This window comes from Williamwhitmania taraxaci (genome assembly GCF_900096565.1).
GTDB classification, from domain to species: domain Bacteria; phylum Bacteroidota; class Bacteroidia; order Bacteroidales; family Williamwhitmaniaceae; genus Williamwhitmania; species Williamwhitmania taraxaci.
This window is the reverse complement of record NZ_FMYP01000003.1, coordinates 1-57,671: the sequence shown is the minus strand read 5'-3', so window position 1 is coordinate 57,671 and position 57,671 is coordinate 1. Positions and strand designations below refer to the sequence as shown.

Annotated in this window: 47 protein-coding genes, 3 tRNA genes, 2 pseudogenes and 1 riboswitch (1 of these 53 running past the window's edge); of the genes and pseudogenes, 27 read left to right on the top strand and 25 right to left on the bottom strand. The window is 41.8% G+C overall.

The annotated features are described in order from the left end of the window. Positions 1-518, bottom strand: partial view of a PhoH family protein gene (locus tag BLS65_RS01490; protein ID WP_092434684.1) — the 5' end (the start) only. Its footprint begins 805 nt before the window's first position; 518 of the gene's 1,323 nt are visible here — the first part of the coding sequence; the start codon lies at positions 516-518; the stop codon falls past the left edge of the window. 130 nt (positions 519-648) lie between these two features. Here BLS65_RS01490 and BLS65_RS01485 point away from each other — a divergent pair, with 130 nt between their 5' ends. The 3 genes from BLS65_RS01485 to BLS65_RS01475 all read left to right on the top strand — a co-directional run bounded on the left by BLS65_RS01485 (position 649) and on the right by BLS65_RS01475 (position 2,203). Continuing rightward, on the top strand, positions 649-1,938 hold the full coding sequence (locus BLS65_RS01485) for a bifunctional folylpolyglutamate synthase/dihydrofolate synthase (protein WP_092434681.1): 1,290 nt from the start codon (positions 649-651) through the stop codon (positions 1,936-1,938). Between the two features lie 96 nt (positions 1,939-2,034). Beyond that, positions 2,035-2,109: transfer RNA gene (locus BLS65_RS01480), tRNA-Val, on the top strand. A 19-nt stretch (positions 2,110-2,128) separates the two neighbouring features. Continuing rightward, a tRNA-Val gene (locus tag BLS65_RS01475) sits at positions 2,129-2,203 on the top strand. A gap of 201 nt (positions 2,204-2,404) precedes the next feature. On the opposite strand, the gene BLS65_RS01470 is transcribed toward BLS65_RS01475, so the two are convergent. The 3 genes from BLS65_RS01470 to BLS65_RS01460 all read right to left on the bottom strand — a co-directional run bounded on the left by BLS65_RS01470 (position 2,405) and on the right by BLS65_RS01460 (position 5,764). Next, the gene (locus tag BLS65_RS01470; protein WP_092434678.1) at positions 2,405-2,677 is read right to left on the bottom strand and encodes a hypothetical protein; all 273 of its coding nucleotides are present in this window, start codon (positions 2,675-2,677) and stop codon (positions 2,405-2,407) included. A 365-nt stretch (positions 2,678-3,042) separates the two neighbouring features. Next, positions 3,043-4,398 carry a sensor histidine kinase gene (locus tag BLS65_RS01465; RefSeq protein ID WP_092434675.1) on the bottom strand — a complete coding sequence of 452 codons (1,356 nt, stop codon included), beginning with the start codon at positions 4,396-4,398 and terminating at the stop codon, positions 3,043-3,045. Continuing rightward, a complete protein-coding gene (locus BLS65_RS01460; protein WP_092434809.1) occupies positions 4,388-5,764 on the bottom strand; it encodes a sigma-54-dependent transcriptional regulator in 1,377 nt (458 codons plus the stop codon). The genes BLS65_RS01465 and BLS65_RS01460 overlap by 11 nt, the downstream gene beginning before the upstream one ends. Before the next feature lie 225 nt (positions 5,765-5,989). On the opposite strand from BLS65_RS01460, the gene BLS65_RS01455 reads away from it, so the two are divergent. The 5 genes from BLS65_RS01455 to BLS65_RS01435 are packed head-to-tail and all read left to right on the top strand — an operon-like array spanning position 5,990 to position 10,006. After that, on the top strand, positions 5,990-7,246 hold the full coding sequence (locus BLS65_RS01455) for an efflux RND transporter periplasmic adaptor subunit (protein WP_092434672.1): 1,257 nt from the start codon (positions 5,990-5,992) through the stop codon (positions 7,244-7,246). Positions 7,247-7,280: 34 nt separating this feature from the next. Then, positions 7,281-7,964, top strand: coding sequence for an ABC transporter ATP-binding protein (locus tag BLS65_RS01450; protein ID WP_092434669.1), 684 nt, complete (start codon positions 7,281-7,283; stop codon positions 7,962-7,964). 15 nt (positions 7,965-7,979) lie between these two features. Beyond that, positions 7,980-8,258: a hypothetical protein gene (locus BLS65_RS01445; RefSeq protein ID WP_092434666.1), complete on the top strand. Its 279-nt coding sequence runs from the start codon at positions 7,980-7,982 to the stop codon at positions 8,256-8,258. A gap of 33 nt (positions 8,259-8,291) precedes the next feature. After that, the gene (locus BLS65_RS01440; RefSeq protein WP_092434663.1) at positions 8,292-8,636 is read left to right on the top strand and encodes a hypothetical protein; all 345 of its coding nucleotides are present in this window, start codon (positions 8,292-8,294) and stop codon (positions 8,634-8,636) included. A gap of 11 nt (positions 8,637-8,647) precedes the next feature. Next, the gene (locus tag BLS65_RS01435) at positions 8,648-10,006 is read left to right on the top strand and encodes a TolC family protein (protein WP_092434661.1); all 1,359 of its coding nucleotides are present in this window, start codon (positions 8,648-8,650) and stop codon (positions 10,004-10,006) included. A gap of 60 nt (positions 10,007-10,066) precedes the next feature. Here BLS65_RS01435 and BLS65_RS01430 read toward each other — a convergent pair whose 3' ends face one another. Continuing rightward, the gene (locus BLS65_RS01430) at positions 10,067-10,570 is read right to left on the bottom strand and encodes a GNAT family N-acetyltransferase (protein ID WP_092434658.1); all 504 of its coding nucleotides are present in this window, start codon (positions 10,568-10,570) and stop codon (positions 10,067-10,069) included. Positions 10,571-10,920: 350 nt separating this feature from the next. Here BLS65_RS01430 and BLS65_RS01425 point away from each other — a divergent pair, with 350 nt between their 5' ends. Both BLS65_RS01425 and BLS65_RS01420 read left to right on the top strand, forming a co-directional pair. Next, positions 10,921-12,354 carry a right-handed parallel beta-helix repeat-containing protein gene (locus BLS65_RS01425; protein ID WP_125869724.1) on the top strand — a complete coding sequence of 478 codons (1,434 nt, stop codon included), beginning with the start codon at positions 10,921-10,923 and terminating at the stop codon, positions 12,352-12,354. 48 nt (positions 12,355-12,402) lie between these two features. Then, positions 12,403-13,425, top strand: coding sequence for an endonuclease/exonuclease/phosphatase family protein (locus BLS65_RS01420; protein WP_125869723.1), 1,023 nt, complete (start codon positions 12,403-12,405; stop codon positions 13,423-13,425). On the opposite strand, the gene BLS65_RS01415 is transcribed toward BLS65_RS01420, so the two are convergent. Next, positions 13,403-14,845: a CCA tRNA nucleotidyltransferase gene (locus BLS65_RS01415; protein WP_092434649.1), complete on the bottom strand. Its 1,443-nt coding sequence runs from the start codon at positions 14,843-14,845 to the stop codon at positions 13,403-13,405. The two genes, BLS65_RS01420 and BLS65_RS01415, sit on opposite strands and share 23 nt — an antisense overlap. A gap of 254 nt (positions 14,846-15,099) precedes the next feature. Between BLS65_RS01415 and trxA the strand changes: the two are divergent. The 4 genes and pseudogenes from trxA to BLS65_RS01395 form a co-directional block, all read left to right on the top strand. Next, positions 15,100-15,447: pseudogene (trxA, locus tag BLS65_RS01410) on the top strand (thioredoxin); the annotation flags it as partial. A gap of 153 nt (positions 15,448-15,600) precedes the next feature. Beyond that, positions 15,601-15,697, top strand: a riboswitch (TPP riboswitch). Between the two features lie 199 nt (positions 15,698-15,896). After that, complete coding sequence (locus BLS65_RS01405; RefSeq protein WP_092434641.1) at positions 15,897-18,338, top strand: TonB-dependent receptor; 2,442 nt, start codon at positions 15,897-15,899, stop codon at positions 18,336-18,338. A 28-nt stretch (positions 18,339-18,366) separates the two neighbouring features. Continuing rightward, positions 18,367-18,990, top strand: coding sequence for a nicotinamide riboside transporter PnuC (pnuC, locus tag BLS65_RS01400; RefSeq protein ID WP_092434638.1), 624 nt, complete (start codon positions 18,367-18,369; stop codon positions 18,988-18,990). 35 nt (positions 18,991-19,025) lie between these two features. Next, positions 19,026-19,670, top strand: a complete 645-nt coding sequence (locus tag BLS65_RS01395; RefSeq protein WP_170829963.1) for a thiamine diphosphokinase — start codon at positions 19,026-19,028, stop codon at positions 19,668-19,670. Between the two features lie 38 nt (positions 19,671-19,708). On the opposite strand, the gene BLS65_RS01390 is transcribed toward BLS65_RS01395, so the two are convergent. From BLS65_RS01390 to BLS65_RS01370, 5 genes are all read right to left on the bottom strand, one after another. Next, positions 19,709-20,014 carry a cupin domain-containing protein gene (locus BLS65_RS01390; protein ID WP_170829962.1) on the bottom strand — a complete coding sequence of 102 codons (306 nt, stop codon included), beginning with the start codon at positions 20,012-20,014 and terminating at the stop codon, positions 19,709-19,711. Between the two features lie 115 nt (positions 20,015-20,129). After that, positions 20,130-20,798 (bottom strand): GIN domain-containing protein, encoded by a 669-nt coding sequence (locus BLS65_RS01385; RefSeq protein ID WP_092434627.1) that lies wholly within the window; start codon positions 20,796-20,798, stop codon positions 20,130-20,132. Between the two features lie 217 nt (positions 20,799-21,015). Further along, positions 21,016-21,354 (bottom strand): cupin domain-containing protein, encoded by a 339-nt coding sequence (locus BLS65_RS01380; protein WP_092434805.1) that lies wholly within the window; start codon positions 21,352-21,354, stop codon positions 21,016-21,018. Positions 21,355-21,445: 91 nt separating this feature from the next. Continuing rightward, complete coding sequence (hcp, locus tag BLS65_RS01375; RefSeq protein ID WP_170829965.1) at positions 21,446-23,086, bottom strand: hydroxylamine reductase; 1,641 nt, start codon at positions 23,084-23,086, stop codon at positions 21,446-21,448. A gap of 51 nt (positions 23,087-23,137) precedes the next feature. Further along, a complete protein-coding gene (locus tag BLS65_RS01370; protein WP_092434621.1) occupies positions 23,138-24,046 on the bottom strand; it encodes an ATP-binding protein in 909 nt (302 codons plus the stop codon). A gap of 119 nt (positions 24,047-24,165) precedes the next feature. Between BLS65_RS01370 and BLS65_RS01365 the strand changes: the two genes are divergently transcribed. The 3 genes from BLS65_RS01365 to BLS65_RS01355 all read left to right on the top strand — a co-directional run bounded on the left by BLS65_RS01365 (position 24,166) and on the right by BLS65_RS01355 (position 27,642). Continuing rightward, a complete protein-coding gene (locus BLS65_RS01365) occupies positions 24,166-24,834 on the top strand; it encodes a Crp/Fnr family transcriptional regulator (protein ID WP_092434617.1) in 669 nt (222 codons plus the stop codon). Between the two features lie 282 nt (positions 24,835-25,116). Further along, positions 25,117-26,799 carry an ABC transporter substrate-binding protein gene (locus BLS65_RS01360; protein WP_212590474.1) on the top strand — a complete coding sequence of 561 codons (1,683 nt, stop codon included), beginning with the start codon at positions 25,117-25,119 and terminating at the stop codon, positions 26,797-26,799. 6 nt (positions 26,800-26,805) lie between these two features. Continuing rightward, positions 26,806-27,642, top strand: coding sequence for a hypothetical protein (locus tag BLS65_RS01355; protein WP_092434611.1), 837 nt, complete (start codon positions 26,806-26,808; stop codon positions 27,640-27,642). Here the strand turns inward: BLS65_RS01355 and BLS65_RS01350 are convergent. After that, positions 27,639-30,176 carry an NACHT domain-containing protein gene (locus BLS65_RS01350; protein ID WP_170829961.1) on the bottom strand — a complete coding sequence of 846 codons (2,538 nt, stop codon included), beginning with the start codon at positions 30,174-30,176 and terminating at the stop codon, positions 27,639-27,641. The two genes, BLS65_RS01355 and BLS65_RS01350, sit on opposite strands and share 4 nt — an antisense overlap. Positions 30,177-30,233: 57 nt before the next feature. Here BLS65_RS01350 and BLS65_RS01345 point away from each other — a divergent pair, with 57 nt between their 5' ends. The 4 genes and pseudogenes from BLS65_RS01345 to aspA all read left to right on the top strand — a co-directional run bounded on the left by BLS65_RS01345 (position 30,234) and on the right by aspA (position 33,978). Then, a complete protein-coding gene (locus tag BLS65_RS01345; protein ID WP_139180942.1) occupies positions 30,234-31,109 on the top strand; it encodes a hypothetical protein in 876 nt (291 codons plus the stop codon). A 10-nt stretch (positions 31,110-31,119) separates the two neighbouring features. Further along, positions 31,120-31,959 (top strand): trypsin-like peptidase domain-containing protein, encoded by an 840-nt coding sequence (locus BLS65_RS01340; protein WP_092434601.1) that lies wholly within the window; start codon positions 31,120-31,122, stop codon positions 31,957-31,959. Between the two features lie 156 nt (positions 31,960-32,115). Further along, positions 32,116-32,448 (top strand): annotated as a pseudogene (locus tag BLS65_RS18705) (cyclic nucleotide-binding domain-containing protein); the annotation flags it as partial. A gap of 93 nt (positions 32,449-32,541) precedes the next feature. Continuing rightward, entirely contained in the window at positions 32,542-33,978 is a 1,437-nt protein-coding gene (gene aspA / locus BLS65_RS01335) for an aspartate ammonia-lyase (RefSeq protein ID WP_244500648.1), read from the top strand. Positions 33,979-34,041: 63 nt separating this feature from the next. Here the strand turns inward: aspA and xseB are convergent, their stop codons facing one another. From xseB to dnaK, 7 genes are all read right to left on the bottom strand, one after another. After that, the gene (gene xseB / locus BLS65_RS01330; protein ID WP_092434595.1) at positions 34,042-34,251 is read right to left on the bottom strand and encodes an exodeoxyribonuclease VII small subunit; all 210 of its coding nucleotides are present in this window, start codon (positions 34,249-34,251) and stop codon (positions 34,042-34,044) included. A gap of 1 nt (position 34,252) precedes the next feature. Continuing rightward, positions 34,253-37,033 carry a tetratricopeptide repeat-containing sensor histidine kinase gene (locus BLS65_RS01325; RefSeq protein WP_092434592.1) on the bottom strand — a complete coding sequence of 927 codons (2,781 nt, stop codon included), beginning with the start codon at positions 37,031-37,033 and terminating at the stop codon, positions 34,253-34,255. A 183-nt stretch (positions 37,034-37,216) separates the two neighbouring features. Continuing rightward, positions 37,217-39,403: a tetratricopeptide repeat protein gene (locus BLS65_RS01320; RefSeq protein ID WP_092434589.1), complete on the bottom strand. Its 2,187-nt coding sequence runs from the start codon at positions 39,401-39,403 to the stop codon at positions 37,217-37,219. Positions 39,404-39,523: 120 nt separating this feature from the next. After that, positions 39,524-40,900, bottom strand: a complete 1,377-nt coding sequence (gene xseA / locus BLS65_RS01315; RefSeq protein WP_092434586.1) for an exodeoxyribonuclease VII large subunit — start codon at positions 40,898-40,900, stop codon at positions 39,524-39,526. A gap of 4 nt (positions 40,901-40,904) precedes the next feature. Beyond that, positions 40,905-42,536: a S8 family serine peptidase gene (locus tag BLS65_RS01310; RefSeq protein WP_092434583.1), complete on the bottom strand. Its 1,632-nt coding sequence runs from the start codon at positions 42,534-42,536 to the stop codon at positions 40,905-40,907. Then, positions 42,537-43,337: a toxin-antitoxin system YwqK family antitoxin gene (locus tag BLS65_RS01305; RefSeq protein ID WP_125869721.1), complete on the bottom strand. Its 801-nt coding sequence runs from the start codon at positions 43,335-43,337 to the stop codon at positions 42,537-42,539. It abuts the gene before it with no gap. Positions 43,338-43,443: 106 nt separating this feature from the next. After that, entirely contained in the window at positions 43,444-45,357 is a 1,914-nt protein-coding gene (dnaK, locus tag BLS65_RS01300; protein WP_092434576.1) for a molecular chaperone DnaK, read from the bottom strand. Positions 45,358-45,631: 274 nt separating this feature from the next. Between dnaK and panB the strand changes: the two genes are divergently transcribed. From panB to BLS65_RS01285, 3 genes are all read left to right on the top strand, one after another. Continuing rightward, positions 45,632-46,447 carry a 3-methyl-2-oxobutanoate hydroxymethyltransferase gene (gene panB, locus BLS65_RS01295; protein WP_092434572.1) on the top strand — a complete coding sequence of 272 codons (816 nt, stop codon included), beginning with the start codon at positions 45,632-45,634 and terminating at the stop codon, positions 46,445-46,447. Positions 46,448-46,450: 3 nt separating this feature from the next. Next, the gene (locus BLS65_RS01290) at positions 46,451-47,161 is read left to right on the top strand and encodes an RluA family pseudouridine synthase (RefSeq protein ID WP_092434568.1); all 711 of its coding nucleotides are present in this window, start codon (positions 46,451-46,453) and stop codon (positions 47,159-47,161) included. Positions 47,162-47,250: 89 nt separating this feature from the next. Continuing rightward, positions 47,251-48,831, top strand: a complete 1,581-nt coding sequence (locus BLS65_RS01285) for an adenylate/guanylate cyclase domain-containing protein (protein WP_092434563.1) — start codon at positions 47,251-47,253, stop codon at positions 48,829-48,831. Here the strand turns inward: BLS65_RS01285 and cdd are convergent. Next, a complete protein-coding gene (gene cdd / locus BLS65_RS01280; RefSeq protein ID WP_092434559.1) occupies positions 48,828-49,316 on the bottom strand; it encodes a cytidine deaminase in 489 nt (162 codons plus the stop codon). The two genes, BLS65_RS01285 and cdd, sit on opposite strands and share 4 nt — an antisense overlap. 119 nt (positions 49,317-49,435) lie before the next feature. Between cdd and BLS65_RS01275 the strand changes: the two genes are divergently transcribed. Then, positions 49,436-50,389 carry a glucosaminidase domain-containing protein gene (locus BLS65_RS01275; protein ID WP_092434556.1) on the top strand — a complete coding sequence of 318 codons (954 nt, stop codon included), beginning with the start codon at positions 49,436-49,438 and terminating at the stop codon, positions 50,387-50,389. 34 nt (positions 50,390-50,423) lie between these two features. Here BLS65_RS01275 and fmt read toward each other — a convergent pair whose 3' ends face one another. The 5 genes from fmt to BLS65_RS01250 are packed head-to-tail and all read right to left on the bottom strand — an operon-like array spanning position 50,424 to position 56,447. Then, positions 50,424-51,392: a methionyl-tRNA formyltransferase gene (gene fmt, locus BLS65_RS01270; RefSeq protein ID WP_092434553.1), complete on the bottom strand. Its 969-nt coding sequence runs from the start codon at positions 51,390-51,392 to the stop codon at positions 50,424-50,426. Between the two features lie 9 nt (positions 51,393-51,401). Then, positions 51,402-52,640, bottom strand: coding sequence for a bifunctional 3,4-dihydroxy-2-butanone-4-phosphate synthase/GTP cyclohydrolase II (locus tag BLS65_RS01265; RefSeq protein ID WP_092434550.1), 1,239 nt, complete (start codon positions 52,638-52,640; stop codon positions 51,402-51,404). Beyond that, positions 52,609-53,769: a glycosyltransferase gene (locus BLS65_RS01260; RefSeq protein ID WP_092434547.1), complete on the bottom strand. Its 1,161-nt coding sequence runs from the start codon at positions 53,767-53,769 to the stop codon at positions 52,609-52,611. The genes BLS65_RS01265 and BLS65_RS01260 overlap by 32 nt, the downstream gene beginning before the upstream one ends. 1 nt (position 53,770) lies before the next feature. Beyond that, on the bottom strand, positions 53,771-54,997 hold the full coding sequence (locus tag BLS65_RS01255) for a glycosyltransferase family 4 protein (RefSeq protein WP_092434544.1): 1,227 nt from the start codon (positions 54,995-54,997) through the stop codon (positions 53,771-53,773). Between the two features lies 1 nt (position 54,998). Further along, positions 54,999-56,447 (bottom strand): LptF/LptG family permease, encoded by a 1,449-nt coding sequence (locus BLS65_RS01250; protein ID WP_092434540.1) that lies wholly within the window; start codon positions 56,445-56,447, stop codon positions 54,999-55,001. Positions 56,448-56,798: 351 nt separating this feature from the next. Here BLS65_RS01250 and BLS65_RS01245 point away from each other — a divergent pair. Both BLS65_RS01245 and BLS65_RS18880 read left to right on the top strand, forming a co-directional pair. Continuing rightward, a tRNA-Met gene (locus BLS65_RS01245) sits at positions 56,799-56,872 on the top strand. 635 nt (positions 56,873-57,507) lie between these two features. Then, on the top strand, positions 57,508-57,671 hold a 164-nt coding region (locus BLS65_RS18880; protein ID WP_139180941.1), incomplete at its 3' end, for a helix-turn-helix domain-containing protein.

The window sequence follows — 57,671 nt, the reverse complement described above, 5'->3', positions numbered from 1 at the left end:
ATTATGCTGTCGTCGATGTCGCATAAGGTATCAATCTCTTTTTTGATAACATCAATGTCTCTTACCTTATCGGAGAGGTAGTCTTGCGATTGGAGCCCCAACGATTTAGCTTTTAGCCTAAGGTTTACATCCTTTGTTACTAGAATTACTGGGCTGTCCTTTATTGTTTTTGCCAGGTACTCCGCAATGGCGAGTATTCTATGGTCGGGAGTATCCTCGCTAAAGGATTCAATCATAGTTTTTGAGAACGGCTTTCCAGTCTCAACTCGTAGTTTTCCAAGCCCTTTTCCGAGTTTTATTCCTCCGTTAAAGAGTTGATCTCCGGCTAACTTATCGAGTTCTCGAGCCAACTCCCTTGCATGGAAATTTATTTGTTCATTCCCCTTTTTAAACTTGTCTAATTCTTCCAGAACTACAATAGGCAAAACAATGTCGTTGTCCTGAAAATTATAGATGCACTTGTAGTCGTGAAGCAACACGTTTGTGTCGAGTACGAAGGTTTTTTTTGGGTTTCGCATAGCATAGTGGAATTAGAGAATTATGCTTAAATATAGCGAAAAAAAGGATTCGGCAAGAGAAAAAATGGTTAACTAAATATGAATATCTGCGAGGGCTTTTTTTTACCTTTGCCACCCAATTGCTTATACCATGAATTACCAAGAAACGTTAGAATACTTGTTCAACCAACTACCTATGTTTCAGCGGCAGGGTAAATCTGCTTACAAAGCTGATCTTGTAAATACGCTACTGCTCGATGAGCATTTTTGTCATCCACATTGCCAATTCAAAAGCATTCACATTGCTGGCACCAATGGGAAAGGGTCTACTTCTCATATGCTTGCATCCGTGCTAGGTGCTGCTGGCTATAAGGTTGGATTGTATACATCGCCACACCTGAGAGACTTTAGAGAGCGGATAAAGGTAGATGGTGTAATGATTTCGGAGGAGTCGGTAGTTCAGTTTGTGGAGACAAATAAATCTATTTTTGAACAGGTAAAACCATCATTTTTTGAAATGACGGTGGCATTGGCTTTTTCTTACTTTGCCGAGCAGAAGGTTGATGTTGCAGTGGTTGAAGTTGGGTTGGGAGGGCGTTTGGATTCCACGAATATCATTACCCCCGAGTTGTGCGTGATTACAAATATTGGGCTCGATCATACCGATCTTTTGGGCGATACAATTGAGAAAATTGCTGGTGAGAAGGCTGGAATCATTAAGCCTGGTGTTCCAGTAGTTCAGGGCGAATCCAATATTGCCTATAATTATGTGTTTGAACAAAAGGCTAAAGAGCAATCGGCACCCTATACGCTGGCTTCGGATGTTTTTAGAGTGGAATCGAGTGGCTTGGCTGAGGGTGGACTTCACTGGTTTAGCGTTAGTCGCATTGGATCGGAGGAAAAGGATTTTGTTGAGGTAGATTTAGCGGGCGATTATCAGGCGAAGAATGTTATTACCGTTCTTGCTGCACTTGATCGCATAAAAGATATTTGGCCAAACGTTAATGCGGAATCAATCAAAACTGGTTTGCGAAATGCAGGTTCTACGACTGGCCTCTTGGGACGGTGGCAAGTATTGGCCCACAATCCAATGGTTGTGTGTGATACAGGCCACAACGTTGATGGGATTTCTTACGTGGTGAAACAGCTTGCGCGAACACCGCATTCGCACTTGCATATGGTTATTGGAATGGTTGCCGATAAGGATATTCGGGGTGTGCTTCAGCTTTTACCCGTTGATGCTACCTACTATTTTACAAATGCAGCTATTCCTCGGGCTATGGAGGCAGAGGCGCTTCAGAAACTGGCTGCTGAGTTTGGTTTGAAGGGTGACTTCTTTACTAGTGTGGATGAGGCATTGCGGGAAGCGAAAAAAAATGCAAAAGCTAACGATTTGGTTTTCATCGGAGGAAGTACTTTCGTGGTTGCCGAGGTAGTTTAAATTTGAACATATTTTTTGAAACCCTTTGCAGGTTTGGAAAATTGCCCTATATTTGCATCGCTTTTGAAAAGAAACGTTCTTTACAAATAACACTTTGGGAGCATAGCTCAGTTGGTTCAGAGCGTCTGCCTTACAAGCAGAGGGTCGGGGGTTCGAATCCCTCTGCTCCCACACAAGTTTATTAATTATTGGGAGCTTAGCTCAGTTGGTTCAGAGCATCTGCCTTACAAGCAGAGGGTCGCTGGTTCGAACCCAGCAGTTCCCACAAAACCCCGCAATTTGCGGGGTTTTCTTTTTTATACGGGTTGATTCGAAAGTATAATCGCGAAGGTTTCATTTGGCTGAAATTTTCGCGATTTGTTTTTTTACACTAAGTAGCGGTTGGCGTAGCTGCAATGTTGATTGTGCATTTCATTGTTTGTATAAGCCAGCAGGAGTTAGGGTGTTCCCCTTTACTAAACTGATGCTATTTTTTGTGAATTTGGTGACGCCCTCCGTTAAAATGCAAAATCGCTCTAACTTTTTGATGACGCCCTCTGTTAAAATGATGACACCCTCTGTTAAAATGTAAAGTCCCTCTAGCTTTTTGCAAACACCCTTCGACTATTTGCAAACGCCCTCTAGCTATTTGTAAAGTCCCTCTAGCTTTTTGCAAACGCCCTTCAACTATTTGCAAACGCCCTCTAGCTATTTGTAAAGTCCCTCTAGCTTTTTGCAAACGCCCTTCAACTATTTGCAAACGCCCTCTGGGTTTTTGCAAAGTTCCTCCATCATTCTGTTAAGTTCCTCCGCCATAAGAAGAACACGCATACAAGGAATATTAATCCGTTCCTTTCCCTAAAAGGGCAAGGAATGTTCTGAGCGAGGACTGCTCAAAATATTAACACTTGTGGTTGTAGGAAGGAAAGTCTCCTCTATTATGGGAGAGAGTGGTCGGCCAGGCACCATATCTTCAGAAATACCGGCCGTTCCGTAGGGGGCACTCGTTGGTAGAATCGAAAATAGCAAGACCAATTTGTGCTCCGTAGGTGAGCCACAGCACCCCGAGGTTGGTGCATATGTAACAAATTATCTGTGCTGTTCGGCGGTAATTGCGCTTTATATTTAAAACGTCATCGTAATTGTGGTCCCTTCGTTTACTACCGAATTGGCGGTGATGCTGCCACCATGTAGGCGCATAATTTGGCGCGAAAGGCTAAGTCCAATCCCTGAACCCTTTGGCTTTGTGGTGAAGAATGGGATGAAAATCTTATCCAGCACATCGGGTAAGATGCCTTGGCCGTTATCGCTTACCTGGATGGTAACACGGCCGCGCTTGTTCTTAAAGCTCCTAATGTCGATACGGGGGATAACTTTGCCATCGAGTGCTTGGGATGCGTTCTTGACAATATTGAGCAGAACTTGTTCAATTAAATTCTCGTCGATGGAGAATTCTATATCCACAGGGTCTACATCAACGCTAACGATTATTCCACTGTTTTTGATGTCTTCGTCGATTAGAGGCCGAATACTGTCAAATAGGTCCTTGACCTTAGTGATTTTGAAGTTTGGTTTGGGAATGCGGGTGAGATTTCGGTATGTGTTTACGAAGTGCAATAGGCCTGTGCTGCGTTTATGGATGGTTTGCATTGCCTGCTGAATCTCTTCTGTGGTTTCTGTATCAATTTCTTGGCCATCGTCTTGATTCTCTTTTATTGTTTTAAGCATCCCGTGGAGAGTCGATGATAACGATGCAATGGGGGTAATTGAGTTCATGATTTCGTGGGTTAGCACGCTGATAAGCTTTTGCCACGCTTCGGTCTCCTGCTCCTCCAATACACTTTGGATGTTCTTTATGGTAGCCAGAATAATCTCCTTTCGATGAATTCGAAACTCGGTGGAGAATACGGCCAACTGTAGGAGATCGTCATCCATTTGAACCTTTACTAGTGTGTTTTCGCCGGGGGTGATGTTGAGTAAATTGTCGACCAGCTCGTAGCTTACCGATGCTAGCTGCTTTATGTTTTTTAGGCTCTGGGTTTGAAAGAGGACTTTGGCTGCTTTGTTTACCATTTCCACCGTTCCGTCTTTTTGGAAGGCAATAATCGCCACGTCGATGTTCTGCAGTATACTTTGCAGATACTGAAAATGCTCCTCTTTTTGTGATCGAACCGCTTGGAAGTCGTTAATCACATCGTTAAAGGCTTTGCTCAGTTCATCAAAGGAGCTGCCCATTCCTTCAACCTGAAATGTGCGCGTAAATTCCGAAAATCGTATGGATTCTAGAAATGACGCTAGATCACGATTCGTCTTGTCTACGTATTTAAACAAGGCGTATATCTGTAAGAAGATAAAGACACCTATAATTACAGGTGTAATAAAAAAGTTGTAGTTGCTCATCGTGTAGACGAGCGCAAAAATGCTAATTAGAAGGATTGTAATCCTAATTATAATATTAAATCGGAAATTTCTATAAACCATATTTTTCCATTCTTCGGTAAAGGGATGTGCGGGTAATTCCTAGCTCTGTAGAGGCTTGTGTTATGTTTCCATTGTATTGCTTCAATACTTTGGTGATGACATTTTTCTCGATTTGATCGAGGTTGTATGTCTCCATGTCGATGTCCGCGCACCTTTCCTTGGAGCCGGTCAGGAAGAAATCCTCGGATTGAAGGTTGTCGGATTCACACATAATAATAGCTCGCTCAATAGCGTGCTGCAATTCCCTTACATTGCCCGGCCAAAGGTACTGCTGTAGTTTCTTTTGCGCATCGGCGGTAATGCCTTTAAGGTTCTTCTTGTATTTTTTTGCATATATAGCGAGGAAGTGTTTTGTTAGGATTGGAATATCTTCGGTTCGCTCTCTAAGTGGGGGGAGATGGATTTCTACCGTATTGATTCGGTATAGCAAATCTTGTCGGAATTGGCCTGCCGAAACGAGTTGGTGGACATCGTTGTTTGTTGCACAAATAAGCCTTACATCAACTTTAGTCGGTTTGTTCGATCCTACCCGTGTGATTTCCCTGCGCTCGATGGCGGTGAGTAACTTTGCTTGAAGGGGGAGGGAGAGGTTTCCAATTTCATCCAAGAAGAGGGTTCCATTGTGGGCTACCTCAAATCGGCTGGGCTTTTCCTTCTTGGCGTCGGTAAATGCACCTTTTTCATGTCCAAATAGTTCGCTTTCGAAAAGCGATTCGCTAATTGAGCCAAGGTCAATGCTTAAAAATATTTCGTCCTTTCGCGCAGAGTTGCGGTAAAGCGCGCGCGCTACCAACTCTTTTCCGGTTCCGTTCTCGCCAAGAATTAGTACGTTGGCATCGGTCTTGGCCACTTTTTGAATAGCCGTAAAAACTGCTCGCATTTTCGCCGATTCTCCAATGAAATCGACAAAAGGTTTGTCGATGGCCTCGGTATACTCTTTTTGCTTTTGCTTAAGATTATCAACTTCATGTTTCGATTCGCGCAACTTTAGAGCCGAGGAGATCGTGGCAATTATCTTCTCGTTTTGCCAAGGTTTAAGGATAAAATCGGTAGCTCCCGCTTTTATTGCCTTCACTGCCTTTTCGGCATCGCCATAGGCGGTTATGAAAAGGACAACGGCTCCGGGGTCAATCTCAAGGATCTTGTCCAACCAGTAAAACCCCTCTTGACCACTAATGGCATCTTGGGTGAAATTCATATCGAGAAGCATTACGTCAAATGACTCTTTGCCCATAAGCTTCGGAATTTCATTGGGGTCCGATGTCGTTACTACCAATTCGACGTATGGCTTTAGCAATAACTTTAGCGCAAAAAGGATATCTTCGTTGTCATCAATCGCCAATATCTTCCCCATCTTCTTAATCATAGTGCCTTTTTCATTTTGTGCGAAATATACATATTCAGTTTGATTTAGGAATAAAATCGCCATAAATATTGTTCGATATCGAACAGTCTGTGTCGCAATTATGAACATTTATTAAGAAGGTAACTGTGGTGCGGTTTTATTAAAAAACAGTAAATCAAGGCACAAAGACCTTTGGCATATTTATAGATAAATAGGAGCCAAACCGCAATAGATAATTTACTATATATGGATAAGGCAATTGAGAGAAAAGGAAGGTTTACGAAGAAACAAATCTGGTATGGCGTTGCTGGATTAATTGGCTTAGCATTAATTTTAATGATCGTTTTTGGAGACAAAAGCAGAAAGTTAAACGTGGATTTGGAAAAGATCACCGTAGAGGAGGTTAAAGAGGACTTATTCAAGGATTATATTGCTGTAATTGGAACCGTTGCCCCCATTCAAACAATTTTTCTGGATGCAACAGAATCGGGTAGCCGTGTTGAATCGATTGTTACATTGGAGGGATCGATGGTGAAAAAAGGTGATGTGATTATTAAATTTAGCAATACAAGTTTGATTATTGATATTTCGCGCACCGAGTCGGATGCATCCAGAACAACGAATGAGTTGAGAAATGCGCGCCTTAATATGCAAAAACAGCTGGTTGAATCGCAAAGTCAACTGCTCGATCAAGAGTACCGTTTGAAGCAGCAAGAGCGTGCCTACACGCGTAGCGTAGAACTGCAAAAGAAGAAATTGATTTCGGATGAGGAGTATCAACGAGCGGCAGAAGATCTTGAGTATACCCGAAATAAGATAAAATTGCTGAAGGAGAGTATCAAGCAAGATTCGCTATACCGGGAAACGCAGGTTGTGACGCTGGAAAACGATGTAACGCGTATGCAGCAAAATCTCGCCATTGTTCGCCAACGATTCGAAGGTTTAAACCTTCGGGCTCCTGTTACTGGTGAGCTGGCTTCCTTAAACCTAGAGGTTGGACAGGTTGTTAATATGGGAACTCGTATTGGCCAAATAAATGTTTTGGATTCTTATAAGCTAAAGGTAGAAGTAGACGAACATTACATTTCGCGCGTTACCAGAGGTTTGATAGGCAATTGTGATTTTTCGGGCACTTCATATAAGTCCAAGATTACTAAGGTTTATCCAGAGGTAAGAAATGGAAGGTTTACGGTGGATATGGAGTTCTTGGGCGCCTTTCCTAAGGATATTCGGATAGGACAAACATCTCGAATTCGACTGGAACTTGGGGAGTCTAATATGGCTGTGCTCATTCCGCGGGGAGGGTTTTACCAAAGCACCGGAGGTCAGTGGATTTTCGTTGTAGATCCCTCTGGTAGTGTTGCAACTAAGCGCAATATTCGGATAAATCGACAGAATCCGCAGTTTTATGAAGTTGTAGAGGGACTTAAGTCGGGCGAAAAGGTTATTGTTTCCAGCTACGACACATTTGGGGAAGTTGATAAGCTGATTTTAAAAGATTAATACTATACACGCTTAATACATAAAAATTAATGCCATGCTAAAGACTGTTGATTTAGTAAAGGTTTTCAGAACCGAAGAGGTGGAAACCACCGCACTTAATAAGGTGAATATTCATGTTAAGGATGGTGAGTTTGTTGCAATAATGGGTCCATCGGGCTGCGGAAAGTCTACTTTCCTAAATATTATTGGCTTGCTCGACAACCCCTCGGGAGGGGAGATATACTTCGTTGGGCATGAAGTCTCAAAGTTCAAGGAGAAGCAGCGCACAAATCTGCGTAAAGCCAATATCGGCTTTGTTTTTCAGAGTTTTAATCTGATTGATGAACTTACCGTTTTCGAAAACGTGGAGCTACCTCTGCTTTACCTTGGAGTTTCCTCTTCGGAGCGCAAGAAAAAGGTTGAGGCGGTTCTCGACAGAATGAAGATGTCGCACAGGCGAAATCACTTCCCACAACAACTCTCAGGCGGTCAACAGCAACGCGTTGCAATAGCTCGGGCTGTTGTTGCTAATCCAAAGTTAATTTTGGCCGATGAGCCTACGGGTAATCTCGATTCGGCCAACGGCGAAGAGGTGATGAATTTACTGTCGGAGTTGAATAGCGAAGGGACAACAATCGTTATGGTTACGCACTCTCCCAGTGATGCTGAAAAGGCTCATCGCATAATCCATCTTTTCGACGGACACGTTGTAACGGAGAATGTCAAAAAAATATTGTAATTAAACTGCTAGGCCATGAGAGAAATTTGCATTCCTGTTCCTTCTATACCTGAGGGGCAGGTCGCCGAAATAATTTTTCGGCTCGAAGGGAAGGAGATTTCTTTTAGCTACAAGCTGGAATCGTTTCCATGGAATACTGAAAACGACAATCATTCTGACGATTCTACCCTTTATAATGTCGTAAGACTAAGGGAGAGTATCTCCTCAATTAGTTCAGAATGGGAGTTGATTCAAATTTACACACCTGATCCTGACGCCAAGCACATACATGTACTATTCCGTAAGCGCAATTGAAACTGTCTTGTTTAATTTTAAACGCATAAGGTGATGAGAATATTTTTGGTATTTGCACTTTGTCTCGGCGGTATATTCGTTACTGATACAGCGAGTGCAGTTGAGGGTCAAGGGGGGCAGGTGCACCAAAAGCAGATAGTAATTAATCCAGATTCGCCAATTTCATTGCGGACACCATTGAGTTCGCAGGTTGCGATTGATGTGGTTGTTATGGAGATGTCTGGTTCGTTTGTGGAGGTCTCAGAGTCTGATCTGCTCCTGCTTTTTAAAGGGGTTACATCGCAGGCAAGACCTGATTCTTTATTTAAAGGTTGTAGCCCTATTCTGACTCAGGAAGAATTGGTACGTCGCGAGAATAATTTCATTCAGGTTCTCTAAGTATTTTAAAAATGAAGAATTACATACTTTGCTTTCTATTTTTATTAGTTAGTTTATCTGTCTTTGCCCAGAAACAGTGGACTCTTTCGGAGTGTCTTCGATATGCTACCGACAATAATCTAGAGTTGAAGAAAAAGGCACTGGAGATAAATCTTAGCAAGGCCGATAAGACTCAGTCCTATTTTGAAATGGTGCCCACCGCTGTTGCTGGAGGCAGTTATGCTCTGGTTAACGGTTTGGATTATAACTATAACGCAGGAATGTATGAGAACGCTCGTGTTGCCAATGGTCAACTTTCACTCTCAGGAGAGGTAACTCTTTTTCATGGTTTTGCATTAGTAAACGATGTGCGGGCGGCTCATTACGACTATGAACGAGCGAAAGCGGATTTAGCTGTGGAGCAAAAGAATATTTCTATTCGAATAATGGTGAAGTATATCGATGTGCTTTTTAAGCGTGATTTGTATACCGCATCAAAGCAACAGACTGAAATATCGCAGCAACAGAAAATTAAGGGTGAAGAAATTTATAGTTTGGGTGGGATTTCTAATGCGGAATTTCTGGAACTTAAGGCTCAGTTTGCAAGAAGTTTGGCAGACGAAGTGTCGTATAAAAACCAGTATCAGTTGAATTTGCTGGAGTTGGCCCAATTTCTTGATATTGCCGATGCGCAGTCGTTCGAGGTGGCTAGCCCTAATTTGACGGATAGTAGTCTCAGTGCTATTTTACCGGACTTGGCAGCGTTGGATGCTAATTCTCGAGGTCAATTCCCTGAAATTAAATCGGCTTCGAACCAAGTTCGAGTAAAGGAAATGAACTATTATGCAGCCATTGGGCGTTTAACTCCTCGGTTTTATGCGGGCTATAACTACAATACATGGTTTGCCGATAATGGTATCGATGCGAATAAGGCTAACAATGATCCAACCCGGATGTATCCATCGTATAGCTATCGCGATCAAATTGATGCGAATCTAAGGAAAACGATATATGTGGGCGTTTCTATCCCTATACTTAATAAGTATTCCGCTCAAACTGCTCGGACAAAGAGTAAGATTAGCCTGAAGTATGCTGAGCACAGCTACGAGCAGGTAGAAAACTCTGTCACAAAAGAGCTGACGAGCACTTTCCTTGAAACTACTGGCGCGTGGAGTAATTTTCAGGCGGCTACGGAAAAGTTTGATGCCACATCGGCTTCGTGGGAAGCGGCGAAGGAAAAATTTGAACTTGGGGGTATAAGTTCTATCGATTTGGGTATTGCCCGTAAAAATCAGTTTGAGGCCGAGACCAACCTTATTAATTCCAAGTATAATTTTATTCTTCGAAAGAAGATTCTCGACTACTACATGGGGGAACCACTATCTCTATGAAATGCTAAGTTGAAATGAAATGGTCTTTTTCTCGAAAGGCCTTTTTTTGTATTGTAGCGCTTAGAGTTCTTTCTCGAAGCAGGCATAAATGTTTAAATCTTTCGATAGAGCGGTTTCTCCAACCTTTGAGAATCCGCAACGTTCGAAAAAGTGTAATGTGTCTTTGTTTCCAGCAAAGGTGTCAAGTCGGATTGATTTGTAACCCTCTTTCTTTGCGAAATCAGCAGCAAAAGCCATTAGTATTTTCGCAAACCCTTTTTTCTGGAAGAACGGATGAATCGCAAGTCGGTTTACAATAAGCGCGTTACTGTTGCTGGTCCACTTAAGTTGATCGTATGAAGAATCTTGTTCGTCGTTTAGTGTGATAACTCCAATAGTCCCACCGTTATTCCGAAGTAGGTATAGGTTGCCTTTCTTTATGTCCTCACTAATGGTAACGAACGAAGGGTAGGCACTATTCCAATGTGAATATCCTTTCGAAATAAGATCTTTTGCGCATTCACGCAAAATGAACATTATCTCGATTAGACTTTCTTCTTCTGCTCTTAGTATTTCGGGCTCCATTACCAAAAAGATACAGTTTGTTGAGCCAAATGTATAAAATTCTTCTTCATTGTAAAGATGTTTTTTTTACTATCGAGAATTTGTAGTGAGTTTAACTTGTATTCATTTTTGCTATTATGCAGATAAACGTTAAGTGTTGTTGAGTTTTTTGTCGTTTTTACTTCGGTATCCCACACAGAGCAAATGTGAATTTGTTTGCAAGCAAAATACTAATTTGTTTTGAACGTTTATAGCATGGATTGTTTTAGCTTTGCATATCTATTCCTGCAAATATCTTGGTGAACAAACGATTGTTTGTCGGTTTTGTTGCTTTTGATGTATATTTGATGTTAAATCTGGTAATTCTGAAAATGAGATTTTTATTTATAGCGGCAACATTTTTATTTTTTTTCTTCTTAGCATGCCAGAAGGATGAAATTAGCCATTCTGCGAGCGACAGATTATTGTTTTCGCGCGATACTGTTATGTTCGATACCGTATTTACCACGGTGGGGAGTGCTACTGCTCGGTTTAAAGTCTACAATAAAGGTAGCCAACGGGTTAATATCTCGGATGTAACTCTTTCCGGTGGTTCATTCTCGTCATTCCGCATAAATATTGATGGGGAACCGGGGCCGAAAATCCAGAATCTTGAAATGGCCGCTGGCGACTCTATTTATGTCTTCGTAAATGTAACTGTCGATCCTCAGGGCAGTGACTCTCCCTTAGCAATTGAAGATTCCATTTTGTTTAATCTTAATGGAAACTTACAGTCGATAAAACTCTTAGCATGGGGGCAGGATGTTGTTTTGCTCAACACGTCTGTTATCGCTACTCAGGTATTTACCGCCAATAAGCCTTATTTGATTTACGGAGATGTGGTTGTGTCTGCTGGTGCGAATTTAACAATTGAGGCTGGCGCTAGATTTTACTTCCACAATAATTCGAGGCTTTATGTGGATGGTTCGCTCAAGGCCAATGGGACGGAAGAAAACCCGATTTCATTTCAGGGCGATCGATTGGAAGATTTCTACGCGACTAAGGCGGGGCAGTGGGGCGGCCTCTATTTCCGGCCGGGTAGTTATGGCAATTTGCTAAATTGGGTAAATATAAAGAATGCAGTCAATGGTGTTCAGGTCGACACCTTTGCTGTAGCCAATACGCCCACGCTTATTATTCAAAATAGTAGAGTGGAAAATATGTCGGCAATTGGACTACTTGCACGTGGTGCAATTGTCAGAGCATCAAATTGTCTATTTGCCAATTGTGGACAAGCAACGGTGGCGCTTGTTTATGGCGGAAACTATGAATTTGTGCACTGTACGTTGGCTAATTATTGGGGCACTTACTATTCCCGCAAGTATCCACAATTATGGTTGAACAACTACTATATTACCACTATGGGCGGGGCATCCACTATGGTTGCTAGGGATTTAGATCGGGCCGATTTTGTGAATTGCATCGTATATGGCAGTATGTCCAACGAGGTATGGGTTGATAATTCCTATTATGGCACTACCTCTCCATCTAAGATGAATTATACATTTGAAAACTCTATTGTTCGGATTCCGAGCGGCACGGAATTCACGCTACCACACTATAGTGGTGTTAAACGGGAAGATCCGAAATTTGCTGACATTGTTAAGTTTTCCTACCTCCTCGATACGCTTTCGCCTGCCAAGGATTTTGGACGTTTGGATTATGGTGAACTATACCCTGTCGATTTGAAGGGTGAGTCTCGGATTGCCGATAGCCATCCGGATGCAGGTGCTTTTGAACGTATTGAGAAACCAAGTAGACGTTAGACGAAGATTATACTAGTAGGTGGGCTGATTACTTAAATTTGTTCTGCCATGAGAACTTTTTTTATTGTCCTGTATTCCTTCTTCTGCATAGGGTCGCTTTGCGGTCAAGATTCCACTAAGATCGATATGCTTTGGTATAACGTAGAGAATCTTTTCGATCCATTTCACGATACCTTAAAGCTCGATCAGGAGTTTACCATTGAAGGTGCCCGCCATTGGAGTTGGAATAAAATGGAGAAAAAGATTGATGGGATATGTAAGGTTCTTGTAGCCTCAGGAAAGTTCGAACCCCCATTGATTGTTGGCTTGTGTGAGGTTGAAAATCGATTTGTTCTCAATCGATTAGTTTATAACTCCCCGCTTTCCAAGTTCGAATACCGGATAGTGCATGCTGAATCTCCTGATTTTAGAGGTATCGATGTGGCACTGCTTTATCGGAGTAAACGACTCTGGTTGAAAAATTCTCGCTTTATCAGATCGTATGAATTCGATGATCATCCTTCGCGTGACATTCTTTATGCAAAGTTTCTGGTCGATGGAACCGATAGCCTGCATATTTTTTTAAACCACTGGCCGTCCAAGTATGGGGGCGAACTTGAAACCGAACATGCTCGCAGTTATGCGGCAACTATATTGTCGATGGCGGTGGATTCAGTATTGCGGTGTGATAGTATGGCCAATATTGTGGTGATGGGCGATTTTAATGATGAAGCAACCAATGTTGAGGTCGCTAAGATTCTCAAGACGAGGACTCATCTCGAACCAAAATCGCACAATAAAACCTTGGTTAACCTATCTTCCCTTCTTTATGCAAATGGAATGGGAACTCACAAGTATCAGGGTCGATGGGCTGTTATCGATCAAGTTATGGTGTCGGAAGCATTGCTTAGTGAATACAATGCCCTGCGCGTTCCTATGAGCAGTTGTAAAGTCTTTGATGCACCATTCTTGCTTGAACGTGATGATGCCTATACTGGACAAAGACCATTTCGTACCTTTATTGGTTTTCGGTATCATGGTGGCTTTAGCGATCACTTGCCGGTTTTACTTACAATTCGGAGGCAGTATTAAAACCGCTGCTGAAGTCATGCTTGGCAGTAAGGTTAAAGTCTTTTGCTCTTTCGAGCATCAAGGCATACGCTTCTTCGTAGTTGTTTTGGATTAATCCATCTAGGATAGCTTCTTTAATATCGTTTTTGATCTCACCAATTGCTCTACATGGGCCAACCTCGAAAACAGCCATTATAACCTCGCCGGTAATTGGCGGTTGGAAAATACGGATAGCATCTTTTTCCTCTATTTCTTTAAGCTTTTCGCGTACTAATGCAAAATTTCCAAGATGTCGCCTGACGGTTGCCTCGTTTTTCGAGGTGATATCCGCCTCGCAAAGCATCATTAAATCCTCAATATCCTCACCTGCTTCAAATAGTAATCGCCTTACTGCCGAGTCGGTTACCTCATCCTTCGAAAGTACAATTGGCCGTAAGTGAAGTTGCACCAGTTTCTGAACATACTTCATCTTTTCGTTGAGAGGGAGCTTCATCTCGCGAAAGATGCCCGGAACCATCTTGGCACCGACAAACTCGTGTGCGTGAAAGGTCCAACCTTGTTTTGCATTATATGCCTTTGTGGCAGGTTTTGCAATGTCGTGCAGAAGTGCTGCCCATAGAAGCCAAAGGTCATCGGTGTTGGCCCTTAGGTTCTCCAGCACTTTTAGCGTATGCGAGAAGTTTTCCTTATGTCCTTTCCCTTCTTTTGTCTCCACACCCTTGAGCTTTTCGAGAGCAGGGAAGATGTAGGTCAAAAGCCCAGTCTTGTCAAATAGAACAAAGCCTAACGATGGGCGAGGCGACACAATTATTTTATTGAGCTCGTCAGCAATTCGCTCTTTCGATACTATGGTGATCCTATCTTTCATGTCGGAGATAGACTGGAGTGCTTTTTCCTCAATGCGAAAGCCCAATTGTGCTGCAAAGCGAATGGCTCGAATCATTCGTAATGGATCGTCCGAGAATGTTGTTTCAGGGTCAAGGGGTGTCCTCAGTATCTTGTTTTTCAGGTCATCTATTCCGCCGAAAGGATCAATTAATCGGCCGTAATCATTTTTGTTGAGGCTTATAGCAAGTGCGTTAATGGTGAAGTCCCTGCGGTTTTGATCGTCCTCTAGGGTTCCGTTTTCCACAATGGGTTTTCGGGACTCACGTTGGTATGACTCCTTGCGGGCACCCACGAATTCAATTTCCATATCCCCAAAGCGGAGCATGGCAGTCCCAAAGTTTTTAAAAACGGTAACGTTAACTCCGCCAGCCTTAGCCGCAACTCCTTCCGCCATTTCAATTCCGCTGCCTTGCACTACAATATCGATATCCTTGGAAGGTCGCTCAAGCAAACAGTCGCGCACAAAACCGCCAATGACATATGCTGGTAGTTTTTTTTCTTCGGCTACTTGGGCAATAATATTAAAAATTGGATTCTTTAGATGTCTGTTCATTCTTTTGTTTCGTTATGCTTTAGCCAAGGTTGGCTTGTTTGTATGTGTGGAAATTGTTAATGTTCTTTGGGTTATCTTTTCTAGTAGTTTATAGCATCTGCCAAATTGCTAGGTTTTGCGACAAAACTACAAACATTTTTGTCGTTAAATGGTTTAATCTTTTAAATTCATCTTTTGGAATGGAATTTGTATATACACATGTAGAAATGTAAATAAGAGTATATAAAACTAAAAAAACAAAGATTATGTTGGAGCATTTAACTGTAGACACATTTAAAACCAAGGTTTTCGACTACGAGAAAAATTCTGAATGGAAGTTTGAAGGGAAAAGACCTGCTTTGGTTGATTTTTATGCTAATTGGTGTGGCCCTTGCAAAACTGTAGGCCCTATTCTCGAGGAGTTGGCAAAGGAGTATGACGGAAAAATCGACATCTATAAGGTGGATACCGAGGATCAGCAAGAGTTAGCTTCGGTGTTTGGTATTAAATCCATTCCTTCCATGCTATTCATTCCGGTAGAAGGTCAACCGCAAATGGCTATGGGTGCACTGCCTAAAGATAGTCTTAAGCAAGCATTTAAAGAGGTACTCAGCATCGAGTAATCGACAATAACGCTATTAAAAGGTCGGAGGTTTCCGGCCTTTTTTGCGTTTCATATAATTGAAGATCCTAATTATAGTGGCCTATTAGTCAATGATTTTCTCAATCATCTGCTGTTTTAGTTGTTTGTTATAATTTTTTTCGTTTACCTTTGTCGTGTCTTTTGGGGGTGCCTTAATATTACGGGCTGAGATCATACCCTTTTACCTGATCCGGGTAGTGCCGGCGTAGGGAAAAAAGTATATTTTATCAGAATTTACTTCCCCTTACAGACGATTTCAGAATTTCACTTTGGCAAAATGCCGGCTTATGTCATTGTGTCGTTCTGACTGATTTGCACATTGTTTTAATTGGCAACAATCAGCGATAATCAGCTTGTATGTGTCGTCGTTTGACGCGCATCCTTGGCTAGCGAATTGTTTCCTTGGGTGTTATTCGAAATAAAATTGAAATGAAAAATTTAATATTTATTTTCTGTCTTGGTTTATTCTCTCTGGCGACTTTTGCCGAGAGTGGTTCTTTGGTTGGATGGCAATTGAAGGGTAGCGTTGTGGATGAAAGTAATAATCCATTGATTGGCGCCTCAGTTGCGTTGGTGCATACCTTCAAGGGCGCGTATACAAATCAGGATGGATTGTTTGAGATATCAGGACTTAAAGCCGGCAAGTATAGTCTTCGTGTGAGCTATATGGGATATCTGGATTGCGTTGTCGAACTTCAAGTTACGGGTGATGTTTTCCAGGAAATAAAGTTGTTACCCCGATCGGTAATGGGCGAAGAGGTGGTTGTAAGCGGTATTCGAGCAAATTCAAAGACTCCGATGACTGTCACTACTATCTCAAAAGCCAAACTGAATGATGCAAATGGCGCGAATGACCTGCCGCTCATTCTGGGAAGTTTGCCTTCAGTGGTATCTACCTCCGAAAGTGGCGGCGGAATTGGGAATACTGCTTTTCGGATTCGAGGGGTTGATCCATCTCGGATAAATGTAACGCTCAACGGAATTCCACTCAACGATGCTGAATCGCAAACCGTGTTTTGGGTCGATCTTCCCGATTTGGCTAGTAGTATTAGCTCTTTGCAGGTTCAACGAGGTGTTGGGGCTTCTACCAATGGTGCTGGTGCTTTTGGCGGCACGGTAAGCATTCAAACACTTACCGCACCCTCTGAGGCATATGGGAATATCGATTTGACTTATGGTGCCTTTAATACCCAGAAGGTAAGTGTTGCAACTGGATCGGGGTTGATTCATGATAAGTTCTCGTTTGATGTGAGGTATTCCAAACTCAAGTCCGACGGGTATGTTGATCATAGTGGCTCGGATCACACCTCGCTGCAGATTTCAGGTGCACGGCTTACCGAGAAGAGTGTGTTGAGGGCTAATTTTATTATGGGCGAGGAGCATACCGACATTAGTTGGAACGGGGTTCCTTCTTCTTCGTTGGATACCAATAGGCAGTATAATCCATCTGGCTTGTACTATGATGGCAATGGTTTGCTCCATCGCTATGCCAAGGAGCAAGACAACTATTTTCAGAATCACTATCAGCTCATTTATTCCTTGCAAGTTGCTCCAAGGTTAACTTTTAATGCAGCAGCCCACCTTACTGTTGGTCGTGGTTACTATGAGGAGTACAAGGATGATGCGAAATTTTCAAAATACTTGTTGACGAATCAGTTAGTAGGCGGTATTTTACAAACTAAGTCAGATTTTGTTCAGCAGAAATGGCTCAATAATCAGTTTTACGGCGGAACATATTCCCTTAACTATAAAGCAGGAATAGTTGATCTTGTTCTGGGTGGCGGTGCAAATCGTTACAACGGCGATCACTTTGGCAAGCTAAAATGGGTTGAGAAGAATCAAACTATTCCAAATGACTACGAATGGTATTTCAATAATAGCGTCAAGGATGATTTTAATTCGTTTTTTAAAGCGCAGTTAGAGGTCTTGCCGCATTTGACTCTATATGGGGATATGCAATACCGCTATATCTACTATAAGATGAAAGGACCCGATAGCGATAACAAAGAACTATGGCAAACAACGCGTTGGGATTTTCTTAATCCTAAGGTCGGTGCTTCATTTCTTTTTAATGGACATTCTGCTTACGCTTCTTTTGCTGTTGCTAACCGAGAACCAGCTCGCAGTGATCTGAAGGATGCGTCGAAGGAGGGGGGTGCCACAAAACCAAAATCGGAGCGATTGTTTGATTATGAGTTAGGTTATGGGTTTGCAAATAAGTTTTTAGCGCTCAAATCAACAATCTTTCTTATGGACTATAAGAATCAACTCGTGAATACCGGGAAACTAAACGAGGTGGGCTATCCCTTAATGACAAATGTGGCGAAAAGTTATCGTGCCGGTATTGAAGTCGAGGCTTCATATAGTCCAAAATCATGGCTTGTTCTGTCTGGTAATTTGGCGTTGACTCGAAACAGGATCACTGATTTTGTTGAGTATGTCGATTTAAATGACGATCAGAATGGTTGGAATCCTGTGGGGCAGCGAGTAAATTATTTGGGCGAAACCAATATCTCTTTTTCACCCGAAATTGTTTCAGGAGGATCCATAATGGTTGAGCCGTTAAAGAATCTTCGGGTTACTCTTTTAGGTAAGCAGGTGGGTAAGCAGTATATCGATAATAGTTCGAGCAATCTGCGGAAAATCAATGGCTATGCCGTTCTTGATTCGCGGCTTGAGTATCGTTTGGGATTGGATAAATCTACTGTAACAATGGCTTTAATGGTTAACAATATACTCGATAGAGAGTATCTTGTCAACGGATGGGTATATCGGGCTCAGTTTGCCGATGGCTCAGCCGATTACATTGATGATGGTTACTTTCCTCAGGCTGGGCGTAATGTGAGTGTGCGCCTTACTTTAAACTTTTAAACAAATTGGCCATATTGGCATACGGATTATGGAACAGATAGTGAGTTGGTCGTTTAATCATATATGGGAGATTTTTGGTGCCGTTTCGGGCTTTATTTTTCTCATCCTTGAAGTAAAGGAGAATGTTTGGTTGTGGCCAGTGGGGATTCTAACCTCCGGACTATATATTGTAGTCTTTTTAGAGTCGAAGTTCTATGCCGATATGGCCTTAAATGTTTACTATGTTGTAATCAGTTTGTATGGATGGTATGCCTGGCTGTATGGAAAAAAGCAGAAAAATAACGGAGCAGAAGCGACGCCTCTTCGTGTTTCGCGAACACCAGTTTACTTATGGAAGTATTTGTTTGTTGCTTTTTTGCTGATGTTTTTATTGATGGCATGGGTTCTGGGTAGGTTTACGGATTCACCTGTGCCCATTGGAGATGCTTTTACCACTGCTCTGAGTATTGTAGCCACATGGATGCTTACCCGAAAATATATTGAGCAATGGTGGTTGTGGGTTTTAGTAAATGGGGTATCTTTAGGTTTGTATATCTGGAAAGGGTTGTATCCAACATCTATATTGTTCTTTTTCTATACTACACTTGCGGTGGTTGGCTATTACCAGTGGCAAAAAAGTATTGAGGAGAAGCCTTTGGATTCAGTTAGTTGATCCGAATAGAATAGCCTGTATTTTAGATGATTTGTATGCTGTTAGATAAAGAGTTTGATGCTGTAATTCTGGCAAATGGGCAATATCCAACCCACGAAACTCCGGTTAGGGTATTGCGGCGGGCAAAATACTTGCTTTGCTGCGATGGAGCCGCTGTTAAGCATCTCGGGAAAGGACGAGTCCCCGATGCCGTAGTTGGTGATTTAGATTCGCTTCCCATCGAGGTGAAGTCGGTTTTTGCAGATAAGCTGCATCATGATCCCGATCAAAATAGCAATGATCTTACAAAAGCAATCATGTTTTGTCGGAAAAATGGTTTTAAATCGGTTGCGATTATAGGTGCAACAGGGCTACGCGAAGATCACACTATTGGGAATGTTGCGTTAATGGTAAGTTATGCGCAGCAGGGGATGGAGGTAGTAATGGTTACCGATACAGGTGTGTTGCTGCCAATGCTGAGTTCTGGAGTAGTTCAGAGTTTCGAGGGACAGCAGGTTTCGCTTTTTTCATTTGATACGCAAACAAAGTTGACCACTCAAAACTTAAAATATCCATTGACCAACGCTACCCTTGATATGTGGTGGCAGGGAACATTGAATGAATCTTTGGGCAATCAGTTTTCCCTTGAATTTGCTCCAGGGCCTTTGGTTGTTTACTCTCTTTTTGAGGATTGTAGGTAGAAGGGGAATTCTCCTGTGTTATATGGCGATTAGGCTGGCTAGAATATCTTTACGGCTAATACCCTTAGGCTATCAGCGCCAATGTTTCTGATTAGGCGTGGTTCCGCCGCCGATATCTCAATGCACATGTCCTGCTCTACTGTTATCTGTTCGTCGGGGGTCTCAATGATCCCGGCACCTTCAAGAATGTAGAATACAACATCGAAAGGATTTGAGTGCATTTCGATTACCTCTCCAAATTTCAGATCAAGATGGATGATTTCGGTTTTTGGACTGGAATACATTTTTCTTCCATCAATGTTGAATCCAACTTTCTCAGCAGTTTCAAGTAGTTTAGTTCTCATAAAATCAAGTTTTCTTCCCGATTGAACGGCATTTGCTTTGGTGTGAAAATACATAAAAAAAAGGGCCGAAGCCCTTTCTTACCTAAAACTAACCTAATTTAACTAACCCTTATCTTTATCTCTGAGCAATTAAGCTGTGAAAATTCTTTTTTGAAATGCTATTTATTTTGGCTTCCAATTTTTTTGTTACAAGCAGGGAGTGATCGAGTGTTCCAACGCCCGATGTTTTAATGGTTGCGTTGTCGGCCTTTCCAAATAATCCAAATTCATACACTCCGGTTACGTTAACCTGAAGATTGTTTACGTTAACCTCCAATGATCCGTTTAGCACTCCATCAAAAGTGATGCTTAAGGATTCGGAGTTGAGGGGTGCTGTACACGCTAATCTTAAATTTCCTTTGCCGGAAATGTGTTTTAGCGTTGAGGCATCCACATAAATAGTAATTGCACTCGTTGGACTTAATTTTTTTCCTTTTCGCACACTCAGATAAAGAATGCCGTTTTCGGTTTTTGTTTCAATGTAAGATTGAAGGTTCTTTTCTGCATAAACTGATACCTTTTGATCACCGGTGTTTTGCAAAACAACCGTGATGTTGTTTTCAGTGTTGCCCTCGGAGGAATATGCAAAATTGGCAACCAATTGGGTGAAAGGGTTGCTTTCGGAATTTTTAACAACAAGATCACCATCTCCCTTTATCGACCCGGTGATGGCATTGCTTGTAAAACCCATTAAGGGTAGACAAATGATGGTTAATACTGCTACTAATTTCCCTAAAGTTACCATGGTGATATTTGTTTTCTTTGCTTTATCAAAGATGATGCAAAAGTATATAATAGTTTGCTATGTAGCGTTATAAATTTATTATATAATTGTGTTGTTCGCTATATTGATGTATGTTTCTGAACATGTATGTTCGTTAGCGGACAGTGCATCTATGTCAATCGAGTAACTCTTACGGCAAACTATTCTGTTGGTTCTGTTTTCTCAGAAAAAAAATGATCTATACTTTTTGTTCTTTAATCATTGTCAGAACCATTTTAAAGCGTTCGGGGGCAGCAACCGCATGGGTAATGTTTGCTGGCATTATTATGCACTCACCTGCTTTTACAGTATGTGTTTGTCCGTTAATGATTACATGCGCTACGCCTTCTACAACCTGAACCATTGCGTCAAACGGTGCGGTATGTTCGCTTAGGCTTTCTCCTTTGTCGAATGCAAAGAGCGATACATTTCCGGTGGGGCGTTTAATCACGTTGCGGCTAACAATTCCACCCTGAGTATAATCTACTTCCGTAGGAAACGAGAATATTTCAGCTTTTGCAAATTCTTTACTTTCCATATGTTCTGTTTTTAATTGGTTACGATTAAGTTTTCTAGTAACAAAAAAGAAACAGCGAAGTTCTGTTTGAAAGAACTTCGCTGTAGTTTTATTAACCAACCATCAGTTTGATGTCTTCGTCAACAGTGTTGATACCTGATATTCCAAAGTTTTCAACAAGCACGTTCACTACATTTGGCGAAAGGAATGCCGGTAGTGTTGGCCCGAGGTGGATGTTTTTTACACCCAAATGGAGTAGTGCAAGAAGAACAATCACCGCTTTTTGCTCATACCATGCAATGTTGTATGCAATTGGTAGCTCGTTGATGTCGTTTAGCGCAAAAATCTCTTTAAGCTTAAGCGCAATTACCGCTAGTGAGTAAGAGTCGTTGCACTGACCAGCATCCAAAACTCGTGGAATTCCTCCAATATCACCAAGTGGAAGCTTGTTGTAGCGATATTTTGCACATCCAGCAGTTAAAATAACTGTGTCTTTAGGTAGCTTAGTTGCAAATTCGGTGTAGTAGTCGCGGTCTTTCATTCTGCCGTCGCATCCAGCCATTACAATAAACTTGCGAATGGCACCTGATTTAACTGCATCCACAACCTTGTCGGCAAGAGCAAAAACTTGTGCGTGAGCAAAACCGCCTACTAGTTCACCTGTTTCGATTTCAACTGGCGATTGGCATTTTTTTGCATGCTCAATAATTGCTGAAAAATCTTTTGGCTTACCATCTACCCTGTCTGGAATGTGATTTGCACCTGTCAGTCCTGAAGAGCCAGTAGTGTATATCTTGCTTGTATATGTTGCACTAGCTGTTGGAGGAACAATACAGTTTGTTGTGAACAGGATTGGTCCGTTAAATGAAGTGAAATCTTCTTTCTGATGCCACCAGCTGCTGCCGTAGTTGCCTACAAAATGGCTGTGTTTCTTGAAAGCAGGATAGTAGTTGGCTGGAAGCATTTCGCTATGGGTGTAAACATCCACACCTGTTCCTGATGTTTGAGCAAGTAGCTCTTCCATATCCTTTAGGTCGTGACCGCTAATTAGGATGCCTGGATTTTTGCGAACGCCTAAGTTAACCTTTGTGATCTCTGGATTTCCGTAGCGAGTGGTGTTTGCTTTGTCGAGCAAAGCCATTGCGGTAACTCCGAATTTACCCGTTTCAAGCACGAGGCCAACTAGCTCATCTACTGAAAGAGTTTGGGTTAGCTTTACAAGCGTTTTTTGCATAAATGCGTATAGCGCTACATCTTCAAATCCAAGGTTATAAGCATGCTCAGTGTAAGCAGCCATTCCCTTAAGTCCATATATTGTAAGCTCTCTCAACGACCTGATATCCTCATTTTTCTCTTCAAGAATACCAACTTTTTCCGATTTTGCTTCAAATTCGCTACGGTTGCCAGTCCAAGTAGTGCCATCAAAAGTGGTGTCTACTTTAACGCCAGCCTTGTCGGCTTCGGCCTTAAGCATGCTTCTAATTTCGAAGGCTTTTTCTACTCTCTTGAAAAATACTTCCTTGTCGAAGTTGGCATTTGTGATAGTTGAAAACAGTCCGTCGAAGATGAACTTGTTTACTATTTGGTTCTCGTAACCCTTTTTTTCTCTCAGTTCTGTGGAGTAATAGGAGATGCCTTTTAAAAGGTGTGTTAGTAGGTCCATCATGTTGGAAAGATCGTCGGATTTACCACAAACTCCCTTGATGGTGCAGCCAGTTCCTTTTGCTGCTTCTTGGCATTGAAAACAAAACATGCTCATGACTTTAAATTTTAAATGGTTATATAAATTAGTTGAGTGATAAGTCTAAATCCAAACGCTTTCTTGAATGTCTCCCTCAATGCCAACGGTGATTGACTTAATTGGGATTTTTCGTGAAGCTTTTTCCGAAGCCATTTTTACAAGTTGAGTTAATCCACCACAGCAAGGCACTTCCATGCGCATTATGGTAATGGTGTCAACCTTTGCTTCGTCAATTAGGGCGGTTAATTTTTCTACGTATGACTCCTTGTTGCTATCCAACTTTGGACAGGCAATTGCCAGTGTTTTGCCCGATAGAAAATCTTTGTGAAAAGCACCCAGCGAAAACGCAACACAATCGGCAGCTAGCAGTAAGTTTGAATCCTTAAAGTGAGTCGAATTTGGGTTGATAAGGTGCAGCTGGATTGGCCAGTGGCTAAGAGCTGAAGGCGTTGCCACCTTTGCTGCTGGTGCATATTGTGGAGCCTGAAAAGTTTTTGCTGCGGACCCTGGACAGCCGCACGATTCGCCTTGTTGGTGAGCGTGCTGGACTGGTTTTGCAAAACTTTTGCCACCACCAGTTGAGGTGTGATTGTGAACTTCTTGCAATATCTCGTCCACGCTGAAGTCTACATTATTTTTTTCTTTGAGTAAGAATTCAACACCCAGCCTTAGATACTCCTTCTCGCCATGGTCTTTTAGGTGCTTAAAGTGTGCTATAATTACATTCTTACCATTTTTCAGCATTGCTCTGAGGGTTTCTACCTCATCGTAAGCAACAGCCTCTCTAACCTCAATTGAGATTGCATCCACTGGGCACGTTCCAATGCAGGCACCAAGGCCATCGCACATTAGCTCGCTAACCAATGTTGCTTTGCCATCAATTAGTTGGAGGGCTCCTTCGTGGCAACCTGTAATGCAATTTCCGCATCCATTGCATTTGTCTCTATCTATGGTTATTATCTCTCTCTTCATGGTATGTAGATTTTTTTAATTATTTTCGGTGGTTATTGTGATGCAAAAGTCCGACAAAAGGATTGAGCAAACTGTCTCATATGTTACAAACAGCAATTATTAAAAAAAAAAGATTTTAAATGTTCGAAATAATTTCTCGCTCTCCTTTTTTTAGAGGTCTTAGCCCCGTTCAGTTGGAGGAGATGTTCTCTACAATTGTATATTCCGTGAAAACATTTTCGAAAGGGCAGTTGATTGCACAGCGCGAGGATGAAGTGCGGAATCTTTGCGTATTAATTCAGGGTAGCGTTAAGGGTGAAATGGTTGATTTTACCGGCAAGGTTGTTAAAATTGAGGAGATGCAAGCTCCCATGCCAATTGCTCATGCCTTTGTTTTCGGGGAGAAGAATCGTTTTCCAGTGGATGTGGTTGCATTAGAAGAGGTACGGATTTTGTTTATCCCAAAAAGTGAATTGATTCGGCTTCTGCAAGGGAGTGATGTGATTCTGGGTAATTATTTAAATGCCATTTCGAATCGGGCTCAATTTCTCTCTTCAAAGCTTTGGTTTCTCTCATTTCGAACCATAAGAGAAAAAGTGGCTCAGTACTTGCTCTCACTTACGCAGGAATCTAAATCGGATAGGGTTATTATTTCTAAGTCGCAAGGCGAGTTAGCGGAGTTTTTCGGAGTTGCGAGACCATCGCTGGCGAGGGTGTTTTCAGAGATGGAGCAGGAGGGACTCATTACGGTGGAGAGGAAAGAAATTACCATTAAAAATAGAAAAGCACTCATTGATATGCTGAAATAAGTCATTGGTCAAAATTGACTTGCATTCGCTTATTTGGTGTCTTATATTTGCCTCTACAGCGACAGAGCTGTAAGTAAAATAATCATGGTTTTGGTTTTTTACTTGGCTGGTTTTGGTTGACATCGGAGGGGGCTTAGGCCCCCTTCGTAATTTCTGACAGTTTCCTCAAATATCTCCCCCGAAATTGCTTATTTTGTAATTATTACTAGCGGCGCTTTCGATTTCAGTTAAAAAATCCCTTTAATTGATGTTGCTAGATTTCTTTAGAACATAAAACCGTTATTGAAAAAGACTAAAACTGGCATGGGGCTGTTTTACACCAAATTTCGTGTGAATCCACTTTTGAAGTGTTCCTTTTGGATGCTTCTAATATTTAGTGTTGTTGCTTGTAACCATAAGGATCGTTCTCCTCATGGGAAAGTGTTTCGGTATAACGAGTCGAAGGGGATTACTAGTTTAGATCCGGTTTATGCTCGCACAATGCCTTCGATTTGGCCGGTGAGTCAATTGTTTTGTGGACTCGTTCAGTTGGATAGTAAGTTGTATATCCAACCCCTTGTTGCTAAAAGTTGGCGTGTTTCAGATAACGGGCTTGTATATACTTTCATTCTTAGGAATGATGTCACGTTTCATGACAATCCGTGTTTTAAGGATGGTTCTGGACGGCAGGTTGTTGCCTCTGATTTTGTTTTTAGCTATCGACGATTGGCTTCGCCTTTCGTTGCAAGTCCCGGTAGCTGGGTGCTCTCAAAGGTTGACACCCTTAATAATGGTCAACCCAATGTAGTGGCACTTTCAGATACAACTCTAGTAATTCGTCTCAAGGAGCCATTTCCTGCTTTTCTTGGGTTGTTGGCTGTTCCCTATTTTGCAGTTGTACCGCAGGAAGCCGTAACCGCCTATGGAAAGGAATTTGGTCGAAATCCTGTTGGTTGTGGTCCGTTTATGCTTAAAACATGGCGTGATGGAGAAAAGCTTGTTTTTGTAAAAAACCCACGATACTTCGAGAAGGACTCATTGGGGCAATCGTTGCCTTACCTTGATGCTATTGCCGTGAATTTTATTACTGATAAACAATCAGAGTTTATGGCGTTTATCCTTGGTAATTTAGATTTTATCTCGGGAGTTTCAAAGGCATCGAAGGATGAATTGCTCACCCGGACTGGAAGTCTTAATCCAAAGTATTCTAATCGCATTATGCTCCTCACTGGCCCCTATTTAAATACAGAGTATCTGGGCTTTTTAGTTGATGCCGAATTATCGAAGGGATCTCCTGTTTTAAGTAGGGAATATCGACGTGCAATAGCCTACGGTTTCGATCGGCAGAGAATGATTGCCTATCTCAGGAATGGTCTCGGTTTTCCTGCTGAAAGTGGATTTATTCCAATGGGGCTTCCTCCATTTTCCAATTCATTAAAAGGGTTTTACTACTGCCCTGATTCTACGCTATCCATACTCTCACGAATGGGCTATTCTAATGGGACGGGACTGCCACCCATAACGTTAACGACCACCGATGATTATCTGGATATATGTGAGTTTATTCAGCATGAATTAAGCAAGTTGGGCGTGAAGATTAATGTAGAGGTGGTGACTGGTGCATCCTATCGACAATCGGTTGCCGATTCTCGGCTTCCAATGTTTAGAGGCTCGTGGATTGCCGATTATGCTGATGCAGAAAGTTTTTTATCCCTCTTTTATTCAGGAAATCATTCTCCTTATGGTCCTAATTACACTCATTTTAAGAATCGAAAATTCGATGACCTGTATGCTCAATCGCTCAAGCAGGTTGTTTTAGGGGATCGATTAAAACTTTATCGGCAGATGGATAGTTTGGTCTTAGCAGAATGCCCTGTAATTCCTCTGTTTTATGATAAAGTTGTGCGGTTTGTGCGAACTGGAGTTGTGGGGATGGATCCGAATCCCATGAATATTCCAATTTTCAAATATGTTGATATTAAATAGTTGGCGATGATAGGAGTTGTAGATAGTGGTTCCACTAAGGCTCATTGGGTTTTTCTTGAGAAAGGTCAGCAAGTTGCGGAATTTTTTACGATTGGGCTTAACCCAAACTCTACCTCTACTGATGTTATGCTGCATGAGATTCGTACTATAAAAGCGAATATGCCGGTTGAGTATGATCTAAACTCACTCTACTTCTATGGTTCGGGATGTTTGGGTTCGCACGGAGCGGGAATAGTAAATGGAGCTCTTAATCTCTATTTTCCCAAAGTTGATATTACTGTTGAATCCGATCTTGTGGCAGCCGGAATCGCTTTATATGGAATGGGGGAGGGGATTGCATCAATTCTTGGGACAGGTGCCTCGTGTTGCTATTTTTGTAAGGGAAAAGTGGTGGCTGTGGCACCATCTCTCGGATATATTTTGGGAGATGAAGGTAGTGGCTCTTTTTTGGGTAAGCGGCTACTAAAGGCCTATTTCTATAATCATATGCCGGCTGATTTAGTTGACGATTTCAAAGAGACATGCGATAATAAACAGTTGTTGTTTGATTTGTATCACTCTTCGTCACCAGCTGGATACCTAGCGTCGTTTGTGCCGTTTCTCATAAAGCACAGAGGTCATTCGTTTGTGGATGATCTCGTTTTTAAAGCCTTTGATCAGTTTTTTCTTTTTGTGGTAAATCCACTATGTGCAACATACAAACGCAAAAATATTGGGGTTGTGGGTTCCATCGGTTTTGAATTTCAAGATGTAATACAAAGAGCTGTAGAGACTCATGGTGTTGTGCTGGAACAAACTATTCAGTATCCGATGGAGAAACTTTTGGCGTTTCATCGAGGCTAGAATTTAGAATAAATGAATCCTGAGTTTTCAGCCATTCCTTTGGCATAAATTTCGCATTGATCAGCCGATCCTGTCTCGTCAAGTTGCCTTAATAGGCTAGATAGTTGTTTTAATAATTTAACCTCGAGATACTTGTTTTGGCAAAAAGTAACCAGTTCGAGTGCTGTTTGGAAGTAATTGTTGAACTTTTGGGTTTTATTCTGGTGGAAATAGAAGCCGCCTACTAGGCTGTATGCTAGTGCCTTTGTGCTTAGACTGTCAGTGCCATTTATTGAGTCTAGATTGTTCTCAATGGAAATTATTTTGCTTATTTCAACTGACTCTTTTTTTCCATAATCGGCAAATACTTTTAATACTGCATATTCGGGTGTTATTCCGCTAATGATATTTTTGTCGTATTGGAATTCTTTTTTCTCTCCTGCCGAAAGAACTTTTGAAGCAAATTCGTACTCTTTGCAAAAGAGAAGTGCTGTTGAGATTATTGTTTCGAACTCTCCATGAATGGTGCTGTGCTTTGTTCCTTTTGCTTTATTAAGTTCCTTTTGAAACCGTTGCACTGCTGTTATAAGTTCGCTGTCAATGGTTCCTGCTGTAAGATAGGAATGTAGAATCTGAACACTAAGCCATCGAGCAATCGTGGTTGGTTTCATCTTTAAGCTAGGGCTAATCTTTTTTATCTCGTTTATGTAGTAGTCGGATCGTGGCCGGTCGAGTTGGTATAAGGAACTTAAGGCAAGCAATGAATATGCAAATATTTCGGACTCCTTATCTTTTTTGTGCTTTAGATATTCTTTAAGCCAGTGGCTATATGAAATGGTTAAGTAGTCGATGTCGACAAAATTTTCGAACAAAAGGTCTTGGGCTATGGTGTTTTTGGCGTATTCGGGGATTAGCTTGTTGCGCATGAATTGATCTTTACGAAGGGAAATTCCTACTTGACCTTGCTCGATAACCGATCGTATGGTCTCCTGTTTTAAACTAAAAAAGGGGATTAGTGCGATAGCGTTACGGGTTAGGTAGGCTTCGTGGAAAAGATTGGCAATAATCATGACCTTAGTTTCCCCCTCAGAGTAAGTGTTGTCGATATTTTGGAATAGCGGAAAATCTATTCCTTTATTCGTTTCGATAAGGTGTCTGACAATTAATGCACTTCTTAAGTTTTCATTTGCAATGCGAATTGCAGTGTTTAATGTTTTGTATTTACTCTCAACAATCTCCTCGGTAATTATACCAAACGAAATGAGGTCGTGGTATGCATCAAAGTATTTTCCAGCAGTTTTTAAGTGAATCGGGTATCGTTTTTTTATCTCTGTCTTATAGGTTGTGTTCTTGAGTATGCCATATTCTTGGCTCTCGAGAATAGCGTTAAGAATATCTAATTTTTCGTCGGCTAATGGAGAGTTGTATATTTGACTCTTGAGGAACATGTCCATCAGGTCGAGGGTTCCAATACTCAATTCTGTATCACTATACCCTCCTGTACTGATAAATAATTGTAAATAGTATGGGTAAGATATTGCTTGACGTAGGTTAATCTCTAAGTCGTCTACTAATATTTTTTTTGTCTTGCCACCATTTATGGTATGGTTGAGTATCTCCTGAATTTCCATCCTTGAGAGAGGTGGGATGTTGGTGAGCGATTTACCGTTGTTAGACGTCCAAGATCCTAACCATTCTTTGTTTGATGTCTGTTCATGCTGTAGTTGAGGGATATAGTATTTTTCCCACGTTGAATTTCTTGAAGAAACTATCAACTTTAGTCCTGTGGCTGAATAAGAACTTACAAATTCGGAGAGTTGGTCTGCTAGGATGGTGCATCTGTTTTCCGGTAAGTTTATTTCGTCCAACCCATCTATTATGATTAGAATCGATCGTTTGGAATTCTTATTGTGGGCAACTAAATCGGATATATCAACCATGGAATCTCCGGTTATCCTATAGTTGATCCAGTTTTTTAACTGGCTACCTGCTCCTATGCTGTTTTCTAGCTTATTGCCCCTTATAAAAAGAATTATGGAATCCTCTTCGGCGTTTTTTGCAATTTGTTTCTCTACCCACTTTGCCAATAGTGTTGATTTTCCATATCCTCCAGGACCTATGATGGCTGTTGCTGTGTATGTCGAACGTAAAAAAACATCTAATCGATCGGTAGCCAGTAGTCGGTCGGCTGCTAGTTCATATTGTATGCCACATCGTCGCCTTATATAGTCGATTGTTTCCTTTGTTTCGTCGAGGCAACGCTTTAGGGACGTCGTCCATTGTTTATTGTTGTCTTCAATAGGCGATTTTTCGGTATTTAGTTTTACAAATTCGGCCCAAGTTTTTAATCCGCAGTATCGGCTTAATACATCTAGGGTATATAATGAAGGCTTTGTGTTGGCTTTTAGAAGGCCCCAGCATCGCCGTATGGTGCTGTGGCTGATAACTTCGCCAGTAGCCTCCAATACTCGGAGGGATAGCGTTGTGCAATCTTTTTGTGTCTTTATGGTTTTGCCAAAGACTACCTCTGTTTTTGTTTTGAGCCGATCAATCATGAAATTCTGGTTGATGTTATTCCCATCGAAGATAGCTGTTATTTGTGAAAAAGCTGAGTGAAAAAAAATGACCATCGTGACCAGTTGGCTGTATTCATTTGTAGAAATACTTTTGCATCGACGAAAATCATTATGGAAAAGGGCTTTTATTCATGGTATGAGGAGATTTTTAGTCAGTGTTCACGACTGGTTGGGAATCATGCTGCGAATAGCATAGACGCAAGAATAGGTGCATCCGTTGGAACAAATTTGTTTTCAGGAAAATTCACTTCTTCGTCAGTCGTGATAAGAATGAAGCAATCTTACGATTTTATTTTACCGGGTGCTTGGGCCAGTTCTTTTAAGTCATTTGTTTATCGGCAGCAAAACTATAATCATATTTTGTATGAACTATATGCCGATCAACTGGATCGTAAATTAGTAAACGAGCATCGACATTTGTATTCGTTTCTTGAAGGAAACCCATTACAGGAGCGAGTGAGTGTGAATAGAATGTTGGGGAGCCGATTAGATCAAACTCTCAAGGTAGTGTTGCCTAGCTTCCGCGATTTAGCGCTGCTGGGATCACCAGAAGAGGCTGTGGATGTTCTTTGCATTATGAAAGGAATCTTTTTGTGGGAACGCAACTTTGTTGTAATTGAAGGCGAGGATACCCTAACTGTTTTGATAAACGCTGGTGTGCCGATCAAAACTGTTCTTGTGAAAACATACACGTTAGCGGGAAAGCCTATCGAGGTTAAGTTTGCAGAAATGAATTGGTGCGGCATTTATCATTTTATGGTGGTGCTGCCCTATTTTGCTGAGTTAGACACGCTGCCTTCTCAGGTCTCAACCCTGCGCCGTGAGGTAGATAATCAATTGAGGCGTTTAGAGGCTTCGAGGATGTCTACGGATTTTATTCGACCTAATTTTGCCAATTTCATAAACACCTAAGCCTAAAACTATGTTTGCTGAAGCCTGGAAACGAAGCCGCAACTCTGTATGCGTTTTGCGCTTTTATAACGAAAAAGGAGTTCTTGCCGATACCCTTAGCGGTTTTAAGGTTAATAATTCATTGGTTACCGCAGAAGAGGCATTTTTTGTAAGTAAAGCAGCGAAGGTTGTTATTTCGTTTTGCAACGATTCACCCGATAGCCCAATGGCTTCGTTGGAAATTCCTTACAAAGAGTTTGTGGCTGATTTTGGGGTTGGATTACAACGAAATCGTGAGGGATATGCAGTATTCAACCTAGATCTACCGGATTTTGCGCATGTTCCTAGTTTAACGTTCACGAGTTGTGTGAATGCTCCAATTGGCAGTGAATTGCTTTATATTGGATATCAAGAGGGATTGCCCTGTCAGGTTATGAAGCGCGTGTTTGTTACCTCATCGCTTCGAAATGCATTTGATAGGCTGACTTTAGTGTTGGATGGTAATTTTGGTTACGGAAATTCGGGCGGACCGGTAATTGATCCAACTACTGGAATGGTAGTTGGAATTGTGAATCGACGGATTACAGCTGCGGCAAAGTATTTTCAGAGGTTAGTTACGTCAGTCAATGAAAATATCGGTATGCTCAAGCAAATTGAAGGTCGATTTGTGATGGACAGTATCGATCCTATTCAGGTATTAATTGCTAATCAAAATCAACTTAAGATATTATCCAAGAATATTTACAAACAATCAAATAGTCTACAGGCCTTTGCTATACTTCCTGAACCACTGATTGGCTACTTTCAGCGCACGGAGGAGGACGTTAGCGTAATGCAAAAAACCAGTAATATAGTTCTGGAAGTTCACTAGCAAAGGTCTATTTATTAAGCCCTCCAGTTTGGAGGGCTTTTTTTTGATCTGTTGCAGAATTATCTAAAATATGTTGAATAACTTTCTGTTGTGAACGGAGTGTTTTAGTTTGATCATTACCTTTGTGTGATTAACGAATCATATAAGGATACTACTATGGATATAAAACTGGTTGAGAAATTTGTTCGTGAGATCGAATTATTCAGAGGTCTTTCGGACGATGAGTTTGTTACTCTGTCGAAACGAATTATTGACAAAACCTATAAGGTAGGTGAATTCTTGTTTCGTGAAAATGGACCAAGAGAAGATGTTTTTGTTATTTCAAACGGCAGAGTAGAACTTTTTAAATCAAATGCTTACGGGGTTGATACCCGTCTTGCCTATTTTGGCAAAGGTGACTTTCTGGGAGAAGGATCTTGGGCCAGCGATTCGCCTCACTCTACAACTGCTCGCGCACTTGAACCAACCATTGTTTATAGCATCAATCGTGATTTTTTTACAGCGAATCCGGCTGCTGCTCTTAAAGTATTCTCAAACATCGCCCGAATCATATCACGAAGGATGCGGAATGCCAATGCCCGGATGACTTCATCGGCGGCTCAGTATGAGTCAGGACAAACCCGTCCTGAGCATGATTTGCTTGGCGATCGTAACGTTCCATTCGAATATTACTATGGTATTCAGACTTTAAGGGCCATCGAGAATTTTAATATTAGCGGAGTAACCTTGAATTTCTTTCCAGCGCTAATTGAAGGTTTGGCAATGGTGAAACATGCTGCTGCACTAGCAAATAATGAGCTAGGTTTAATGGAGGATGATGTCACTAAGGCTATCTGTGCAGCTTGTGAGGAGATTGTTCAGGGTAAATACCATAATCACTTTGTTGTAGATATGATCCAAGGTGGAGCTGGAACTTCCACCAATATGAATGCCAATGAGGTTATTGCCAATCGTGCGTTAGAAATACTTGGGCACGAGAAGGGGCAGTATGAATTTTGCCATCCAAACAATCACGTCAACCTATCTCAATCGACTAATGATGCTTATCCAACTTCGGTGAAGATTGCCTTGATCAACAGCAATAAGAAGTTGACTGATGTATTACGGATGCTTATTGAGTCGTTTGACAAAAAGGCTAAGGAGTTTTCGCATGTAATTAAAATGGGAAGAACTCAACTTCAAGATGCCGTTCCTATGACTTTAGGCCAAGAGTTTGGTGCTTATGCAGCAACACTTTCCGAAGAGATCGAACGTTTGGATCAAAACGTAAAACTCTTCCTCGAGGTTAATATGGGGGCAACTGCAATTGGGACTGGTATTAACTCCGATCCCGACTATGCCGATAAGGTTATTACTCATCTTCGCAAAGTTACGGGGATGCCCATTGTTAATTCTGTAAACTTGGTAGAGGCTACCCAAGATACGGGTGCGTTCATTATGTATTCGGCGGCTGTAAAAAGGTTGGCTGTTAAGTTGAGCAAAATTTGTAACGACTTGCGCCTTCTCTCATCTGGCCCTCGTACCGGTATTAATGAAATTAACCTACCGCCGATGCAACCGGGTTCGTCCATTATGCCCGGAAAGGTTAATCCTGTAATCCCAGAGGTCGTAAACCAGATTGCCTTTAAGGTTATCGGAAACGATCTCACGGTAACTCTAGCCTCTGAGGCTGGTCAGCTCGAGCTAAACGTCATGGAACCCGTAATTGTTCAGAGTTTGTTCGAGTCCATCGAGATGTTGAAAAATGGAATGATGACCTTGAAGTATAGGTGCATCGATGGCATAACTGCAAACGAAGAGCGCTGTCTTTGGTTGGTTCACAACAGTATTGGATTGGTCACCGCCCTTAACCCATACTTGGGTTATGAGGTTAGCACCATTTTGGCCAAGGAGGCATTAACTTCCAACCGGAGCGTATACGATTTAGTTCTGGAGAAGAAACTCATGTCGAAGGAAGAACTAGACAATGTTCTTGCACCGGAGAATATGATTAAGCCACGAAAGATGACTAAGCAGTAGCCTCACAATGTAATGCATAAGAAAAGGCGTGCTTTTGCACGCCTTTTTTACTTTAAGTCTAACCTATTTATCATCGTCGAGCGATTCGATTATTTTATTTACCTCTTCCTCTGTGTTACGTAGCTTGTCTTTGCAGTATTTTATAAGGAATGCCGCCCGGCTTACATCCTTGGATAACTCATCCACGTCGAGATCATCTCCTTCGAGTTTGACCATTATTTCCTCAATTTCGGCTACTGCCTCCTTGTAAGTTAGACCTTTTTTTGTTGACATATTAAAGTGTTTTTCGAATTGGTAATGTGAATGTGAAGGTTGTGCCCTGTCCAACCTTACTTGATACGGTTATTTCACCGTTATTTTGTTCCACGAATTCTTTGCAGATTATCAAGCCAAGCCCCGTGCCCGATTCGTTTTCAGTTCCTTTGGTGGTATAGTGTACGTCTAAACGAAATAGCAAGTTCATCTCCTCTTGGCTCATTCCTGCTCCGGTATCGGTTACGCTTATCGCCACTCTATCGTTTTCTGAAGCGGTCGAAATGGTTATACGGCCTCCCGAAGGGGTAAACTTAACTGCGTTTGTAAGGAGGTTGCGAAGTATGGTATTTACCATATCAAGGTCTGCTTCAACTTTGAAATTTTCTTTAGAATCGGATTTTATAGTAATGTTTTTGATTTTTGCTGTTAACTCTTGGATGCTAATATTGCTTGTTAGTATTTCTGTGAGATCAAAAACAGTAGGATTGAATGGGATTTTTCCCGTTTGTGTTCGTGCCCATTGGAGTAAATTCTCTAGTAGGGTAAATAGTTTGGCTGACGATGCATGAATGGCATTTCCGTATTCAAGCACGTCATCGGGTGTTAATTCCGATGCTCGCTGTTTTAATAATTCGGACAGTCCAAGTAACGCGTTAAAGGGGCTTTTAAGGTCATGGGCAATTATTGCAAAGAACTTATCCTTTGTGGCATTCAGTCGTTTAAGGCTTATTTCGGACTTCTCAAGTTGATCATTTGCATTCTTCGTAATGGTATACTTTTCTTGGAGAAGGGTGGCTTTTTGCTTCTTTAGGCGGTATGCCCGGTAAAACACACTTCCCAAAATAATTAGCAGCACAGAGGTTGCAATGAGAAATGTCACGATATACCATTGTCGCTTGCTCTCCGACTCTTGGAGTTGAGCTTCTTTTCTAAGCACGATTATTTCGTTTTCGATACGGGTTATTTCGGTTTTCTTTTTTTCCATTTCAACGCTTAGCCTTGCGTTTATTAGATCCTCTGATGATTTTGTTTGGGCAATACTATCTTGCTCTTGGGCATAGGCAACATAGAAGTTTAATGCTTTTGGATAATCCTTCTGCTCGAAGTAAAGGCGGTATAGCGCAAAGTTAGTGTTTTTGAGATGCTCTAGATTTTTGATGGTTTTACCTATATTTAGGCTTGCCAGTAAGCATGAATCTGCCTTGCTATAATCCTTTTGTGTAAGATATATCTCACCTATTTTTCGAAGCGAAAGTCCTTGCCCAAGTAGGTTTTGTGACGCCTTATGGAGTTGTAATGCGCTATTGAAATTTGTCAACGCTTTTTCTTTGTTGTTGATGGCAAGATAGAAATTCCCCAGATTGTTGCGGATTATAGCGCGCCCTTTGATGTCGGTGGTGGGATTTGTTGCCAATGCCTCCAGGTAGAATGCCTCTGCTTTATTATAACTTTTCATTTCTTGATAGGCGGTGGCAATACTGTTGAGCGATCGGGCTTCGAGTGCTTTATCTTTTGTTTTTTGTCTGTAAATATGTGCTTCCTTATAGTAATGGAGCGCATCATTGTAATTTTTGATATCAAAGTATGCATTTCCCATATGCGTATTGGCTTCGCCTATCTCAACGTTAGAGCCATGTGCCATCCGCTGATCGAGGGCATCGCTAAAATAGCTAATAGCCTTTGTGTTTAGTCCTAGGTTTCGGTAAAGAAGGCCAATGCTTGTTTGGCTTGAAGCAATTTCGCTTGATGTACCTGCCAGTTGCCTTAATTCAAGGGATCGTAGGTAGTATTCCAGAGCATCGGCATATTTTCCAGCTTGCAAGGATACGTTGCCCTGCTGCGTGTAATTTTTTGCCAATGCGTTGGTGTCAGCCAACTGTTTTCGGCTGTTTAAGGCCGAATCAAGAGTTAGCTTTGCCTCGTTGTATTGCAATTTTTCCTTCAGACAAAGGGCGATGTTTTCTTGAAGCGTTGCTTCGAGATCGTCTTTAAAGGGTTGCAAATTTAGTTGAGAAAGACCTTTCCTGTAATTTTCTAAACCAAGATCAATTTCGCCAAAACGGTAGTGGATGCTTCCCTTGATATTTAGCATGCTCGCCAAGTATGGGCTATTTTGTGCTTTTGCTATTGAGAGTGCCTCATCTATATCGGAGAGTGCTTCTGATTTTTTCGAAAGATCGCGAAAGATCGCAGAGCGTATGGACAATACGCTGATTAGTAATGTGTAATAGTTATTTTTCCTACTTGTAGCAATGCTTTGCTCTAAAGCGGCTATTGCTTGCTTATGGTTTTCGTCGGCGCGATATAGTGATCCCACGTGTAAGTAGGCTTCTGCCTCAATGAACTTCTCACCGGCTGAACGAGCTGTTGCTATGGCCTCTTTATATGCATCGAGTGCTTTTTCTTTTTCAATGATAACTCGCAAAAAATCACCGCGTTGAATTGATACAGTTGCAATAAGTTCTTTGTTTCCTTGTTTTCTGGCAAGTGACTCAGCCCTATTAATAAATTCTGCCGATTCTTGAGTGCGTTTGAGGTTCAAATTAGCTTCTGCTCCTATTACAAGTAATTTTATCTGCTCTTCAATTGTGATGTTTTTTTCACGTTTCAACTGGAAGTTTATTTTTTTTAGCACCTCCTTTGAGCAATCTGGAGTAATGGGATTTGGTGCATCCATAAAACTAAAAAGAAACGCGTCGAGTGTGTCTTTTCGGTTTTCTTGTGCATTAGCTTGCCCTATGGAAAAAAGAATAAGCAATGCGATAAAAGTGATGCCTAAGTATAATTTAATGTTGGTCATATTCTGTTAATTCTAACGCTTATTACTGATATATCATCCAGTTTGCCTGAGATAACGGAAGGTCTCTTCGGTTTCTTGCTTTGTTTTTGCTTAACGTGTTGGAGTGAGTCCCAAAATCGTTTTGAGTATCAATCTGTCTGCCTAAGCATTGGGTCGGAAGCGTAATTGCCTTTAGAGTGCTAATCACGACTGCGTTTCTTCCTGTTTTATTGGGACAGTAAAATAGAATGTTGTTCCCTTCCCAAGTTGGCTTTCAACCCAAATTTCACCATTATTCTTGGTGGCAAACTCTTTGCAGATTAGTAGCCCTAATCCTGTTCCTTTCTCATCCCAAGTGCCCTGTGTGCTTTGCGATGATTCGAGGTTAAAAAGGTTGGGTATCCGTTCTGGTGCAATTCCAATTCCACTATCGGTAATGGCAATTTCTATATGGTTATTGAAAACCCGTGATGCAATCCAAATTTTACCACCGGGTAAGGAGAATTTTATCGCATTGCTCAAAAGGTTACGTAGGACTGTTCCAACGAGTGTTTTGTCACCATATGCCGTTACATGCTCTTGCATTAGCAATTGTGCGCTTAAATTCTTCTTCTTCAGACTTTGGCTTTGAATGGCTAACTCGTCGGCAATGATCTGATTAACATGAAATAATGACGGATTGAATGGTGTTTTTCCTGTTTGTGTTCGTGACCACTCTAATAAATTATCAATTAATCGATAGAGCTTTTCAGCAGAGTCGTTTACGGCCTTACTATACTCTTTTACATCCGATAACTTTTCTTCTTCGGCACTTGTTGCTAATATTTCGCTAAACCCAAGCAGTGCATTGAAAGGGTTTTTTAAATCATGAGCAATTATGGAGAAGAACTTATCCTTGGTGGCGTTTAGTTGTCGTAGATTGTTTTCTGATTCAACAAGTTTCTGATTGGTGAGTTCCATGCCAACGTTAGTGATTGTAAGCAGTTGGTTGTTCTTTTTCTTCATTCGGAGATTACTAAATAGTGCAGCTCCTAACGCAATTAGTAAGATTATACCAATCACTAAGGCTTGCTGGTTAACCTTTTGTCCCTCGAGTTCAAGTATTTTTATTTGGTTATCCTTCTTAAGAACACTTATTTCACCTTCTTTTGATTCCATATCAAAAGTAGCTTGGATTTCAAGCAATTTTTGGTTTGCCTCTTTGTTGTATAGGCTGTCTTTCAGCCTCATCGCCTTTTTTTGGTAATTAAATGCTTCTCTAAATTGACCAGTCTCCGCGTTAAGATTGCCTAGTATGTCATAACTTTCCTGCTCAATATCTACAACTTTTAGCTCAATGGCGCCAATAAGAGCCTCTTTTACAAATCTAGAGCATAAATCGAATTGTCCTTTTTTTAGAAATACGTTTGCTAGATTATTTTTTGTATTGGCAATGCTATAGTCGTCTTTAATGTCTTCTGACAACCTTAGTGATTCGAAGTAGTGGGTGGTTGCTTTATCGTATTGTTTTGTTTTCACAAAGAGGTAACCTAGATTGTTCAACGCAAGTGCTTGGCTGTTTTTATCCTTCATCTCTCGCCCCAGTTCTAAAGAACGAGAATAATATTGCAAGGCCTTGGGCATATCTCCTTTTGTATCATAAATGATGCCGATAGCATTCAGTGCCGTTGAGATATCCACTTTGTTGCAGTTAGTGGTATATACACCTAATGCTCGTTGGTAGTGCTCCAGAGCATGGTCGTAATTGAGCATTTTGTTATGCAAACTCCCTATACTGTAATGAATATCCCCGGTGTATGAATTGAGGTTGTTGGCATACAGAATGTTTAATGCCGTTATGTAATATTCAAGGGCTTTGCTGGGTGCGTTCAATTTTGAGTATACCGAGGCGATTTTACTAATTGTTTCAGCTTCAATTAAGTGGTCGCCAATTTCGCCTTCCATTATTGCTGATTTCTTAAAATATTCAATCGCATTCGAAAAGTCTCTCTTATCACTATAGGTATTGGCAAGATTGCTTAGCGTTGCTGCTGCTTTGGCCTTCAGCCCCAATCTCATTCTTGTTTTAAGTGCCGCTTGATAAAAATCAATACCACGATCTAAACTTCCATTGGAAGAGTAAGCATTTCCCAAGGCATTTTGAGCATCACCAATAAGATCATCGTCACCTTCTTTCTCCGCCACTAAAAGCGATTCGTTTGCGTAATATATACTCGAATCCAAGTCAAAATACCAGTAGGCTTTTGATAGGGCAATGTTTGTTGCAACTTTATCTTTACCAGTTTTGACTATATTTCTAGCATTCCAGAGGCTATCGTATGGTTGTGCAGCCCCATGCCAGGCTAGGGGCGCAACGATAATGAAGAGTATAATTCTTTTATAAACCGCCATCGGAATTTTTTGAATCAACTTGGCTAAAAGTATGAAAAAATGTGGATAAAATAGCAAGGAAACATCCTTGTATGTTTGATTTGTAGCGCCATAATCTGTTTTATATCTGGTCTGAGGTAGCTATTCGGTTGGGAGAATGGAACTAATTATGGTGCCGCATGCAAGGGTTGTCTTTATTATTTCGCCTGAGTGCAGTTTATCTGCACTCTTTATGGCTTTTCCGTTAACTCGTGTAATGGAGTATCCTCGTCTCAGAATCTTGTCTGGATGAAGGTTCTTGAAAATGATTTCCTTTGCCTTAAGAACTTTGTTCTCGGAAGTGACCATTGAAGATAGATTGTGCCTTAGTTCCAATTTGTTTCTTTCCGAAGTTGTTCTCTCCTGTAGTAAAATTGCTTTAGTTCTACTTGTAATTGTCTTAAATGCAGAAGTAAGCATCCATTTCTTTTGGCTTAAGTGTCTTTCTGTGATGGATTTGATGTCATGTGCCAGTATGTTCAGACTGTTTTCATGTTGAGACAGCATGTTCGTAACTCCGATTACTTTCCGAAAAACATGTTTTAATTTCTGTTGATGTTCGGTAATAAGTTCCTCCACCGTATCGGTGAGGATTTGGGTGAACTCTGTGAGCCTGTAGTCGAATTCAGCAATTTTCTGGATAAGCAGTTCTGCTGCTGCAGTAGGTGTTTTTACGGATGTATTTGAAACCATATCGCAAACCGAAATATCTTTTGTATGTCCAATGCCTGTTATTACTGGTAACGGGAATTGGGCGATATGGAAGGCCAGCCAGTAGGAGTCAAAATAGCTCAGATCGGCTTGGGCTCCACCACCCCTGATGATTACAACGGTATCGAATTGGTCTACCGCATTGAAGATAGAATCAAGCGCAAGTAGGATGGACGGTTCTGCCTCCTTTCCCTGCATGGTGGCTTGGAAGATGGTGGTTCGAAATACAAATCCATATTCATTGGATTTCAATTGGTGCATGAAATCGACAAATCCTGCAGAGGTTTCCGATGATATTACGGCGATATGAAGGGGAACCATTGGGAATTCAACCTGTTTGTTCATTTCAAAAACACCATCGTCCACTAATTTCTGAATGGTCTGCTGTCGCTGCAATTCCATTTCGCCTATGGTGTAGGTAGGGTCAATATCCATAACTTTTAGGGAGAGGCCGTATAGTTCGTGATACTCCACCGTAGCACGAATAAGAATCTTCATACCAGAGGTTAGTGGCCGTCCGGTTGTTGTTTCGAAGTATGGTCGAAGCATCCGAAATGTGGATGCCCATATGGTGGCTGATGCCTTTGCTTTTAAGCTATTTGTTCGTTTGTCTTTTTGGATAAGATCGATATAGCAGTGGCCGGTTGTTCCGACCTTAATCTCGCTAATCTCGGCAATAACCCATAGCGATTCAGGAAAGGCTTCTACAAGTTTTGCCCGAATGGTTTGGTTGAGGTCGAAAAGGGTTAGATGGGTTCCAACTTGCATGGCTTTATTGTTTAACTAATTTTTCACGCCAATGGCAGGCTCCGCATGTAAGATGTGCAATGTAGATGCCCTTAGATAAGTTAGCGTTTATTTGGATTGTAGTGTCAATGGACGATGTTACCAACCACTGTTTTCGAAAGACGCATACCCCTGAACCGCTGTAAATCGCAATTGTTGCTTCTCCTGCGGTGGCATTGTGAAGTGTGATTCGGAGTTCTCCTGAAACGGGATTTGGGTACATTTCAGGTTCTATACAGTGCGATTCACCAGATTCATTGAGAAGGTTGTAGTAGGCTAACTGGGTATTAGGTATTCCGTAACCCAACTTTTCAGTTGGATTGGAGTATCTTGAAGCGGAGCTGATTAAGGCTTGCCGAATTTGATTTGCCGATAGGTTTGGGAATGCTTGCCATAGGCAAGCGGACATTCCTGCGATTATTGGGGCGGCATAGGATGTGCCATTGCCCTGAGACGGAATCCCCAGATCGTCAATAATTCCAACTCTCGACCCTAGTGCAACTATTTCTGGTTTAATTCGCCCATCGGCACTTGGGCCAATGGAGGTGAAGCTGGAGGGGATGGAGTCTATGGGAACTGCACCAACAGTTAATATTCCCTTAGCATCTGCAGGAGCTGAAATGTATTTCCACGCGTTGTTGCCCTCGTTGCCGGCCGAACAAACTATAATCATGCCTTTACTTGCTGCTATGGTGCATGATTTAGAAATAGGCGTTACATCTCCTGTGAGATCCGCGTATGCGTGGTTTTGGGAAGGGATATCGAAGGTAGTGTAACCAAGAGAGGTGTTGATGATATCTGCGCCCATGCTGTCGGCATATTCTGCAGCCGCAGCCCAGTAATACTCTTCAACGAGCTGCTCGCTGTTGTAATCTTCACTTCTTAGGAGAAGGTAGTTGGCTTCGGGAGCAGTTCCAACCATTTTTGTTGGTGTATTAGTCCCTATTACAGAAAACACATGCATTCCATGGGAGTCCTCTTCAAAAATGTTTGAAGTTGGGTTTACAAAATCCTTCGTTGCGATCACTCTATTGTTCGAAAAAGCGTCGGCGAAAAGGTTGAGTTGGTTGGCGTGGTAAAACCCATCGTCGATAATGGCAATTAGCTTTCCTTGGCCTTTGTATCCAAGTTGGTGGAGGAACGGACCCTTTATTAAATCTACAGCATCAAATCCATTGCCATAGTAGGAATGGTTGAAGTCTGTTCTATTGGACAGTCCCAATTTATTGGTCCCGCGAAGTGTCGTGCTTCTTGGTAATGGTTCGTATATGGAGATTACTGAGAACGAGAGATTAGTTTTCTTTATTGCCTCAAGTTGTTCATTGGTTGGCCTTACAACCACTCCATTTAGCCACTTCAGGGCGAAAAGTATTTCCGCTCCTGTCTTTTTAACGCTATCAATGTAATGATTGCAGACGGGGAGGTCCTCAGCCGTAATTTCAATCTGCTGTTTTGCTCTACGATTGATTGCTTTTTTACTTAAAAATTTCTCGGGGATCTCAGTAGAGTATTCACTTCTGTTTTTATCTGGAAACCCCACCCAATATAAGCTTTGACAGAAACCAAGAGATGGAATCAGCAATAGCAAAAGTAGCACAAGGGAATTTCCGGTTCGCATTTAATAACCCATTTGCTCCATTACTTTTTCGGCGGAAGGTTCCTCTATTTTTCCAATATTTTTCTCTAGTTCGAGGAGTTGTTCCGTTTGTTTTCTGTCGAGTTTGTCTTTGTTGTTTCCAATTCCATTTCTGTATACCACTTTTTGGGTTGGATCACCATTCTCGTTATAGAATTGCCATTCCCCTTCTTTTAATCCGTTTTTGTAGTTGCCCTCGGATACAAGTCTTCCATTGGAGTAGAAGGTTTTCATCTCTCCATTGAGCTTCCCTTCTTTGTAAACGCCGCTATACTTGTATCGTCCATTGGGGAAGTAGGTGGTCCAAACGCCATTTTTTATGCCATTGGAAAAAGATAGTTCCTCCATTATCTCACCTGTAGTGTAGAAGCGTTTTCTTATTCCATTGAGCTTTCCTTTGGCGTATTGCTCAATCATCAGAATTGTTGTGTCGGGAGTATAATACTTCCAGATACCATCTTTTTGTTGACCAATAAAGATGCCTTCAGCTGCGCGTTTGCCGTTGGGATGTAAGTATGTTGTTGTTGCTATTTTTCCTGTATTATCGAATATCATTACCACTTTTAGGGTTCCCTTTTCGGTATACCGTTTAAGCGTGTCGGTAGGAATGTCGTCTTTGAATTTTGCCGTGTAGGCCGGTTCTCCATTTTTATAGAGTTTGCACCAAACCCCCTGTTTCCTTCCTTTCTCGTCGCGAAGATTAGTGTTTGTTGGGATATTTTGGCCAAGAGTAATAGTGGCCGAAAACAGTAAAACTGTTATTGTTGTGATATATATCTTCATAAACTTACTTTTAATGCTTGCGTTGTTTTTCGAATACAACGAAGGTATAATAAAAAAGCAAAGGGTTCCGATTGGAACCCTTATACTTTTTATTGTAGAAGAAATATTATTTCACTTCTTCGAAGTCTACATCGGTAACCTCATCGTTACCAGACTTGGAACCGCTGTTTGTGGATTGACCTGCATTGGCATTTGGATCAGCACCTTGAGAAGCGTCTTGTCCGGCCTTGTAAAGCTCTTCGCTGGCAACTTGCCAGTCTTTGTTGAGCTGTTCGGTAGCCTTATCAAGCCTTTCAATATCTTGATTCTTGTGTGCCTCCTTGAGTTCTGCCAAATCGGCTTCAATTGGAGCCTTTTTGTCAGCAGGAAGTTTATCGCCAAACTCCTTAAGTTGCTTTTCGGTTTGGAAAATCAAGCTGTCGGCAGCGTTAAATTTGTCTACGGTTTCGCGAGTCTTCTTGTCGGATTCTTCGTTAGCCTTTGCTTCTTCGCGCATTCTCTTGATTTCGTCATCGGTTAGCCCAGACGAAGCTTCGATCCTGATTTTTTGTTCCTTGCCGGTACCCTTGTCCTTTGCCGTAACGTGAAGAATTCCGTTTGCGTCGATATCAAAGATAACCTCAACTTGGGGAACACCTCTAGGGGCTGGTGGAATACCGTCAAGATGGAACCTTCCAATGGTCTTATTGTCTTTGGCCATTGGGCGTTCGCCTTGTAGAATATGGATTTCAACCGTTGGTTGGCTGTCGGCCGCAGTGGTAAACGTTTCCGATTTACGCGTTGGGATAGTGGTGTTTGCTTCGATGAGCTTTGTAAACACGCTACCCATGGTTTCGATACCAAGTGAAAGCGGAGTAACATCAAGCAAAAGAACGTCTTTTACATCACCGGAAAGTACACCGCCTTGAATGGCAGCACCTACAGCAACTACTTCGTCGGGGTTAACGCCTTTCGAAGGTGCTTTTCCGAAGAATTCCTCTACAATCTTTTGGATTGCAGGAATACGTGTGGAACCTCCAACTAGGATAACCTCGTTAAGGTCGTTAATTGTTAAGCCAGCATCGGATAGTGCCTTTTTGCAAGGTCCAATTGTTGCTTGGATAAGTTTGTCGGCCAATTGCTCGAACTGAGCACGGGTGAGTGTTTTAACCAAGTGCTTTGGAATACCATCAACGGGCATGATATAGGGCAGGTTGATTTCGGTAGAGGTAGCGCTCGAAAGTTCTACCTTAGCCTTTTCTGCTGCTTCCTTTAGGCGTTGTAGCGCCATAGGATCTTTTCTTAAATCAATTCCTTCGTCCTTGAGGAAACTCTCGGCCAACCAGTCAATAATAACGTGGTCAAAGTCGTCACCACCAAGGTGGGTGTCGCCGTTGGTCGATTTTACTTCGAATACGCCTTCACCTAGTTCAAGGATAGAGATATCAAAGGTTCCACCACCAAGGTCGAATACTGCGATTTTCATATCGCGTGACATTTTGTCGAGACCGTAGGCAAGTGCCGCAGCTGTAGGCTCGTTGATGATGCGGCGCACCTTAAGTCCAGCAATTTCACCAGCTTCCTTGGTTGCTTGACGCTGTGAATCGCTGAAGTAAGCAGGCACCGTAATAACGGCTTCGGTTACCTCTTGGCCCAAGTAGTCTTCAGCTGTTTTCTTCATTTTTTGAAGAATCATAGCCGAAATTTCTTGAGGCGAGAATTTCCTGTCATCAATTTCAACACGAGGGGTGTTGTTCTCGCCCTTCACTACTTTGTAGGAAACACGGTTGATCTCTTTTTGTACCTTGTCAAAGGTTTCCCCCATAAATCGTTTTATGGAGAATATTGTTTTTGTCGAGTTTGTGATGGCTTGACGCTTGGCAGGGTCGCCAACTTTACGTTCGCCATTCTCTGCAAATGCAACCATCGAAGGAGTCGTGCGCTTACCTTCGCTGTTAGGAATAACCACCGGCTCGTTGCCTTCCATTACAGAAACGCATGAGTTAGTTGTTCCGAGGTCAATACCAATAATTTTGCCCATTTTTTTTATGTTTTGTTGTTTACTTTTGTTCGTTATCCACTCTTTGCAATCATTGTGCCATTGCTTAATGTGTCATGTTTTTATGAGTGCTGACAGCGGTTTCTGCTGGATATGGTCAAACTGTTTGTTTTGTTCGTGACATTACGGCAGTTCTAATTATTGCTTGGACTTGTAAAATCCCTTTGCTGTCACCTTTGAGGGTGTTCTTATTCTTCGTAGCTTTGGCTCAATTATTATGAAGTTAATATCCAGTTGAACGACAAATCGTGATGCCATGTCATTAGAAGGGAAAGTAAGAGTAGTTACCACTCACGTGCTTCAGGAGATGAAGACTCGAGGTGAAAAAATAGCCATGCTGACAGCATATGATTATTCCATGGCTCGCATTTTAGATGAATCGGGGATTGATGTTCTGCTGGTGGGTGACTCCGCTTCAAATGTGATGGCTGGTCATGTCTCCACGCTGCCCATTACGTTGGACCAAATGATCTATCACGCGTGCGGTGTGGTAAGGGGTGTCAATCGTGCCTTAGTGGTAGTGGATATGCCTTTTGGTACTTATCAGGGGAATTCTAAAGAGGCACTCGCCAGCAGTATTCGCATAATGAAAGAAAGTGCAGCGGATGCGGTAAAGTTGGAGGGCGGCAGTGAAGTGATTGAATCGGTTGCCCGTATCATTTCGGCTGGAATTCCGGTAATGGGACATCTTGGTTTAACTCCTCAGTCAATTCATAAGTTTGGAACTTATGCCGTCCGTGCTAAAGAAGAGGCAGAGGCTATGAAATTACTCAAGGATGCTCATCTCCTCGAAGAGACTGGTTGTTTTGCCCTTGTGCTCGAGAAAATTCCTGCAACCTTAGCGGCTCAAGTAGCGAACGAACTTAAAATTCCGGTAATTGGTATTGGTGCAGGCGGAAACGTCGATGGGCAAGTGCTTGTTACCCACGATATGCTAGGCATCACCAAAGAGTTTTCACCTCGATTTCTCCGCCGCTACCACAATCTCTTCGAAGAGATGCAGAAGGCTTTTCAAGGTTATATTGCCGATGTGAAAAGTAAGGATTTTCCAAACGAAAAGGAACAATATTAAGCTATGGCATTTACCGAAGCAGATATTTTGTGGGAGGACAACCATTTGTTGGCAGTTAATAAGCATGCCGGCCAACTTGTCCAAGTCGATACAACCGGCGATTCATCGCTCGAAGATGAGGTTAAGGCTTTTCTCAAGAAACGAGAGAGCAAGCCTGGGAATGTTTTTTTGGGCGTAACTCATCGTATCGATCGACCCGTTTCCGGTGTGGTGCTGTTTGCGAAAACTAGCAAGGCGCTTACTCGGATTAATGAGATGTTTAGAGAGGGAACGGTCAAGAAAACTTACTGGGCTATTGTGAAAAACAAACCGGAGGAAGAATCGGCTACCCTTGAGCATTACTTGGTGCGCGATACGGCAAAGAATAGAACAATGGCACTTACAAAGCCGAGGGCGGATGCCAAGGTTGCAAGCTTGTCCTATACAATTCTTGCACGCTCGGTAAATTATTTTTTGCTCGAGATTGATTTGCATACCGGACGACACCACCAAATACGGGCTCAGCTAGCCAAAATTGGTTGCCCCATCAAAGGGGATTTGAAGTATGGTTTTGCTCGATCGAACCCCGATGGTGGCATATGCTTGCATTCTCGGGAAATATCGATAGAGCATCCGGTTAAGAATGAGCTTGTAGTTATTGTGGCCCCGACACCGAAAGATGTTCTTTGGATTGATTTCGTCAACAGTTTGGGCGGTAAATCAAATAAACGATAGAATTTATTCCTTCAGTTGTCGTGCATTGCTTTTAATGTGTAACTTTAAGTGACCGCAATCATTAATCATCTTGCGTCATTTTTTAGATTATGGGAAAGATTCTGCTTGTTTTTGATAGAAACGAATCCGATTTTCAACTTCTTTTGCAGTTGTTGGAAAGTCGATTTGCGGAATACGAAGTCTCTTGCTGCGAAAAGGAGGAGGCGTTGTTGGCGGCTATTGAAAGCCAACCAATTGCTATCCTCATCGATCATAGCTTTAATGGATCCGGAGGCTATTCTGTCATCACAAGCCTAAAAGGAAGCGAGTTTACGCGAAATATTCCAATTTATCTTTTTCATGATTTTCTTGACTTAAAATCGGTGGCTGAGGCCGTAACCCTTGGTGCTGATGATTTCTTTCGCAAGCCTATTGTTCAAGAGGAACTTGTTCCTCGGTTGACAGTAATGCTTCGGAATGCGCAAACAGTTAATGATTTGCGATCCACCTCTCAGCAGTTGAATGATTTTTCCGTGGCAGCAACCAAGGCTGGAAACTCTTTAATTATGATTAGTTCTACCGGCGACATTGAATGGGTGAACGGGGGATTCGAGAAGTTATACGGATGCAATTTAAAGTTATTTAAAGAATCGTTTGGGTCAAATATGTTCTCGGATAACCTTTCACATAAGACAGTTGCTGCGTTTAAGCGGTGTAGGGAAAATGGTGAATACGTTACCTATGAGAACAGTTGGACAATGAAAAATGGAGTCGTTAAAGATATCCAAACCTCCTTGTCGCCGGTTTACGACCATTGGGGAAATTTTTTCAAGATAATTTGTATTGAAACAGATATTTCTGATTTTAAGGCAGTAGAGCGTGAACTTGGCGATAAGCATGCCCATATTACTGAAGCAAATCAGTTGTTGGAGCAGCAGCGCTCCGAGATCGAGGAGCAAAAGCGATCGCTCGAGGATGAGAAGAAAAAGTCAGAAGAGTTGTTGCAAAATATTCTACCGATGGAGATTGCTCGGCAACTTACCCGAAAGGGGACTGCCAAGCCCAAACCCTATAAGGATGTGTCTGTGTTGTTTACTGACTTTGTCGGCTTTTCGAGTCTTACTCGCGCCTACGATGCTCTTGATCTTATCGAAATACTCGATCACTACTTTCAACGTTTTGAGCAGATAGGGGAAGGTCACTTTCTTGAGAAGATAAAAACGATTGGCGATGCATACATGTGTGCAGGAGGACTACCTCGAACCAACAAGAGCCATGCATTTGATACTGTATTGGCTGCTCTTGAAATCAAAAAATTTGTGCAAGAGAAAGCAGTCTCTGACCAATTATTGGATAAATCAGCTTGGCAAGTAAGAATAGGGATTCACTCCGGCGATGTAATTGCTGGAGTAATTGGACGCAAGAAATTTGCGTACGACATATGGGGCGACACAGTAAATGTCGCCAGCCGTATGGAGCAAGCATCGGAACCCGGAAAAATCAATATTTCCCAGTCGACCTACGATAAGATTAAAGACTTTTTTGAGTGCACTCCTCGAGGCGAGATTCCAGTAAAAAACATAGGCTCCATAAGTATGTACTATGTGGAGCGTATCTTACCTGAACTTTCCGATGATCTCGATGGTGTTCTCCCCAATGCGGCTTTTAAGAAGATATTGTCTACCTACTAGTCCTTGGCCTTTAGATCAACGTCGAAGCAGAGTGGAAGTAATAGCCTCGCACTCTTAACTATCTGGATGGAGTTTGATCCATACATGATAATGTCCATCGGCTTATTAAACCGGTTTTGCGTTTCAAGCAGCACCTGCCTGCACGAACCGCACGGGTAAACCGGAGTTTCGTTAAACTTGCCATTGTAAAAAGATGCGACCGCAATGGCTTTTATCGCTTGGCTTGGGTATTTTGAGTTAGCATAAAAAATTGCCACTCGCTCAGCACATAGTCCCGAAGGGTAGGCCGCATTTTCTTGGTTGGTACCCGTGATTATTTCGCCATTCTCGAGCAATACTGCTGCTCCTACGCGAAATTTCGAGTAGGGAGCATAGGCATCCTTCGTGGCATCTTTGGCCTTTTCAACCAAAACCTGATAGTCAGAAGCGAGTTCTGTGGGACTATCATATTCAAAATATTTTACTAAAATTTCAGACTCTCTCATTCTAATGCTATTTTTGCTAGCAAATACAAACCTACGCAATTTTTTTTTATTGCAAAACGTTGCATGGATAGAAGGTGACTGGATTTGATTGAGATTTTTAAGATATAACTTTTATTGAGATGAGAATTGTATTATTCATACTATTGATAACTAGTTTTATACCGACCCATATTGCTGGTCAAAACGGAAAGAAATATTCTCGTGAAGAATATGTTCAATTGTTTAAAAATTTAGCAATTCGGCAGATGGAGAAAAGCGGAGTGCCAGCCAGTATTATTATTGCTCAGGGCATGTTAGAGTCCGATAATGGGAATAGTACGCTGGCTATTAAGGCAAACAATCATTTTGGGATTAAATGCCATAAGTCATGGTCGGGATCTACCATTTTTCATGATGACGACAAAAAGAGCGAGTGCTTTAGAGTATATCGTGATGTGGCAAACTCATTTTCGGATCATTCCGATTTTCTGCGTTCTTCTAAACGGTATGCTTTTCTTTTTGATCTAAAGCCAACCGATTACAAGGGGTGGGCCAAAGGATTGAAAAAGGCAGGATACGCCACAAATCCAAAGTATGCCGATATGCTGGTGAAGATTATTGAGGAGAACAATCTATATTTATTAGATCAAGGCGTTGATATTAAGGCTGTATCCCCAACTAGACTGCAAGGATCAGATACCTATTTGGTCGATATTTACAAGAATCATCCTGAGTTGGTGCGAAATGGTGTTCTTTATATCGTGGTGAAAGCAGGCGACTCGGTGGAGAGTTTGGCAAAGGAGTTGGAAATGATGCCTTGGCAGATTTACAAATACAACGATTTGCCTCGTGATACGAAACTTGTTCCGGGCGATGAGGTGTACATCAAACCAAAAAAGCGTCAGGCTGCTAAAGGTTTCCCCGTTCATATATGCGAGTCAGGTGAGACTATGCACAAAATTTCTCAGACAAATGCAATAAAGTTGCGCTTGCTCTATAAACGTAATGGGATGGAGCCGGGACAAGAGCCTGAAGCAGGACAAGAGATATTCCTACGGGGTTGGAAGCCGGGTTTGAAGCATGGATGGTTTTAGTAAGGAGCAAAATACTCCACCACCCAGTGTAGACTTAAGAAAATCGAAATTTTTCAATGTCCTTAAATCCTCGGAGAAATTCCGGGGTCGAAAGATGCTTCTTTCCGGCGAGCTGTAACTCTTCTATGGCAATTGTTCCTTTGCCTGTGGTTACATGGATAAATGTTTTCCCGTCGGAAGATATTATGCCGGGAAGTTGATTGGTAGTCTGGTTTACAATTGAGACTTTGAAAATCTTAACAGGCGTTGTCTCTAGGGTAATATTGTTTTGCAGTGTAGTCCAAGCAGCAGGATAGGGGCTTAGGCCGTGTATGTGGTGCATAACCTTGTCGCAGGGATCGCTCCAGCTGATCTTGCATGTTTCCTTAAATATTTTGGGTGCCTGCTTTAACGGTTGTCCTTCCAGTGTGTGTGGTTGTTCTACCGGTTTTGCAGTACCATCGGCAATAGCATCTAAGGTTTTCACAACCAATTCGGCTCCCGAAATCATTAACCTATCGTGTAGTTCTCCGACCAATTCGGTATTTCCAATCGTTAACTCCTCTTGAAAAATTATTTTGCCCGTGTCAATCTCTTCGTTAATAAAGAAGGTCGTGTTGCCCGATACTTTATCACCATTAATTATTGCCCAGTTGATTGGCGCAGCACCTCGGTAATGGGGGAGTAGTGATGCATGGAGATTAAATGTTCCGTGAGGAGGCATTGACCACACTTCTTTAGGCATCATTCGAAAAGCAACCACAACAAAGACATCAGCACCGAGTTGGTTTAGTTCTGAGATAAATGCCGGATCTTTCAGCTTTACCGGTTGAAGAACGGGAATGCCTAACTTGCCTGCTTCGGTTTTAACTTCCGATTGGGCTATTTTCTGACCTCTTCCTGCAGGCTTGTCCGGCACAGTAACCACTGCTAAAACCTGATGGGGTGATGCCACAATCCTTCTCAGAATTGTAGCAGCAAACTCAGGTGTGCCCATAAAAACTACCTTCAACGACCGGTTCATTGTATCCTTTTATTTGTTCCCTTGGAGTTTATGACCCATTTTAGTTTTTTTCGTCTGAAGGTAAAACTCATTAAAAACATTGGACTTGATCTCAATGGGCATGTTTTCGACAATCTCGAGACCGTATCCTTCAAGACCTGTAATTTTCTTAGGGTTGTTTGTCAGTAATTTTATTTTCTGAAGGCCTAAGTCGCGAAGAATCGCTGCGCCAACTCCGTAATCGCGCTCATCGGCACTGAATCCAAGGTCCAGATTAGCTTCTACCGTATCGCGTCCTTCTTCTTGTAGCTTGTAGGCATGTATTTTATTGAACAGGCCAATGCCACGACCTTCTTGGTTCATGTATACAACGACGCCCTTACCTTCTTTTTCAATTTTTCGTAAAGCTTCGTGTAGTTGAGGGCCACAATCGCAACGATAGCTGCCAAAGATGTCGCCCGTGACGCATGATGAGTGAACCCTAACGGTCACTGGTTCGTTTATATCCCAACTTCCCTTTACAAGGGCAACATGTTCCAGTCCATTGTTAAGTTGGCGATAGGGAACTAACTCAAAATTGCCAAATTCGGTGGGCAGTTGAATACGTTCGCCTCGCTCAATAAGGCTTTCCGATTTCAATCGGTAAGCGATTAACTCTTCAATGGAGACAATCTTGAGGCTGAATTTTTTTGCAATTTCGAGTAGTTGAGGAAGCCTTGCCATTGTTCCATCCTCATTCATTATCTCGACTAAAGCACCGCCGGGTTGTAAGCCAGCCAAGCGGGTAAGGTCAACAACTGCTTCGGTATGACCTGCTCTGCGAAGTACCCCTTTTTCTCTTGCTTTAAGCGGAAATATGTGGCCCGGACGACCTAGATCTTCCGATTTGGTTTTAGGGTCGACCAGTGCTTTTATGGTTTTTGCTCTGTCGGCGGCAGAGATCCCAGTGGTGCAGCCGCTGCCATTTAAATCGACCGATACGGTAAACGGCGTTTGATGAAGGGCGGTGTTGGTGCCCACCATGAGTTCCAGATCGAGCTCTTTGCAGCGCTCTTCGGTAAGTGGAGCGCAAATTAAACCGCGGCCATGAGTGGCCATGAAGTTGACGATTTCAGCGGTGATAAGTTCGGCAGCAACCACGAAGTCGCCTTCGTTTTCCCTATCCTCATTATCGACTACAATAATTACTTTACCGTTTCTGATATCTTCAATTGCCTCATCAATTGTATTCAGGAGGCTATTGGTTGCGTTGTGTTGGTTGCCAGACATTGGATTTTACTCCTTTTATAAATTTATAGAAACCTACTAATAGGGCTAAGTTCATTCCGTAAAAATGGGTAACAAACCGCACAAAGGTAATATGAATGTTTATTCTTTTAAGGAAAAAATCGAGGGGAAGTAATAAAAAACTCACTAAAAAAATCACCAATACTGTAAGATATGCGTTGTTCTCTCTCGCTAGTGCTATATTGGCCAATAAGGCAATTATGATGAGAATTGGTCCAACCCATCGTATGGCTTTGTGCGAAATAAAGGCAAATGCACGGCCCTTCCACGGCGGTAGAAGCAACCCCTTAAACCGAAAAAGGTTTTGAAAATTTCCAATCGAAATCCTTACTTTTCGGCGAAACTCTTCGTGGGATTGGTTCGAAACGTCCTCGTAGACATCAGCATCTAGGCTATTAATGGTTTTGAATCCTTGCTCGATGACGCGCATACATATGTAGAAATCATCCATAAAAAAGGTAGAAGGCACCTTGTTGTAGCAACTTCTTCTTGTAGCAAAGCAACCCCCAAATGGACCCATCATGCTACCCCAAATACGGCCCTCTCTGTTTTTTATTAGCACCTCCCGGTTGATGTAAGTGCTTTCTTGAATTGAAATGCCATGCGATTGTAAACCAGTATTCCGCATACGGGAATCGACAAGTCCAATTTGATCATTCTTGAAGTGTTTCACCAATTCAAAGATCGTAGTCTGTGTGAAAAATACGTTTGCGTCGGTTGATATAATAATTTCACCCGTAGATTTGTCAAGCAACTCGTTGATGGTGTTTGCTTTTCCTCTACGTTCGAAGATGAAGTATTGCAGTTGTGGGTGAAGGATGGTTTTTTCAGACAGAATGTCGTTTGTGCGGTCAGTTGACGAGTCGGAGCCTATGATCACTTCAATCTTATGAACGGGGTAGTTGGTGCTGAAAATCGATTCAATTTTCTTTGCTATTACTGACTCTTCGTTGTGCACTGCCATTAAAATAGAGATGGAAGGGAGATTGTCCTCTAAGCTAAATAAATCTATCTTTTTCTTTTCTTTTGAGGTAAGAATGCGCAGGATTATTGGATAAAGAATATAGGAGTGAAATACGAGGAGTGCGGGTATCCAGAATAAGTATTCCACCTTAGTAACTTTTGTTGTTTCGTTCGAGAAGGAGACTTTGGTAAAACTCCATTACCTTATGACTAATTTCATCATTATTGAAGTGCTGCTGCGCAAAGTTACAACCGTTTTTGGCAATTTGGTTTGCCAACTCTACATTTAATAGTAGCGAGATACATGCTTCTATAATTGCTTCAGGCGTATCGGCAATAACAATGTCTTTTCCGCTCACCGCCTCTATTCCTTCTGCTCCAATCGACGTTGAAACAATGGGCGTGGAGGCAGCCATTCCCTCGATGATTTTAATACGCATCCCAGAACCGGATAGCAACGGCACTACCATTATTCCATGCGTTTGCATAAATAGCTGGGCGTTTCCCACTTCTCCCATAAATTCAACACAGGGTAGTTTTATTGCTTTAATGAAGGTTTTAGGAGCATGTCGTCCGGCAATGAAGAATCTCGCGTTAGGAACTGCTGCTCTTATTGCTGGCCAACAGTTGTTTAAAAACCAGATAAGGCCTGCTTGATTTGGCGTCCAATCCAAACCGCCAAGGTGAAACAAACTTTGTTCTATCTTATGCGAGTTCGTAGTCGTGAAATGAGCTTCATTCAATCCTGTTGGCGCTATGTGGCATGGAATTGTCGGACTCGATTTAAGCAAGCTTTGTGCATCCTTTTTGGTGATAGGAATTACTGCATCAACGCGGCGAAGAGTGTTTTTCTCCAATCGTTCAATTCTATTGGCTAGTATTCTGAGGTAGACCTTCTTAAATGGATTTGAAGTTATTGTTACGGTTCTGTCCCAGATTTCATGCTCAATGTTGTGTGCTCTGAGCACAATGGGAGCAGTTGAATATGCTCTTATCGTTTTGATATATGCTTCTAAGTATGGTCCTTCTAGCTGTATGATGTCATACGGCATAGTGGTGATTTCTTTCTGTAGTAGGTTAAGAAATGCCTCGTTTTCGAACCGGACGGAAATGTATGGTTTCCTTGAGAAAAGAAGGTTCTTGAGGGCTGGCCATAGTTTTATGGAAGTATCTACCGTTGCCGCTTTTATGCCAACTCGTTTGAGTATATCATTCGGAATCTCTTCTACCGGAGAGAAATGCTTTAACGTGTTTATTGCAAGAACAGTGATGCTAGCACCTTGGGTGGCTAGTCCTAATGCCATGTTTAGGGTTGCAATTGCACCACCATCTTTGGCTGGATAGGGAACCTTGTTGGTAACTATCAGTATTCTCATTTTAAGCGCTCTTCTTCTTTCCGAATAGTTTTCCTATTTTCTTGAAGAATTTGAGATATAAATCGGTGTTGAGTATAGCTGAGTCGTTGCTTGCCTTGTATGAAAGGAATATTCCGAGTGGAAACAGTATAAAACTTGCGATCCACATACCAATGGGCGCAATTAGGATGCCTTCCCTTACAAATTTCTCTCCTGTGATAGAGATAATGTAATAGATTATGAAGAAGAAAATGGAGATGACAACCGGCATTCCCAACCCACCCTTGCGAATTATGGCCCCTAGAGGTGCTCCAATAAAGAAGAAGACGAAGCATGCAAAGGAGAGCGCAAATTTTCGATGCCACTCAATACGATGTCGGTTAATTATACGCTGTTTGTAGGAAATCTCATCCTTGTTGGTGGCCAGATTACTTTTTGCCGAACGTGCCATCGAGAGGGCGTATGATACGGCCGATTTCTTGTCGGTAAAGTCCATCGAAGCGATGGTTGAATCGAGGGTATAGCTGGCTTTGCTCTTAATTGTGTTGGATGTGTCGATTGGCCCTGTGAACGAGCTTCGTCCAATAAGATTTTTGAACACATAACCCTTTCGTTGCTCAAGTTCTTTTTTGAGGGAGTCGCCGGCAATTTCAAGTTGAGCAATATTGAGCATTTGGTAATCGTTTTTGAAAAGGCCTTCGTCGGATCGTTTAAAGTCGAATCCGCTTAAGGGAACCAGTATGGTTTGCTGAGCAAAGTAGTTTCGCCGAAAGGCATAGTCGTTGCTTTTTGCATTTCGAGGCTTTCCGTTTGCCCTTACATCTTCGTAGTTACACCCGGAGTAGAGATCGACAACCATATATTTCTTATCGGCTGTTACGCGCATGTAGCCCGAATCGGCAGAGGTTACAGATAGGTTTCCCTCCCTGCTTGCCTGATTGTATATCATAATTCTGCGCATCAGGCTTGTTTTTCTATCTTTCTCTCCGACCTTTATGCTGTATCCTTCAATTCCATTGGTAAAGGCTCCCTCCTTAATCTGAAGTTCTGGACGCTGTTGGCCTACACTGTACAGGAGCGTTTTTATCTTCAGGTTGGTTACCGGTAGTATATTGTTCGAAAAGAAGAATCCAAAAATGCTGAGGATTACAATCAGAATTACTAGGGGTGCAAGTATCTTCTGTAAGGATATACCAGCCGCTTTCATTGCAAGCAGTTCATTGTTTTCTCCTAGATCGCCAAGAGTCATTATTGAGGCTAACAAAACAGTAAGAGGTAGGGCCATCGGAACTAAGGTGGCTGAGGCGTAGAGCATTAATTCCCCAATGATATCCCAGGTAAGACCTTTGCCAACAAGTTCGTCAATATATTTCCATAAGAACTGCATCAATAGGATAAACATTACTATGCAGAAGGTCATGAGCATCGGACCTAGAAAGGACTTCAGCAGAAATGAGTGGAATTTTTTCATTCGAAAATATATCTTTTAATTGTTGGCACCAATGAGTTGTCAAACTCGAAGTGTGCCGTTTTTTATGTTGTTAATCTTCCTTACATCCAAAATTCTAGCCGATGTGTAATATGAATTATTGGTGCTGTTTGGACAACAAATTTAAGCGATTTTTCCGGTTGATAGGGGCGTTTTATGTAAAACCTGATTACTTTCAAAATTATTTACTTGATTTACTATATTAAAGCTTTGATAATCAAAAACGAGGAGTTGAAAAGCCGTGTTTGCCTCGAGATTATTAGGAAAAAGATTTCAATAGCGTTTGTTTTTTTGAAAATTGCCCTATCTTTGCAGCCGCAATTCAAAGCAAATGGCGAGGTAGCTCAGCTGGTTAGAGCGCATGATTCATAATCATGAGGTCGCCGGATCATCCCCGGCTCTCGCTACAGTGAAGCCCTGCTAATAGCAGGGCTTTATTTATGGATAATAGTTGGTTTTGGTTTTGGGCACTCGTAAGGGTGCCCATTTTTTGTTTGTTTCCCATGGAGTTGTATCGAGATATGAATTGTAAAGATGGTAGCGTGATTCCATGATGAGGCAATATGTCATTGAAAGGGGAAAGGGTAAAAGTGAAAAGTGAAAGGGTAAAAGTGAAAAGGTAAAGGTAAAAGTGAAAAGGTAAAGGTAAAAAGGTAAAAGTGAAAGGGTAAAAGTGAAATGTGAAAAGGTAAAAGTGAAATGTGAAAGGTGAAAAAATAAGGGAGTGTAAATTATTTTGTGTAAACTGGAATTACTGGGTGTTCATGGGTGTAGGTGGTGCTCAACGGAAGCGAAGGCGATTGAAATAGTGGCCCCAGTACGGGATTTAGTATCAATATATAAAATGTTCGAAAAAGACTTGAACTATATAGAATTATGATTAACTAACCTAAATTCAAGTAACAAATGCAACTTATAGGATTGATTGGAGAGAAAGGAATTGCATTTTTTCAGAACAGGAAGATGAGAATTACTCACCTTCGCTGCTCCGATGGAAAAAATGTGGTTCTTTACCCCCTAAGTCCTCTAAAAATAAGTTGTAATGGCGCACATCAACCAAGAGCAAAGGTATGTAATTACCCTCATGCTACAGCAAGGCAAGCTACAAAAAGAAATAGCCCTGTTTATCAACCGAAGCCCTTCCGTGATATCCCGGGAGATTCGCAGGAACAGGGATGCCAAAACGGGCATTTACGAGAGCAACGT

Excerpts from the sequence above, each read along its gene's own strand:
- BLS65_RS01485 (WP_092434681.1), top strand. The coding sequence starts at position 649 with ATGAATTACCAAGAAACGTTAGAATACTTGTTCAACCAACTACCTATG.
- BLS65_RS01465 (WP_092434675.1), bottom strand. The coding sequence starts at position 4,398 with ATGGTTTATAGAAATTTCCGATTTAATATTATAATTAGGATTACAATC.
- BLS65_RS01460 (WP_092434809.1), bottom strand. The coding sequence starts at position 5,764 with ATGATTAAGAAGATGGGGAAGATATTGGCGATTGATGACAACGAAGAT.
- BLS65_RS01455 (WP_092434672.1), top strand. The coding sequence starts at position 5,990 with ATGGATAAGGCAATTGAGAGAAAAGGAAGGTTTACGAAGAAACAAATC.
- BLS65_RS01450 (WP_092434669.1), top strand. The coding sequence starts at position 7,281 with ATGCTAAAGACTGTTGATTTAGTAAAGGTTTTCAGAACCGAAGAGGTG.
- BLS65_RS01445 (WP_092434666.1), top strand. The coding sequence starts at position 7,980 with ATGAGAGAAATTTGCATTCCTGTTCCTTCTATACCTGAGGGGCAGGTC.
- BLS65_RS01440 (WP_092434663.1), top strand. The coding sequence starts at position 8,292 with ATGAGAATATTTTTGGTATTTGCACTTTGTCTCGGCGGTATATTCGTT.
- BLS65_RS01435 (WP_092434661.1), top strand. The coding sequence starts at position 8,648 with ATGAAGAATTACATACTTTGCTTTCTATTTTTATTAGTTAGTTTATCT.
- BLS65_RS01430 (WP_092434658.1), bottom strand. The coding sequence starts at position 10,570 with ATGGAGCCCGAAATACTAAGAGCAGAAGAAGAAAGTCTAATCGAGATA.
- BLS65_RS01425 (WP_125869724.1), top strand. The coding sequence starts at position 10,921 with ATGAGATTTTTATTTATAGCGGCAACATTTTTATTTTTTTTCTTCTTA.
- BLS65_RS01420 (WP_125869723.1), top strand. The coding sequence starts at position 12,403 with ATGAGAACTTTTTTTATTGTCCTGTATTCCTTCTTCTGCATAGGGTCG.
- BLS65_RS01415 (WP_092434649.1), bottom strand. The coding sequence starts at position 14,845 with ATGAACAGACATCTAAAGAATCCAATTTTTAATATTATTGCCCAAGTA.
- BLS65_RS01405 (WP_092434641.1), top strand. The coding sequence starts at position 15,897 with ATGAAAAATTTAATATTTATTTTCTGTCTTGGTTTATTCTCTCTGGCG.
- pnuC (WP_092434638.1), top strand. The coding sequence starts at position 18,367 with ATGGAACAGATAGTGAGTTGGTCGTTTAATCATATATGGGAGATTTTT.
- BLS65_RS01395 (WP_170829963.1), top strand. The coding sequence starts at position 19,026 with ATGCTGTTAGATAAAGAGTTTGATGCTGTAATTCTGGCAAATGGGCAA.
- BLS65_RS01390 (WP_170829962.1), bottom strand. The coding sequence starts at position 20,014 with ATGAGAACTAAACTACTTGAAACTGCTGAGAAAGTTGGATTCAACATT.
- BLS65_RS01385 (WP_092434627.1), bottom strand. The coding sequence starts at position 20,798 with ATGGTAACTTTAGGGAAATTAGTAGCAGTATTAACCATCATTTGTCTA.
- BLS65_RS01380 (WP_092434805.1), bottom strand. The coding sequence starts at position 21,354 with ATGGAAAGTAAAGAATTTGCAAAAGCTGAAATATTCTCGTTTCCTACG.
- hcp (WP_170829965.1), bottom strand. The coding sequence starts at position 23,086 with ATGTTTTGTTTTCAATGCCAAGAAGCAGCAAAAGGAACTGGCTGCACC.
- BLS65_RS01370 (WP_092434621.1), bottom strand. The coding sequence starts at position 24,046 with ATGAAGAGAGAGATAATAACCATAGATAGAGACAAATGCAATGGATGC.
- BLS65_RS01365 (WP_092434617.1), top strand. The coding sequence starts at position 24,166 with ATGTTCGAAATAATTTCTCGCTCTCCTTTTTTTAGAGGTCTTAGCCCC.
- BLS65_RS01355 (WP_092434611.1), top strand. The coding sequence starts at position 26,806 with ATGATAGGAGTTGTAGATAGTGGTTCCACTAAGGCTCATTGGGTTTTT.
- BLS65_RS01350 (WP_170829961.1), bottom strand. The coding sequence starts at position 30,176 with ATGATTGATCGGCTCAAAACAAAAACAGAGGTAGTCTTTGGCAAAACC.
- BLS65_RS01340 (WP_092434601.1), top strand. The coding sequence starts at position 31,120 with ATGTTTGCTGAAGCCTGGAAACGAAGCCGCAACTCTGTATGCGTTTTG.
- aspA (WP_244500648.1), top strand. The coding sequence starts at position 32,542 with ATGACTTCATCGGCGGCTCAGTATGAGTCAGGACAAACCCGTCCTGAG.
- xseB (WP_092434595.1), bottom strand. The coding sequence starts at position 34,251 with ATGTCAACAAAAAAAGGTCTAACTTACAAGGAGGCAGTAGCCGAAATT.
- BLS65_RS01325 (WP_092434592.1), bottom strand. The coding sequence starts at position 37,033 with ATGACCAACATTAAATTATACTTAGGCATCACTTTTATCGCATTGCTT.
- BLS65_RS01320 (WP_092434589.1), bottom strand. The coding sequence starts at position 39,403 with ATGGCGGTTTATAAAAGAATTATACTCTTCATTATCGTTGCGCCCCTA.
- xseA (WP_092434586.1), bottom strand. The coding sequence starts at position 40,900 with ATGCAAGTTGGAACCCATCTAACCCTTTTCGACCTCAACCAAACCATT.
- BLS65_RS01310 (WP_092434583.1), bottom strand. The coding sequence starts at position 42,536 with ATGCGAACCGGAAATTCCCTTGTGCTACTTTTGCTATTGCTGATTCCA.
- BLS65_RS01305 (WP_125869721.1), bottom strand. The coding sequence starts at position 43,337 with ATGAAGATATATATCACAACAATAACAGTTTTACTGTTTTCGGCCACT.
- dnaK (WP_092434576.1), bottom strand. The coding sequence starts at position 45,357 with ATGGGCAAAATTATTGGTATTGACCTCGGAACAACTAACTCATGCGTT.
- panB (WP_092434572.1), top strand. The coding sequence starts at position 45,632 with ATGTCATTAGAAGGGAAAGTAAGAGTAGTTACCACTCACGTGCTTCAG.
- BLS65_RS01290 (WP_092434568.1), top strand. The coding sequence starts at position 46,451 with ATGGCATTTACCGAAGCAGATATTTTGTGGGAGGACAACCATTTGTTG.
- BLS65_RS01285 (WP_092434563.1), top strand. The coding sequence starts at position 47,251 with ATGGGAAAGATTCTGCTTGTTTTTGATAGAAACGAATCCGATTTTCAA.
- cdd (WP_092434559.1), bottom strand. The coding sequence starts at position 49,316 with ATGAGAGAGTCTGAAATTTTAGTAAAATATTTTGAATATGATAGTCCC.
- BLS65_RS01275 (WP_092434556.1), top strand. The coding sequence starts at position 49,436 with ATGAGAATTGTATTATTCATACTATTGATAACTAGTTTTATACCGACC.
- fmt (WP_092434553.1), bottom strand. The coding sequence starts at position 51,392 with ATGAACCGGTCGTTGAAGGTAGTTTTTATGGGCACACCTGAGTTTGCT.
- BLS65_RS01265 (WP_092434550.1), bottom strand. The coding sequence starts at position 52,640 with ATGTCTGGCAACCAACACAACGCAACCAATAGCCTCCTGAATACAATT.
- BLS65_RS01255 (WP_092434544.1), bottom strand. The coding sequence starts at position 54,997 with ATGAGAATACTGATAGTTACCAACAAGGTTCCCTATCCAGCCAAAGAT.
- BLS65_RS01250 (WP_092434540.1), bottom strand. The coding sequence starts at position 56,447 with ATGAAAAAATTCCACTCATTTCTGCTGAAGTCCTTTCTAGGTCCGATG.